Raw genomic sequence first — 48942 nt, forward strand, 5'->3', positions numbered from 1 at the left:
TTTTGTTTGCTTATAAATATAACAAAAAAAAGACCTCACTTTTTTAAACAAATGAAGTCTTAATAAATTATATGATATCTTTTACTATCTCAATTTCGGAAAATCAGATGGATTTGATTCGTGCATCACCTTGTAAACAGCTTCAAATACATCCTCTACTGATGGTTTAGAGAAATAATCACCATCTGTTCCATAAGCAGGTCTGTGTTGTTGCGCAGTAAGCGTTTGTGGCTTGCTGTCTAAATGTTTATAGGCATTTTGTGTGTTTAATACTTCGTTTAAAATGAATGCTGAAGCTCCTCCAGGAACATCTTCATCTATAACCATGAATCGATTTGTTTTAGCTACACTCTTAACGATGTCGTGATTTAAATCGAAAGGTAATAAGGATTGAATGTCTATAATTTCAGCATCAATACCAACTTCTTGCAGTTCTTTAGCTGCTTGTTCAATAATTCTTAGTGTAGAACCATAAGATACTAATGTAATATCGTTTCCTTCTCTAATAGTTTCAACAACTCCTAAAGGTGTTTTAAACTCACCAATATTACTTGGCATTTTTTCTTTTAATCTGTAACCATTTAAACATTCCACAATTAAAGCAGGTTCATCACTTTCCAAAAGCGTGTTATAAAAACCAGCAGCTTTGGTCATGTTTCTAGGAACCAACACGTGAATTCCACGAATTAGATTGATAACACCTCCCATTTGAGATCCTGAATGCCAAATACCTTCTAGTCTGTGTCCACGAGTTCTAATGATTAGTGGCGCTTTTTGACGACCATTGGTTCTGTATTGAAGGGTTGCCAAATCGTCGCTCATAATTTGAAGCGCGTATAAAATGTAATCTAAATACTGGATTTCAGCAATTGGACGCAAACCTCTTAAAGCCATACCTATTCCTTGACCAAGAATGGTTGCTTCACGAATACCAACGTCTGATACACGAAGTTCGCCATACTTTTCCTGCATGCCTTCTAAACCTTGATTGACATCTCCAATATGTCCAGCATCTTCACCAAAAACTAAAGCTTCAGGATATTTAGTAAAAATAGCATCGAAATTATCTCTTATGACTAATCTCGCATCAACATCTTCGCTATTTGCGTTATAAGTTGGTTTAACTTCTTTAATGTTTAAAGCCGATTTTGGCGATTCGCTATATAAATGCGAACTGTATTTAGGTTGAATTTTTTCTATGTATGAATTAATCCAATTGACTAACTGCGTTTTTTCTGCCGACGTTTCGCTAACTACATAACGCAATGTTTTTCTAGCAGTAGAAAGAATGTCTTTTCTAATAGGTTCTTTAATTTCAGCTAAATCGTTTTTAAGTTTTGAAATAAAAACTTTATTATCACTAGAGTTTGCAACGTTTTCTAATATACTAAGAAGTTCTTGTTGCTCTTGCTTAAGAGGTTGAACAAAAGCTGTCCAAGCAGCTTTTTTACCATCGCGAACTTCTTTTTTAATATTGTTTTCAATCTCTTTTAATTCATCGTCTGTTGCCATGCCATTGGCAACCATCCATTCACGAAGCTTCACATTACAATCGAATGCAGCTTCCCAAGCCAAACGGTTTTCATCTTTATAACGTTCGTGTGAACCAGATGTTGAATGACCTTGTGGTTGCGTTAATTCGTTGACATGAATTAAAACTGGCACATGTTCTTCTCTTGCTATTTTTGAAGCGTTTTGATACGTTTCAATTAAAGCTGGATAATCCCAACCGTTTACACGAAGAATTTCATACCCTTTATTGTCTTCATCTCTTTGAAATCCTTTAAGAATTTCAGAGATATTTTCTTTTGTTGTTTGATGTCTTGCATGTACAGAAATACCATACTCATCGTCCCAAACACTCATAACCATTGGTACTTGTAAAACGCCAGCAGCATTTATGGTTTCAAAAAATAAGCCTTCACTCGTACTAGCATTCCCAATAGTTCCCCAAGCAACTTCATTTCCTTTTTCAGAAAAATTAGTAGTATCAATACCTTTGACTTGTCTGTAAATTTTAGATGCTTGAGCTAAACCTAACAATCTAGGCATTTGTCCAGCAGTAGGAGAGATGTCTGCACTGGAATTCTTCTGTTTTGTTAAATCTTTCCAGTTTCCATTTTCGTCCAAACTATGAGTGGCAAAGTGTCCACCCATTTGTCTTCCAGCTGACATTGGATCGTGTTCAATATCTGGATGACCATATAAACCAGCAAAAAATTGTTGGATATTTAATTCTCCAATAGCCATCATAAAGGTTTGGTCTCTATAATAACCTGAACGGAAATCACCATTTTTAAAAGCTTTTGCTAAAGCTAATTGAGGCACTTCTTTACCATCGCCAAAAATTCCAAACTTAGCTTTTCCAGTAAGTACTTCTCTACGACCTAAAAGACTACATTCACGAGAAGTGACAGCAATTTTGTAATCGTTTAAAACTTCTGCTTTAAAGTCTTCGAAAGAAAGGTCTTTTTGTACGTCTGGATTTGTCTGCATGATTCTTATTTTAAAGGCACAAATTTAGTCAATATTTGTGTGTTTTGCAATCTGATGGATAGTTAAAGAATTAACAAATTCTCAGTGTTTAGAGTAAAATACAGTAAAAAACTGAAAGATTGTTAGTTATTCTCGAAATCATTAGAAATATGATTTGGAATCTTACTAATTAAGTTGTTTAATAAAATAGATATTTAAAAAATGTTATTTCTACCTAAATTAGTGTTTTACTTCACTACAATCTGTATTGTAATAATCAACAACTTTTTTAATATCTTCTTTTCTAAAGCCTTTTTCGCCATCTTTAATTTTTGTTGCTAATTCGGTGCAATCTGAAAAGTAATCACTCCCTTGGGTTTTAAAACTATCTGCTATTGTTACAAATGATACGGAAGTGTCTTTATTACCTAGAATAGTTACGAAAGTTTCATTATCTCTTTTAACACCATAGATAGTGATTGTTTTTCTAGTTCCTACAGGAATTGGCGTTGTAGCAAAAGAACTATTATTTGAAGGTACCCAAATCACTGAATAATTTCCGTATTTACTTAATTTGTATAAATTAACCTTCCCTTTTTTTACAAGATCAAAGACTTGAAAGTTTTTATCATTTTTACCAGTTGGAAATACATAGGCCATTCTGGGTTTAATATCTTTACGTTTAGAACGAGGGTTTATATAACCTGATATTGAATCTAACTTTTCGTATTCAATTTTTTCTTTCTTACCATCCTTTTGTTCTTGAAACTTAATTTCCTTTTTCTTAAATGTAACATAGCCAGTTTGAGAAGTTCCGTCCTTATAAAATAAAACAGATTTTGTTTGTGCGAAACATTGAACATTATAAGTAATTAGTGCTGAAACTAGGGCTATTTTTAATAAACTATACATCTATATTTTTTTTTAAATATATTAATTTAAACCGTCATTAATAAATTCAATATTATTGTTTTTTTATAGTTATTAAAAATATATACTTAGTGTTCTGGTTTACTTCTAGTTATAATTATATTGTTATTATTTAAACTCAGTAACTGAGTAAATATTTGTTAAAATATAATACCTTAAGTTTTTGAAATAGATTAATACCAACGTCTGCTAAATAAACCAAAGAGGGTTTTAAAATCTAGAGTGACCACAAAACGAATTTTTTCTGCATATTGAGATTGAGCAATTTCCCAACCTAAATTGGAATACACTGGAAAATAAAGCTCAAAATAATCTGGAATTAAACTGACACGAATACCAGTGTCATAAACAAATTGTGCTTCTTGACCATGATTTTTTAAGAGACCAATATCTCCATAACCAAGTATGTATTTCCAAATGGTGGTACTACCATTGATTGTGCCTATCCACTCGTTAGCATAAGGTGTATCGAGTTTTGATTTGAAACCACCTTCGGCAATAATTATTTGCTGACTAAAAAGGCCTGTGTCTTCAGATCTACCATAATAGTTATAATCGAATAAATAATCTGTAGGTCTATCTAATGCAAAACTAAAGTAGTCTGATGTTTTATAGCTGTCGTTATACAAAAAAGCACCAGCAAACAACCTAAGGTTATATTGTCTGCTTTTTTCGGTTAGTTTTCTATACTCAAAATTAAAAGCCACCTTACCAAAATCTTTTGAGAACTGCACATCTGTAAACCAAGAGATATAGTCTTCTAAGCCTTTGTTAATGTTATTGTATCTTAAATCTAACACACTATAATTAGGTTCTGTATCGTCTGCATCTAAGCCAAGGTCTTGATCTCTATTAATGTCAACATATCGCATGCTAACGTATTGTTTTTTATTTGACATCAAATTTTCTTTATCTCTAAATAATAAAGATACTCCAGGAGTTAATTTTCTAACAAACAGATCTTCGGCATAACTTGAATAACTTGCAGAAATACCATAATTGATACTAAATAAATTAATATCATTATTCTCAATATATTGATTGTAATTAAGTGTGATTCCTCCAGTTAATGAATTGGATCTTGTTCCATATTGAGGTGATACTTTATAATAAAACCTTTTCTTTAAAATCGTTTTATTATAGGCTTTAACACCAAGTACAATACCATCGTAAATGTTATCGAATTCTATAATTGGCATAAAAAACACTTGATTGTAAGAAGGGTCTTCTATATCCTTGAAAAGTCTAAATTGAATAGGTCTATTTAAAAGAGAATTTGTTAAAGACTTTGTGTTATCTCTTTGATTAAATTCAGGAACTATTAAATCGTGATTTAAAACTACTTTAGTGCCATCTTCTTTTGGAATGGTAACGGTTTTAGTGTCTGTTATATTTTCTAGCCAAATTTTAGAAACAACAGTATCTTTATTTAGCACAAACAACGATATTGGCACATTGGTTTGTGTTTTGTTTTGAATTGTCAATTTTACAGAATCTCTAGATTCTTCAACATCTGTAATGGTAAAATCTATTCGTTTTTTTGTGTTTAGATAATCTGTAAAGAACCAATTTAAATCTTTACTAGTATTTGCTTGAAGTATGGTTTCAAAGTCTTTTGTTGTTGTTTCTTTTAGCGCATATGTAGAAATATATTCTTTAATTGAATTTTCTAATACATCTTTATTTATATAGTTGTCCACATAACGTAATCCAACACCAGCTTTGTATTTGTTCGCTATATTTTTATTAAATTTTAATAACGAATCTTTTTCCATGCTAAGAGGTTGGTCTAAATTTTCTCTAGCCATGTGCATGTATAGAAAGGCATATTGATCGTTAAAGTCTAGTTGTGTTGCATGAAAAGAGCGAATTCCCCAAATTCTAGATAAACTTCCTGCTAGTTTCATATCTGGATAGAATTCTTCAACATATTTCATTAAATAATATGTTTGCAAGCCATCAATAATCCATTGGTCTTTTCTTGGGTTTGTTATAATAATATTATCTAAGTAGTTATTTAAGGCTGTCTTTAAAATTTTAAGCTCGTATTGAAATTTATCTGGAAACGGACGAATAAAATTTGGTAAAAGATTCAAACCATAAATGGGATTTTTTCTATAATCGATGCTTGTTATCAAGAGTTTTTCATGAGGATAAGGACCTAAGTTCTTGGTTAAGTATTCTGAAATTTGATCTGTAATAACAAGGTTGTCAATCATGCTCAGATTCTCATCGTCTATGTTTGAAACCATAGTAAAATAATCTGTTTGTACTTGATTGAAAGCTTTAGTTTTGTTTAAAAATAGTTTGCTGTTAACTCTATCTTTACCTTCTAGGATTACTGTTAGAATACTATCTTTTTGAGAGATATCTTTTTGGTCTAATTCTGAAGTTACATGATAGGTATTCGGAAACTGAAGCTCGAAAGATAAGTCTGCTACAGGAATAAACAAATCGTCTAAATTCTTATTACTTGCATATTGCCATTCGCCATTATAAACAGCAGGAGTCATATACCAATAGCGTAAATTAAATTCTCCTTGAGATGTGATTCCGTAACGTGTAAATTTATCACTTGGAACTTGAACAATATAGTTTAAGTGAATGGTGTAACTTTCGTTTGGTTTTAGAGGCGATTTAAGAGCTACTTTAACAACATCTATATGGTCTATTAATCTATCAAATTCAAGCTCTTGCTGGTTTTGTTTGATAGAGGTTATTACGGAATAGCCTCTATCATCATTTTTAGCAAAATGAAAATCGGTATTATATTCCTCTGCAAAACGTTTTGCTAATGGTGTTGTTTTGGTAGCAAAACTTTGATTCCAATCGTTTAGATAGATAGTGTCTAAAGTGGCTTCAGAATTATTGAAATAAGTAATAGTTTGAGCAATTTTTATCTGTTTTTTTTCAGCATCAAAGTTTGCCTTTAAATCAATTTTATTTTGACTTAAAAGAAGTATTGGCAATAAAATAAAAAGACTACTTAAAAAACTTAATTTCAATTTGATTTAATAAATTTTAAAGGTTTAACATTTGTGTTTGACATTGTTATATAATACAAGCCATTATTTAAATTAGAAACATCAATACTTATTGTTTTTGACGCGTCTAAAGGGACTGTTTTTACTACTTGTCCTAAAGTATTAAAAATATTAAGTTTTTTTGTTTGGTAAGATTGATTGTTAATTCTAACTTCTAGAGTGTTTTCAATAAGATTCGTGCCAATAATTTGAAAACTTTCTATGTTATATGTTTGTATATTTAATAAGGCTTCGTTTGTTTCTAATTGCAAGGTTACTGGAAGATGATCGCTAAAATAGTATAGTGCTTCTCTAATTTCAGATGAAAAATCTGATCCAGAACATTCAATATCTTTTATTTCATTATTGTAACAACTAATGTTACCATTATTACCATACACTTGATATGAAGAATCTGCATAGTATAAGTCTGCATTCGATAGCATATTAGTTGATGTTAAAATAAAATCAAATCTATCGTCAAAACCACCAATAGAACCTCCCAAACCTGTTTGTGTTCGGGTAGATTGTGTAAATACATCTATATAATTTGTGTTATTATGCCAACTACCAACTTTATTGGCAGGATCTGTAAATACTATGTTATTAGTATTGTCTAATAATTCTTGAAAAGCAGGCTCAGAACTAGTATATACATTTAAATCTCCAGCCAGCATGATATAGCTGTTAGAAGGAAACGTGTTTAAATATGTTGTTAAATCTTGAACCATTTCTAATCTTAATGCTTGGTTGTCTGTACCACTTGATGCTTTTAAGTGGCAGACAATGACATCTAAATATACAGGATTACTGTCTTGGTTGACAGAATTTAACTTTAATTTATAATGATTGAAATCGCGATATATAGTTGTAACAACATCCTGACTTTCTAAAATGAATTTTGAACTGTTATAATAAATCAAATTCTGAAGATCGTTTTGGTTGCCCAGGTTGTCATCAGACGTATTTAATGTAAACACAGCACTTCTAAAATCTTCACTAACTCTATTTTGTAATACTTGTAAAACAGTATTGGCACCAGACACATTATTTAATTCGCAAACTGTTAAAATATCTGGTTGGTAATTATCTAATATATTATCTAAATACTGTATTCTATCAGGCACATTGGTTTCTAAGGGAAAATTCAACAAATTGTAAAACATCACCTTAAAGCTTTCTTGTGCAAACAAGCCATTGGTTATCAGGACGCAAAGCATCGATACAATTTGTATTTTCTTTTTCATATTATTCTTAGGGAATAATTTAATATTAGAAGTTAGGACTTAATTCGTATTCTTTATAGAAACTATCTAAAATACTAATCACTTCATCAGGAGTGTCTACAACGTGAATTAAATCTAAGTCTTTTGCGCTAATATTATTAAATTGCTTTAAAAGAGTTGCTTTTACCCAATCCATTAATCCATCCCAAAATTCTGTTCCCACTAAAATAATTGGAAATTTCTCTATTTTGTTTGTTTGAATTAAGGTAATGGCTTCAAATAATTCGTCTAAAGTTCCAAATCCTCCAGGCATAACTACAAAACCTTGAGAGTATTTTACAAACATGACTTTTCTAACAAAGAAATAATCGAAATCCAGGCTTTTATCTGAATCGATATAAGGGTTGTCATGCTGTTCGAATGGTAATTCGATATTTAATCCAACTGATGTTCCTCCAGCTATATGTGCGCCTTTATTTCCAGCCTCCATGATTCCTGGTCCACCACCTGTTATCACACCATAGCCATGATCGACAATTTTGGCTGCAACATCTTCAGCTAATTTATAATATTTATCATCTGGCTTGGTTCTAGCTGACCCAAAAATGGATACACAAGGCCCAATTTTACTTAGTTTTTCATAACCATTTACAAACTCTCCCATGATTTTAAAAATGGCCCATGAGTCGTTTGTTTTTATTTCATTCCAACGTTTATGATGTTGTTCTTCTCTCATCTATATATAATTTCTAATGTTTATATGAATTAAGCTTTACTAAACTCCTGTTGTTTTAGCTTAATCCAAAGGCAAATTTAAGAGAAATATAGACATTTTGGTTACTTTATTTAAATGATTTCAATAAAGCATAAAAAAAGACAAATCTGCTTAAGATTTGTCTTTTTAATATTAAGATTGGATATTAATTTATTTTAAAGGTCCTCGACCAGAAATAAGATTGTACAAAATAACAATAACAGCAATAACTAATAAAATATGAATTAAATTACCAGTTGGAATCCCTGGAACAATACCTAAAAATCCTAGTAACCAAATAACGATACATACTACTGCAACAAGCCAAAGTAAACTTCTCATAATTAATAATTTAATGGTTAAGTAACCAATTTAATGAATTAAAATGAGAACTACTTTATTTTAATTCTTTTTTAAGGAAATGCGCTGTATAACTTTTTTTATGTTTTATAACTTCCTCTGGAGTTCCTTCAACAATAATTTCTCCACCATTTTTTCCACCTTCGTAACCAATATCGATAATATGGTCTACCATTTTAATAACATCTAAATTATGCTCAATAATTAAAACCGTATTTCCTTTGTCTGCTAATTTGTTAAGGACAATCATAAGGACACGAATATCTTCAAAATGCAGGCCAGTTGTAGGTTCGTCTAAAATATAGAAAGTATTTCCAGTATCTCGTTTGCTCAATTCAGTAGCTAGTTTTATACGTTGTGCTTCACCACCAGAAAGTGTTGTGCTTTGTTGCCCTAAAGTAATATAACCAAGTCCAACATCTTTAATAGTTTTTAGTTTTTTATGAATTTTTGGAATGTGTTCAAAAAACGGAACAGCTTCATTGATAGTCATATTTAAAACATCGCTAATAGATTTTCCTTTATAACGAATCTCTAGCGTTTCTCTATTAAAACGTTTCCCTTGACAAGTTTCGCATTCTACATACACATCTGGTAGGAAATTCATTTCTATAACTCGTAATCCACCACCTTGACAAGTTTCGCAACGACCACCTTTTACATTAAAACTAAAACGTCCTGGTTTATAACCACGAATCATAGCTTCGGGAATTTTAGCATATAAACTACGTATTTCGCTAAAAGTTCCAGTATATGTGGCTGGATTTGATCTTGGAGTTCTACCAATTGGAGACTGATTGATATCTATAACTTTATCTATATGTTCTAAACCTTTAATGCTTTTGTATGGCATTGGTTTTTTTACACCATTAAAATAGTGCGCATTCATAATAGGATAGAGGGTTTCGTTTATTAAAGTCGATTTTCCACTTCCTGAAACTCCAGTAACACCAATCATTTTTCCTAAAGGAAGTTTTACAGAAACATTTTTTAAGTTATTTCCTGTGCAACCTTTTAACTCTATATGTTTTCCGTTTCCTTTTCTTCGTGTTTTAGGGACTTCAATTTCTTTAGTTCCATTTAAATAATCTGCTGTTAAAGTATGATGAGTTTTCAGTTCGGCTGGTGTGCCTATACTAATTATTTCACCTCCATGTTTTCCAGCTTTAGGACCAATATCAATCACATAATCTGCATGTTCTATCATGTCTTTATCATGTTCAACAACAATAACCGAATTACCTATATCTCTTAAAGATACTAATGACTTAATTAGTTTTTCGTTATCTCTTTGGTGTAGCCCAATACTTGGTTCGTCTAAAATATAAAGCACGCCAACCAGTTGAGAGCCTATTTGTGTAGCTAATCTGATGCGTTGTGCTTCACCACCAGAAAGGGATTTAGAGCTTCGGTTTAAGGATAAATATTCCAACCCAACATCTAATAAAAATTGAAGTCTGGTTTTAATTTCTTTAATAACTTCTTCAGCAATTTTTAATTGTTTTTCTGAAAGATGATTTTCTAAATCGTTAAACCATTCAGCCAATTCAACAATATCTTTATTAGCTAAATCGGAAATATTCTTTTCATTTATTTTAAAGTATAAAGATTCTTGTCTTAATCGAGAGCCTTGACACTCGTCGCAAGTTACTTTATCCATATACTCTTTTGCCCAACGTTTTAACGATGTAGTTTCTGCTTGTTTATATTGACTTTCTATAAAGTTGGCTACTCCTTCAAATTCAATTTTATAATCTCTAGTTACTCCAAGAGTTTTACTTTCTACCGAAAACTTTTCGTTACCTCCATACAGAATAATCTGTTTAGCCTCATCTGGAATATCTTTATAAGAATCGTTTAAAGAGAAACTAAATCGATGTGCTATTGTTTCAAACTGCTTGAAAATCCATGAGTTTTTTTGTGGACCATGTGGTGCTAATGCTCCAGCAGCTATTGATAATTTTTGGTTTGGAATTATCTTGTTTTCGTTAACCTGATACAAAGAACCGATACCATTACATTTAGGACAAGCACCTTTTGGCGAATTGAATGAAAAGTTATTAGGTTCCGGATTTGGATAAGAAATACCAGAACTAGGACACATTAAATTCCTGCTAAAATATCTAGTTTTTTGTGTGTCTTGATCTAAAACCATGAGAACATCTTCTCCATGATACATGGCTGTATTTATAGTTTCTGTAAGACGTTTATCGTTATCAACAGAGTCGTCTATTTTTAAACGATCGATTACAATTTCAATATCATGAGTTTTGTAACGATCTAGCTTCATGCCCTTAACAAGATCTTTAATTTCGCCATCTGCTCTTACTTTTACAAAACCTTGCTTGGCTATTTGTTCGAACAACTCTCTGTAATGGCCCTTACGTGAACGAATAACTGGAGCTAGTATATTGATGCGCTTTCCTTTAAAACTTTCAATAATAAGTTCCTTAATCTGCTTGTCGTTATAACTCACCATTTTTTCTCCAGAATTGTAGCTATAAGCATCACTAGCACGAGCAAAGAGAAGTCTTAAAAAATCGTAAATTTCTGTAATGGTACCAACGGTTGAACGTGGCGATTTGCTAGTGGTTTTTTGTTCTATAGCAATTACTGGCGAAAGCCCATCAATTTTATCCACATCTGGACGTTCCAAACCACCTAAAAACTGTCTGGCATAAGCAGAAAAAGTTTCTATGTAGCGACGTTGTCCTTCAGCATAAATAGTATCGAAAGCCAAAGACGATTTTCCACTACCAGATAAACCAGTAATAACAACCAGTTTTTCTCTAGGAATGGTAACATCTATATTTTTTAGATTATGGACGCGAGCTCCTTGAACCTCAATATTTTCTTCGAATGGACTCATAAAATTAGCAAAGTTGCAAAGGTACAGATTCTGCATTGAATAATGAAGGGAAGTTTGTTTGGAGTATATAGAATTATGATAAGCCACTAGTGAATATGTTTTATTGTTAGACAAAATGTAACAAAACGTAAAATAACACTTTATAAAAAAATCTAATTAAAGTATATTCGCATCCTATTTTAAGACGATAATTATGGAAATCAATAAAATACTGAATTATATTAAAGATACTCTGGAAAACATGCCAAGTAGCTGGTTAAATCTAACAACCCATCGATTAGATATTTATGATGAATCCTTGGCTAAAACGCAATTTTTAAATCAGTTTGAAAGCCTATTTAATGACAATAATTCTGATGAATTAGCACTTAATGAATTACCAACAGCTTACGACTATATTCGTTTAGGCCATCCATTATCTTGTGTTTTAGAATGGGCTATTGCTAAATTACATGGTTTAAATCCAGAAAATGTCATTAGTTTTTCATCACAGACGGTTCCCATCTTAGCCATTCTTAGGAAAAATTTATTAGAAAATAAAAACACCCAAATTCTATATTCTAGAGAATTACCTGATTGTTTTGATGCAGAGGTCTTAAAACATGTTTATGGGTATCATTTTGAATTAAAACAAATTGAAAAGGTTACAGATGTTTCGTCGTTTAAAGGCAGTACCATTTTTATTTCACAACAAGATGATATTTCTAATTTTGATCTTAGCTCAAATATTGATTTCTATATTAACCTTTACCATGTCAAAGGGCAGGCGGGCTCTCAATTGGGTAGTGTTTTATTAGTCAATGGCAAGGAAAACGAAAATTATATTCCAGAAATTCAACATGTAAGAAGAAGAGAGACCATTGCCATGACGCCTGCCAATTGTCTTGTTGCCTTAAAATCGCTAGTATATGATGCTTTTATTTCTACTCAAAAAAGTAATGTCGAAGCAAATAAAACACAAGTTTTAGATTCCATTAAAGATATTACCAATACAACTGGAAAACCACTTGTTGGTTCTAGTGGACTATCAATTCAGTATGCTATTATGATGGGACTCATTCATGATGCCATAGAAAAACACAAAGGAAAAGCTATAAAATTTATTGTTCCTCCAAATTGTTATGGTGGCACAAACGACCAAGCAAGACGCGTTGCTGCTAGCATTGATTTTGTTGAAGTTGTCGATTTACCAGTTGATGGTGATAATGACATGGTTCAAAGTATCAATACTGTTCTAGATAAAATAGCTAAAGAAGATGCAATCCCTTACATCATCGCTGAAATTCCAACAAATCCTAGAGTAGAGGTTCCAGATTTAATTCAGTTAAAGGCTGTTTTAAGTAAAGAACGTAAAACTGCGACTGGTAAATTGGCGATCGATCCTGTTTTTATTTTAGATCAAACCTTTTGTCCTAATTTTCATTTTCTAGGTGAAGGAGATATCCTCTCAACAATGAGAGCTATTTCTTATGCAAGTGGATCTAAATTTCCAAGTGGTGGATTATGTACTTCAGGATACGTTGTAGGAAATAAAAAAACGGATGCTTTGATGGAAAAGATAGAAACACATCTATTACTTTGCGATAACGAGGCTACCAATCTACAATATGATATTTTAGCCAAACAATTGCCTTCAATGAATCAAAGAATCATTGATGCTTATAAGAACACACGTGAGTTTGTAAACTTTATCGAGGAAACTTTACCAACTGCAAAAATAAATTTTGTTTCAGAAGATTTGGCAAAACAAGGATTTACTCCATCTGTGTTTTCACTAGACCTTCCTACTAAAGGAAATACTGCAGAAGAAAAAGAAGCTCATAAAAGAGATTTGAATCTGAAATTAATCAAATTAATGATTACAAAAATTCCTAATGAAAGTAAATTCTGCGTAAGTTATGGGCAGTTAAAAGGCTGTTATTGGACCATTCCTGCAACATCTACTCAAGGGACAACTAAAGAAGGTGACAAAGATTATATTGTTCGTGTAGCACTTTCTCCTAATATGAATCTAGAACTTCATAAAAAAGTCTTTTTAGATTTTGTTGGAAAAATTTGATTATTGAGAGATTATGAGAACCTGTTAACCTAAGCAAAACCTTATGTTTAATTATGATAGTCCTGTATAATTAGACTTGTATTTTTTAGTATAAGCATAATTATAATAATTATAACACCTGTTAAAATTCCTAAATTGTAATATAAATCTACTGCTTCATAAAAAAATAACTCCTACATGAGGTTTGGTTATACTATTATGGAAACAAAAAAGGAAGTAGAGTCTATCTAGCTTCTCTGCAACATAGAACATTTTGGTAATAAGATTATGACAGATAGACTTATAAGGTTTTTAGTTTGGTATAATGGCTTGGGTAAAACTAACCTTTAAAAAAGGTAAAATATAATTAGAAGAAATTGATTGGAAAAATAAGATTCTTGTTTTATTGAAAAAAGTGCTATTGAAAAACGTACAGATTTATTATAATTGTATTTCAGATTAAAATTAATTGAGATTCCCACCTTCGTTGGGTTGATTTAAAATAATATTTATGAAAATACTAGGAATAAGCTCAAGAATCAATCATCCAGAATTTGGTAAAGGTGTTGTTACCAATGTAACTTCCAAACATTATTGGGTAACCTTTATAGAAAATGGTTTAGAAACTATTGATATTGATTCCCAATTTGAAGTGATTGAAGCTGCCGAGGATGATGTAGATACAGTTAGTTTTGCTGAAATGGAAAGCAGTTTGGTGCAAATATTAAAACGTTGGAGTGATGTTACTGAGGTAGTACATATAGCAGACAAATGGAAAGGTGGTAAATTAATTTTAGAACCAGGAGACACGAATTTAAAATCTAGTGAAATACCTATAGAAAAATTCTTTCATAAAGTAACTATGGTTCGTGATAGATTGCGTGTTATGGAGCAAAAAATAAACTCCAGTAATCTGGAAGAGCAAGAAAAGATTGATTTGCAACAATACATAACCAGATGTTATGGCAGTTTAACCACATTTAATGTCTTGTTTAAGTTGAAAGAGCAGCAGTTTAAAGGACAGAAGAGTTAAAATAAAAGACTTGTTTTTTTAACTAGAAATAAGTCTTTGAGTTTTACTTTAACAAACATCAAATACCTATTCAGTTCCTATAACATCTCCCATTTCAAGACCAATAAATAAGAGTTTATGAAAGGTTGGTAATTGTGCGCCACTTTCGGTTATAGTCCAATCGCTCCATGATGCTTCAAGGCCTCCAATTGGTAAAATGTCTACCCACATTCTAAAGCTTCTAGGTTTACCTGACTCATCTAATAACCATAAGTAAGAATCTCCAGGTGTTGTACCACCAGATGTGTAGGTTATTAAAAGTCCTTTTTCGCCATTTTTTGTAGTTGCAATTCTGCGCTCTGTACCTTCATCAAACACTTTATATGGAGCTACTAGCCAAAAAGAATCGTTATTAAAAAAGGTGGTTGCTTGTTTAATTAAATCATCGGCTTTTTCGTTATGTACCCTAAAACTATGAACAAAGGCTTTACTTTCTGACGGATTTAATAAATCTAATTCAACCTTGTAACTTTCCCATAGAACATGACAAAGGCTTTCGGTTTTGAACCACTGATAATGATGCTTCCTTTTAAAAGTCCATTCAATATAATTGGTTTTTTTATAGGCTACATAGTCTAAAGCATCTAGCATTTTAGTAGCTAAAGCATCAGCTTCAACACCTTTAATTCCAGTAGGTACATCTTCGTTATATTTAAAATAAACAAAGCCAAAAAACAGCACACTTGGTAGCGTTAAAAAAACAACAACACCAAGTACTATTTTTATAATGCGTTTTGTTTTCTTTGCCATGTTAAGTATGGTTTGTAGGTTTATGGGAAACCGAATTTACGAAATTAAGTACAGTTTTAGAATTTGTTTTCTATATTTTATCTTTCATAAGGTAGCATTTAATCTTTTTGTAATTTCTATTAATTTGATTTCTGAGAAGGCCATAAGTTCTTCAAAAAACAAGGTGAATTCATTTTCAAATTCATGATAATACTCTTTTAATTCTATAGTCGCTTTATCCATTCCTGACACGTATTTTGTACGTCTGTTCATACCTGTTAAAACCTTTTGAATGCCTTCTATACTAGCATAATTTAATAACCAATTATTTGCTATCATGAAAGGCATCATTTTCTGAGTTCGTGTAGGAAGAATTTCAAAATTAGAATTAATTAATTTATAGAAATTTTCTGTATAAATTTCTAAAGGAACCTTAGAATAATTTGCCCAGTTTTTTGCCAAAAAGTGGTCGTATAAAATATCTACAATAACACCACTATAATGACTGTAATTCTCATGAAGCCTTTTGGTGCTTTGTCTTACAATTGGATGTGCATCAGTAAAAGTATCTATTTCGCGATGGAGAAGAATGCCAATTTGTATTTCGGGTGGATAATTTTTATACTTTTTTCCTCGAATACCATCAGCCATAAAGTTACCAATGGTAATTAAATTGTTGTCTCCAGATAAATAGATATGAGCTAAATAATTCATTTTGTGAATTTACAAATTACTATGGAAGATTATCGATTTGATTTATGATTTGTAATTGTATATTTGTTAAAACTAAAACAAGTATATGACATTAATAAAATCTATTTCTGGAATTCGAGGAACTATTGGAGGTAAAGTAGGAGATAATTTAACACCTATTGATGCTGTAAAATTTGCTTCGGCATATGGAATTTGGCTAAAACAACAACGCAACAAAGAAAATTACAGAGTTGTTGTTGGTCGTGATGCTAGGATTTCGGGAGAAATGATACAGAATTTGGTAATGAATACACTTGTTGGTTTGGGTATTCACGTAATTGATTTGGGTTTGTCTACTACACCAACAGTTGAAATTGCTGTGCCAATGGAACATGCAGATGGAGGTATTATTTTAACAGCTAGTCATAATCCGAAACAATGGAATGCATTAAAGCTTTTAAATGAAAAAGGAGAATTTTTAAATGGCGCAGAAGGAACTAAAATTTTAGAGATTGCAGAAAGTGATTCTATGAGTTTTTCTGATGTGGATAGCTTAGGAAAAATAACAAAAAACAAGGCCTATATTGATATGCATATTGATGAGGTTTTAAAATTACCCTTAGTAAATAAAAATGCCATTGAAGCAGCCAATTTTAAAGTAGTAGTTGATGGTGTAAATTCTACAGGAGGCATTGCTATCCCTTTATTACTAGAGAGATTAGGAGTACATCCAGTAAAGTTATATTGTGAGCCAAATGGGCATTTTCCACATAATCCAGAACCTTTAAAAGAGCATTTAACAGATTTATCTGAAGCTGTTGTAAATGAACGAGCTGATTTAGGTATTGTAGTCGATCCAGATGTAGATAGATTGGCTTTTATGGACGAAAAAGGTGAAATGTTTGGCGAAGAATATACGCTTGTAGCTTGTGCAGATTATGTTTTAAGTAAAACACCAGGAAATACAGTAAGTAATATGAGTTCTACTCGTGCTTTAAGAGATGTTACCGAAAAACATGGAGGGACTTATGAAGCTAGTGCAGTTGGAGAGGTTAATGTAGTAGAATTAATGAAGAAAAATAACGCCATTATTGGAGGCGAAGGGAATGGAGGTATTATTTATCCAGAATCTCATTATGGTCGTGATGCTTTGGTCGGTGTCGCCTTGTTTTTAAGTTTATTAGCCGAAAAGAGAATGAAAGTAAGTGAATTACGTGCTAGTTACCCATCTTATTTTATGAGTAAGAAGAAAATTGAATTGACGCCTGAAATTGAAGTAGATGCTATTTTAAAGCAAATGGAAGCAAAATATGCTCATGAGAAATTAACTACTATTGATGGTGTTAAAATAGATTTTTCAGACAGTTGGGTGCATTTAAGAAAGAGTAATACAGAACCAATAATTCGTGTTTATACAGAAGCGCCAACACAACAAGAAGCCGATGATTTAGCAAATAAAATAATTGCTGAGATTAATAAAATAAGCAATTAGTTATTTGAATTTTTCAGGCACTTTATCTCTGTGTTTCCATCGTTTATGAGTCCATAAGTAGTATTCTGGAGCTTCATAAATTTGTTGTTCAAGGAGTTTCAAGAAAATATCTGTTATGTCATAATTTTCATAATCTCTTGGAGTTTTGGTAATGGTTTCTAGGGTTGCTTCATAGTAACCACGTTTCAGTTTTTTTACTTTTAAAAAAACCACAGCCATATCTAATCTTTTGGCTAACAATTCGGCTCCTGTATGAACAGGAACTTTAATGTTCATAAACTCTTTCCAATGAAAGGCTTTGTTGTGTTTGGGTGATTGATCTGATGCAAAACCATTTATAGTTAATTCACCTTTGCTTTTCGCTCTAACTAATACCGGAATTGTTTCTTTAGTGGTAATTAAATAGCTGTTGTATTTTGCTCGGATACGTTTTACTAAAGCATCAAAATGTTTATTTGCCAATCGTTTATAAATAGCGTATCCTTTGTGGTTTATATATTTTTGTAGAATAAAAATCCATTCCCAACTCGCATAATGACCACACATTAAAACAATACTTTTATTCTCTTTTTCCAGTTCTAAAATTTGATTGACATTTTTATAGACAAATCTTTTTCTCATTTCATTTTCAGAAATGGTCATCGATTTAATGGATTCTACAACCATATCACATAAATGATGATAGAATTTTTTAGTAATCCGTTTAATTTCTTTTTCAGATTTATTAGGAAAAACCAAATGTAAATTCTCATTAACTGTTTTCTTCCTATAGCCTATAATGTGGTAGATAAGCACATAAATACCATCGGAAAAAAGATAAAGCAACCTAAATGGTAAAATGGAAATAAGCCATAAAAAGGGATAAATTAAAATGTAAGCAAGAAATTGCATGAATTAATTTTAGATTTGCAAAAACAAATATAGGTATATTTAAAAAATAACGATTAGAATAAATGGGCAATTTAAGTGTGGTGTTATTAGTGATTATTGCAGCAAATGCAATTATTTCTTTTAAGGGGTTTAACGATTTTAGTTTTTTTGAAAAATATAAATTTAATGTAGGAGCAATTGTAAGAGGAGAACAATTTAGAATGTTCAGTTCTGGTTTTTTGCATGTAGACATGACACATTTATTTTTTAACATGTTTACACTTTATATTTTTGCAGATATTGTCTTAAGCTACTTAGGTACATTGTATTTTTTAATTGTGTATTTTGGTAGTTTGTTGTTAGGCAGTTTATTGTCTTTCTATTTTCATAAAAACGAATACCATTATAGTGCTGTTGGAGCAAGTGGAGCAGTTATGGGAATTGTTTATTCTGCAATTCTATTAAGACCTGATATGAGCCTGTATTTGTTTTTTATACCAATTCCAATTCCAGCTTATATTTTCGGCATAGGCTATTTGTTATATTCTATATATGGCATGAAAAATCAATTGGGAAATATTGGTCATGATGCTCATTTTGGAGGCGCTATTGGAGGTTATGTTATTACCTTAATTCTAGCTTCTTGGCTATTTAAAGAACATTTGTTAATGATTATATTATTAGCTATTCCAATAGTTTTATTATTTGTACTAAAGAAAATAGGAAAGATCTAAAATAAAAAAAAAGCCTTTCATATTTGAAAGACTTTTTTGTCGATATTTTTTGTTAATTTAATAATTCAGCAATTTTAGCATCAAGAGCTTCACCTCTTAAATTTTTTGCAATAATATTTCCTTCGCTATCTAGAATAAAGGTTGCTGGAATAGCTTGAATATTATATTGTTTTGCTATAGGATCGTTAAAGAAACTTAAATTAGAAACTTGATGCCAAGTTAGATTATCTTTTTCTATTGCTTCAATCCATGCTGCTTTAGCATCTTCTTGTTTTGGAGAACCATCTAATGAAACACCAATTATTTCTAGGCCTTTATCATGATATTTTTCAAAGACTTTAACCACATTCGGATTTTCTCTCCTGCATGGACCACACCAAGCAGCCCAGAAATCTATAATAGTTACTTTTCCTTTAATATCGTATAATGAAACAGGCTCACCCTTAGGGTTTGGGGCTGTGAAATTTGGAGCTAAATTACCAACTTCAGTTGATGAAACAGCCAACAATTCTTTTATGCTTTCTCCAAATCTACTTGATAGAACTTTTTCGGAAAAAGTATTAAATATTTCTTCAGTATTTTTAGCAGTAATTTGTTTAGAGCGTAACATGTTTTCTAATATAGCTGCACTTGTAATTAAATTGGTGTTAGATTTAATTAGCTCAATGAATTTTTTGTTTGATGCTTCTAACATGTTATCGAATGCAGATCTAATTTCAGTCATTTTTAAAGAGTCATTGGACTCTTTAGCAACTCTATATTGTTGTCCTAATTGTGCATTCTTCATTCTTAAAACTTCAGAATCATCATAATAAATCTTTAAAAGATCGTTTTCTTTACTGCCTTTTACTACGGATTTAAGCAAACTATCTTTGTAAAAAGTGATTGTCATTTTTTCATTCTCTATAATAATTGGCATATTTCCAGCAACACCATCAATAGTAATGTAGTAGATGTCTGGTTTATCAACAGTACCTTTTAAAGTTATTTCACCTTTTTGGATAGATGTAGAGTCTATAATATTATCTTTATTATCATCAAACTTCATTAATTTTACGTTTCTATTATCTAATGATTCGTCTATAGTACCATTAATAATATAACCATTAATTGGTTGGTCTTTATTACAAGAAACAATTGTTAACGATAAAAATAAAAATGCAATAATTTGTTTTAACATGATTAAAAGGGTTTAATATTTTTTGGCAAATATAATAGTTCTAAAAAATTAAATCTGTTAAGAATAGCTTAATAAAATTGGTATTATTTTGTAGTTTCATTTTACTACTTTTGTGTTATGAATCAAACAGACACCATTATAGCATTAGCAACACCTTCTGGAGCAGGAGCCATTGCTGTGATACGTTTATCTGGTATGGATGCTATTTCAATTGCATCCAAATTATTTAAATCGATTCACAATAAAGATTTATCAGAGCAAGTAACCCATAGCATTCATTTGGGACATATTGTTGATGGTAATAGAACTATTGATGAGGTGTTGGTGTCATTGTTTAAAAATCCACAATCTTATACAGGAGAAGATGTTGTAGAAATAAGTTGTCATGGTTCTGTATATATCCAGCAAGAAATTTTACAATTGTTTTTAAGAAATGGCTGTAGAATGGCTCAAGCAGGAGAGTTTACGCTTCGAGCATTTTTAAATGGGAAGTTGGATTTAAGCCAAGCAGAAGCAGTAGCCGATTTAATTTCAAGTGATAACGAAGCTTCGCATAAAATTGCCATGCAACAGATGCGTGGTGGCTTTTCTAGTGAAATTGCTAAGCTACGTGAAGAACTTTTAAACTTTGCATCTTTAATAGAATTAGAATTAGATTTTGCTGAAGAAGATGTTGAATTTGCAGATAGGTCCCAATTTAAAGAATTAGTAGAACGAATAACCTTTGTTTTAAAACGCTTAATAGATTCGTTTGCAGTTGGCAATGTTATTAAAAATGGCATTCCAGTAGCTATTGTTGGAGAACCTAATGTTGGTAAATCGACTTTATTGAATGCTTTGTTAAATGAAGAACGTGCTATAGTTTCTGAAATTGCAGGAACAACAAGAGATACTATTGAAGACGAAATTTCTATAGGTGGTATTGGTTTTCGATTTATAGATACTGCAGGAATACGTGAAACAGAAGATGTTGTTGAAAGTATTGGAATTAAAAAAACCTTTGAGAAAATAGAACAAGCCCAAGTGGTGATTTATTTGTTTGATGCTGAACAGTTTAAAATGCAAAGCTCAAAATTTAAAGTGGAGTTGGAGAAAATAAAAAATAAATATCCACTTAAACCTTTGATAGTTATTGCAAATAAAATTGATAAGGTAGACGATATTCAAATAGCAAATATGCAGACTGAAATTCCAGAAATTCAATTATTATCTGCAAAAACAGGTTTTGGTGTTGAGCAATTAACAAAAACGCTTTTAAATTTAATTAATACTGGAGCTCTTAGAAATAATGAGACTATTGTTACTAATACCAGACATTACGATGCACTTCTAAAAGCATTAGAAGAAATCCAGAAAGTAAAACATGGACTTGATTCTGGAATAACTGGAGATTTATTGGCCATCGATATTCGGGAAGCGCTTTATCAATTTGGATTGATAACTGGTAATGTTACTAACGATGAACTTTTAGGAAATATTTTTGCTAATTTTTGTATCGGGAAGTAACTTACTTATTTTAAACTTCTGTTAAACAAAAATTTCAGTTGTTATAATTTTGTATATTTGATATTCGTATGAAACAAGTATTCTATAAAATACTATCCTTTACCATGGCTTTTGTAGTGTTAGTCTCTACGACGTCATTTACTGTTAATATGCATTATTGTGGAGGTACTTTAGTAGAAACTGCTATTTTCAATAAAGCAAAAGGTTGTGGAATGGAAATGGAAAAACCGTCTACTGATGGTTGTTCAATTACAAAGAATAATTGTTGTGATGATAAACAATTAGGGGTAGATGGTCAAGATGAATTGCAATTATCAATTGACAAAATTTCTATTGAACAACAGGTATTTATAACTTCATTTGTTTACTCTTATATCAACCTTTTTGAAGGTTTAAACAACAATGTATCTTCGTATGATGATTACGAACCACCACTCGTCATAAGGCAAATCTTCAAGATTGACGAGACCTATTTAATTTGATTTTTAAACAATAGACTATGCTATCCTATAACTGTTATGTTATAAGGATACTTTGCTGTATTCGGTGTTTTCTTAACACCTAATTTCTAACTGTTTAATAATCAGAACCATGCTAAATAAAAGCATAAAATTCTTAATAGAAAATAAATTAGTTGCAGTTCTGCTTCTCGTTCTTTTCGTAGGATGGGGAACCGTAAATGCTCCTTTCAATTGGGATACTGGTTTCTTGCCAAGTGATCCAGTAGCTGTTGATGCTATTCCAGATATTGGAGAAAACCAACAAATAGTTTTTACTAAATGGGATGGTCGTTCGCCACAAGATATAGAAGACCAAATTACCTATCCATTAACCACATCCTTGTTAGGCATTCCTGGAGTAAAAACCATTCGTAGTTCATCTATGTTTGGCTTTTCAAGTATTTATATCATTTTTGAAGAAGACATAGAATTTTACTGGAGTAGAAGCCGTATTCTCGAAAAACTCAATTCCTTACCAAGTGGTTTATTACCTGAAGATGTAAATCCGGCTTTAGGACCAGATGCCACAGGATTAGGACAAATATTTTGGTACACGCTTGAAGGGCGTGATGAAAACGGAAATGTTACTGGTGGTTGGGATTTGCATGAATTACGAAGCATTCAAGACTACTATGTAAAGTATGCTTTATCCTCTGCAAGTGGTGTTTCTGAAGTAGCTTCTATTGGTGGTTATGTTAAAGAATACCAAGTAGATGTTAATCCAGAGTTGATGCGCCAATATAATATTGGATTGCAAGAGGTTGTTAAGGCAGTTAAGGAAAGTAATAAAGACATTGGTGCGCAAACTTTAGAAATTAACAAGGCTGAATATTTAGTTCGTGGTTTAGGATATATAAAGTCCATTTCAGACATTGAAAATGCAGTCGTTACTTCCGAAGATTATACTGCAATACGAATTAAAGATATTGGAAAAGTATCATTAGGTCCAGCAACAAGACGTGGTTTATTAGATAAGGAAGGTGCAGAAGTTGTTGGTGCTGTTGTAGTGGCACGTTATGGTGCAAACCCAATGGAAGTTATCAATAATGTAAAAGAGAAAATTAACGAATTAAGTGCAGGATTACCTTCAAAAGTATTAGCAGATGGTAGAACATCTCAAGTAACCATAGTACCATTTTACGATAGAACCGTATTAATTCAAGAAACATTAGGCACGCTTAACGAAGCATTAACTTTAGAAATTCTAATAACCATTTTGGTTATTATCATTATGGTGTTTAATCTTCGAGCATCGGTACTTATATCTGGTTTATTACCTGTTGCGGTTTTAATGGTTTTCATAGCAATGAAGTTCTTTGGTGTAGATGCAAACATTGTTGCTCTATCTGGTATTGCTATTGCTATTGGTACAATGGTCGATGTTGGTGTCATTCTTTCAGAAAATATTATAAGGCATTTGGATGAAGAAGATGGAACACAATCCATTAATACAGTAGTTTATAATGCCACAGCAGAAGTATCTGGTGCGATCGTTACAGCAGTAATGACAACAATAATTAGTTTCATTCCTGTATTTACTATGATTGGTGCAGAAGGAAAATTATTTAGGCCATTAGCTTTTACAAAAACCTTCGCATTAACTGCATCAATTATTGTCGCTTTATTTTTAATTCCACCGTTTGCTGCTTATTTATTCAGAAAAAAAAGTATCAAAAAGAGTTTAAGTTACCTTATAAATGCAGCTTTAATAGTAGCTGGAATAATAGGTCTTATTTACGGCTATTGGTTAGGAATTATTTTGATAAGTTTCGGATTTTCTGGTGTGTTAAAACTTCAAGAATTAGTTGAGGGAAAGCGAGCAAATGTTATGAATATTATAATTTCAGCTACAGCTATTGTATTTCTATTAGCTGAATATTGGAGACCATTAGGCGTTGATAAAAGCATCTTCTGGAATCTCATTTTTGTAAGCGTAATTTGCTTTGGTTTATTAGGTGTTTTCTCGTTATTCATTAAGTATTATACAAGAATTTTAAGATGGTGTTTAGATAATAAATTATTGTTTTTATCTGTTCCAACAGTTATTGTAATTGCAGGGTTTTTCATTATGAACAATACTGGTAAAGAGTTTATGCCATCGTTAAATGAAGGCTCATTTCTGCTAATGCCAACTTCAATGCCTCATTCTGGCGTTGAAGAAAACAAACGGGTTTTACAGCAATTGGTTATGGCTGTCGCCAGTATTCCAGAAATTGAAACGGTAGTTGGCAAAGCAGGTAGAACAGAATCAGCTTTAGACCCAGCACCATTATCCATGTATGAGAATATCATTCAGTACAAACCAGAATATATGCTAAATGGGAATGGTGAAAGACAACGCTATAAAGTCAATGAGGACGGTTTATTTGAGTTAAAGGATGGACGATTAATTACAAATTCAAATAATTCGGATAATGTCACATTGAGCGCAGTCGAAAGGTCTAAATTGATTGAAGATAACAATGGTGAATTCTACCGTAACTGGCGACCAGAAATTGAATCACCAGACGATATTTGGAATGAAATTGTAAGAGTCACCAAATTGCCAGGTGTTACGTCAGCACCAAAGCTACAACCCATTGAAACCAGATTGGTAATGCTTCAAACAGGAATGCGAGCACCTATGGGAATTAAAGTAAAAGGCCAAGACTTAAAGCAAATTGAAGCGTTTGGAGTGCAATTAGAAAACATTATCAAGGAAGCTGAAGGAGTTAAAAAAGAAGCTGTTTTTGCAGACCGAATTGTAGGTAAACCCTATCTGTTAATTGATATTAATAGAGAGAAAATTGCACGTTATGGCATTTCAATAAAAGATGTTCAAGATGTATTGAAAGTCGCAGTTGGAGGTATGATAATAACACAAACGGTTGAAGGTCGTGAGCGATATGGTGTTCGTGTGCGATATCCAAGAGAATTAAGAGCAAACCCAACAGACTTACAACAAATTTATGTGCCAGTTGAAAAAGGTAATCCTGTTCCATTAAGCGAATTGGCAACCATTCGTTACGAACAAGGTCCACAAGTTATTAAAAGTGAAGATACCTTTTTAGTTGGTTATGTGTTGTTTGATAAATTAGATGGTTTTGCAGAAGTAAGCGTGGTTGAAAATGCACAAGCACTCATTCAAGAAAAGATAGATTCTGGTGAATTAATAGTTCCAAAAGGAATCAACTATGCATTCACAGGAACGTATGAAAATCAATTACGAGCAGAAAAAACTTTATCGGTTGTTGTGCCATTAGCTTTGGCAATTATCTTTTTAATACTGTATTTTCAATTCCGTTCTGTGGCAACTTCATTAATGGTGTTTACAGGTATTGCAGTAGCTTTTGCAGGTGGATTTATAATGATATGGCTCTATGGTCAAGATTGGTTTTTAAACTTCAACTTCTTTGGGGAAAATCTACGAGACTTATTTCAGGTGCATCCCATCAATTTAAGTGTAGCTGTGTGGGTTGGGTTTATTGCACTATTCGGTATTGCAACAGATGATGGCGTGGTGATGGCCACCTATTTAACACAAACTTTTGGTAGAAACACACCAGAGAATAGGAAAGATGTTAGAGCATCCATAGTGGAAGCAGGAGAAAAACGAATCAGACCTTGTTTAATGACAACAGCTACTACAATTTTGGCTTTATTACCAATTTTAACGTCAACAGGACGCGGAAGTGATATTATGATTCCAATGGCCATACCAAGTTTTGGTGGAATGCTTATAGCCTTAATAACCTTATTCGTGGTGCCAGTTTTATATAGCTGGAGAGCTGAAGTTCAACTTAAAAGAACAGTAAAATGAAAAACTTAAAAGCATATATAAAACCAATTTTGATTCTTGGTTCATTCCTCTTTGCTCTTTCCGTTCAAAGTCAAGAATTAGAAACACTCATAAATGAAGCTTTAGAGAACAATCCCGAAATTCAAAAATTTGATTTCCAGTATAAAATTGCTTCCGAAAAAGTAAACGAAGTCAACAGCTTGCCAAATACCGAATTTAATCTAGGAGTTATGGCGATAGCACCAGAAATGGAAATGCCAATGGAGCGATTTAGAGTTTCTGTGATGCAAATGTTACCGTGGTTTGGTACTATTACTGCTCGAGAAAACTATGCCACTTCCATCGCAGATGCTCAATATATAGAGATAACTATCGCAAAACGTAAATTGATAGCTTCGGTATCACAATCCTATTATAATTTATACGCAAACAATGCAAAACAAAAGGTGCTGACAGAAAACATTAAACTACTGGAAACCTATGAGACATTAGCACTAACCTCTGTTGAGGTTGGTAAAGCATCTGCTGTAGATGTGTTGCGATTACAAATGCGTCAAAATGAAATGCAACAATTAAAAGATGTTTTAAGTCAACAGTTTTTAGCAGAACAAACTAATTTGAATAATCTTTTAAATAGGGAAAACGACGCTGCTGTTACTGTGTTAGATAGTTTAATAATGCCTTCTGAAGATTTTGAAATCACTTCTGAAAATTTAGCTTTGAATCCTGAATTGTTGAAGTATGATAAACTCTATCAATCTATAGAACAGTCCGAATTGCTCAATCAAAAAGAAAGTGCGCCAATGATAGGTATTGGAGTAGAATATATCAATCAAGATAATAGTCCTATGATTACCAGTTCATATAAAGATATGTTAATGCCAATGCTATCAGTTTCTATACCAATTTTCAATAAAAAGTACAGCTCTCAAACCAAGCAAAATGAGTTAGAACAACAAGAAATAAAAGTTCAAAAACAAGAACGATTAAACACTTTGGAAACGCTTTTAAGTAAAGCGATTAATGAACGTGTTTCAGCAAGAATAAGCTATGATACGCAAACCAAGAACTTAAAACAAGCCAAAGATGCAGAGGACATCTTAATCAAAAGCTACGAAACAGGAACGATTGATTTTAATGATGTTTTAGATATTCAAGAACTACAACTAAAGTTTCAAATGAACCAAATAGAGTCTATTAAGGGCTACTATGTGCAAAGCACTATAATTAATTATTTAATTCAGTAAACAATGAAACACACATATCACATACACGGAATGACCTGCAACGGTTGTCGTAGTCACGTTGAAGAAATACTTTCTAAAGTGGAAGGAGTTTCAAATACTTTTGTTGATTTAGAAAACGCAGAAGCCACAATCGAAATGGAATCGCATATTCCTATAGAAACATTTCAAGAAGCCTTAAAAAATGATGGTGGAAGATACAGTATTCATAAACAAGGTGAACATCATCACCATGTAGAAGATAAAAAGGAAAAACAACCAAACGCTAAAGGCACAGGTACATTTTATTGTCCTATGCATTGCGAAGGAGAAAAAACTTATGATAAAGCAGGAGATTGTCCTGTTTGCGGTATGGATTTGGTTGAAGAACAAAATCTTTCAACAGTTTCAGCAGAACAATGGACGTGTCCAATGCACCCAGAAGTTGTAAAAGATGAAGCAGGTTCGTGTCCTATTTGCGGTATGGATTTAGTACCAATGCAGCCAGATATTTCAGCAGAAGAAAAGACCTATAAAAAATTATTGAAGAAGTTTTGGATAGCATCTGTTTTCACTTTACCAATTTTTATAATCGCAATGAGCGAGATGCTAATCAACAATCCATTATTTGAGATAATGCATCAAAAAAACTGGAATTGGATTCAGTTTGTATTATCTATTCCTGTGGTGTTTTATGCCACTTGGATGTTTTTTGAGCGTGCTTACAGAAGTATTAAAACTTGGAATTTAAATATGTTCACGCTTATTGGTATTGGCGCAGGTGTGGCTTGGTTATTTAGTGTATTTGGAATGTTTTTTCCAGATATTTTTCCAGAACAATTTTTATCCGAGTCTGGTGCTGTGCACGTTTATTTTGAAGCAGCAACGGTTATCCTAACCTTGGTGCTTTTAGGACAGTTGTTAGAAGCGCGTGCCCATAGTAAAACCAATTCGGCTGTAAAAGAATTGTTAAAATTAGCACCAAACAAGGCTGTTAAAATTGTAGATGGCGAAGATGTTGAGGTTAGTATCGATAAGATAGTTTTAGGTGATATTCTAAAAGTAAAACCAGGCGATAAAATTCCTGTGGATGGTGTAATAATTGATGGCGAAACAACCATTGACGAGTCTATGATTACTGGCGAACCAATTCCTATAAATAAATCAGTAGATGATAAAGTAAGCAGTGGTACTATAAATGGAAATCAAGTTTTCCTTATGAAAGCTGAAAAAGTAGGAAGTGACACTTTACTCTCACAAATCATACATATGGTTAATGATGCCAGTAGAAGTCGCGCACCTATTCAAAATTTAGCAGATAAAGTTTCAGGTTATTTTGTGCCAGTTGTAGTTCTAGTTTCTATTATCACATTTATTGTATGGTCTATTTGGGGACCAGAACCAGTTTATGTGTATGCGTTTGTCAATGCAATAGCAGTACTAATCATTGCTTGTCCTTGTGCATTAGGTTTAGCAACACCAATGTCTGTTATGGTTGGTGTTGGTAAAGGTGCTCAAAATGGCGTTCTGATAAAAAATGCTGAAGCCCTGGAAAAAATGGACAAAGTAGATACCTTAATTGTGGATAAAACAGGAACCATTACCGAAGGCAAACCCACTGTTGAGAAAATTGGTGCTTTTGGAGCTAGTTTTTCCGAAGAAGAAGTCCTTCAATATATTGTGTCTTTAAATAGCAATTCGGAGCATCCATTAGCCGAAGCAACCGTTAAATACGGAAAAGAACAGAAAGTAGAAGTTTTAAAATCTGAAGGATTTAGCGCTGTTACAGGCAAAGGTGTTGAAGGTAATATAAATGGTAAATCTGTAGCATTAGGGAATCCTAAAATGATGGATTATGCAAAAGCAGAAATTGCTTCAGAAATGGAAGAAGAAGCAAAAAGCTATCAAAAACAGGGTAAAACGGTTTCTTATTTAGCAATAGACCATCAAGTTGTTGGATATGTCGTAATAGGTGATAAAATCAAAACAACAAGTGCTAAAGCGATTAAAGCACTTCAAGATAAAGGTATAGCTGTTATCATGTTAACAGGTGACAACCATAATACAGCACAAGCAGTTGCTAAGGAATTAAATCTTACCAATTTTGAAGCCAGCATGTTGCCAGAAGACAAGTTAAAAGAAGTAGAAAAACTGCAAAAGCAAGGAAAGGTTGTGGCTATGGCTGGAGATGGTATTAACGATGCACCAGCATTAGCAAAAAGTGATGTAGGTATTGCAATGGGTACAGGGACAGATGTAGCAATAGAAAGTTCAATGATTACCTTAGTAAAAGGCGATTTACACGGCATTGTAAAAGCCAGAAATTTAAGCGATTCCGTAATGAAGAATATTAAGCAGAATTTATTTTTTGCACTTATTTATAACACATTAGGAGTACCTATTGCAGCAGGCGTATTATTCCCACACTTTGGTATTTTATTGTCGCCAATGATAGCAGCGTTAGCAATGAGTTTTAGCTCTGTTTCTGTAATAGCAAACGCTTTGCGATTGAGAAATGTTAAAATATAACACTATGAAAAAATATATAATTTACTTCGGAATATTGGTTGTTGGTTTATTGTTAGGTTGGTTGCTTTTTGGTGGTCCATCAAAAAAAGAAACAGAACATAATCACAATGAAGTTTCAGAAACTAATCAAATGTGGACGTGTTCAATGCATCCACAAATTATGCAACCAGAACCTGGTGATTGTCCTATTTGTGGAATGGATTTAATTCCTGCCGAAAGTGGAAGTGATGGCTTATTGGCAGACCAATTCAAGTTAACCGAAAATGCAATGGCATTGGCTAATATTCAAACGACTGTTGTTGGCAAGGGAAGTGTTGATGGAAACACCATTAAACTATCTGGTAAAATTGCTGAAAATGAAGAAGCTAATGCTGTACAAGTAAGTTATTTTTCGGGAAGAATAGAACGTTTGAATATTAGTTTTACAGGCGAAGAAGTTCGTAAAGGTCAACTTTTGGCAACCATTTATTCGCCAGAATTGTATGCAGCACAACAAGAATTGATTACAGCAGCATCTTTAAAAGAATCGCAACCGGCTTTATATCTGGCAGTCCGAAACAAACTGAAGTTGTGGAAGCTTTCTGAAAGTCAAATCAATCAGATTGTAGAAACAGGAAAAGTAAAAGAAAACTTTCCAGTCTATGCAACCGTTTCAGGAACAGTTACCGAAAAATTAGTAGAACAAGGCGATTACATTAAACAAGGTCAACCATTGCTTAAAATTGCAAACCTCAATACGGTTTGGGCAAATTTTGATGTCTATGAAAATCAAATCGATTTATTTAAAAAAGGACAAGAAGTTTTAGTAACAACAATTGCTTATGTTAATAGGAAGTTTAAAGGGAAAGTAGATTTCATTGACCCAATTTTAAATGCCAAAACAAGAACAGTAACCTTACGAGTCGTGCTCAATAACAAAGAAGATATATTTAAACCAGGAATGTTTGTAACCGCAAATATTCAACAAGATTCAAGTAGTAATGATAAGGTGTTAACAATTCCAGCATCTGCTATACTTTGGACAGGAGAAAGTTCTGTGGTGTATTTAAAAACCAGTCTAGACCAACCCATTTTTGAAATGCGAGAAATTGTTTTAGGCAATAAAATTGGTAATGAATATGAAGTTTTAGAAGGCTTATTTGTTGGCAATGAAATAGTAACTAACGGAACGTTTACTGTAGATGCAGCAGCACAATTACAAGGTAAAAAATCAATGATGAATAAAGATGGTGGCAAAGTAATGACTGGCCACGAGGGACATTTAGGAATGGATAATAAGGCATCAAAAAAAGAAAGTGACCATACTAATATGAACCAAAGATTGACAGTTTCAGAGAAATTCCAAGAACAATTAAAAGTTGTTTACAATAATTATATCAATTTAAAAAATGCTTTAGTAAAAGAAGATTCAAAAATTACTTCAGTTAATGCAACAAGTTTATTAGACAATTTAGGTAAAGTTGATATGAAATTATTATCAGACAATAATGCTCACGCACATTGGATGTCATTAGTAAAAGAAATACAATCTTCTGCAACATCCATTTCAAAAACGTCAGATATAAAAGAACAAAGAGACCACTTCAAACATCTATCATCACACTTAATAAATGCTGTGCAACTGTTTGGTGTCAATGAAAAAGTGTATGTGGAGTTTTGTCCTATGGCAGATAACAACAATGGTGCATATTGGTTGAGTAAAGAAGAAAAAGTAATCAATCCATATTTTGGTGAAGCAATGCTAACCTGTGGTGAAGTAAAACAAGTATTAGAATAATAAATCAATTAATAACAATTAAATTTTAAAACAATGAAGAAAGTAATTTTAAGTGTAGCTGTAATAGCAGCTATGGGATTAACAAGCTGTAATAGCCAAACAAAAAAAGAAGTAAATACTTCAACTACTGAAGTGTCTCAAGAATTGGCAATGGCAAACACCACATTTGGTGTAAGGGGTAATTGTGGTATGTGCAAAAAGACCATTGAAAAAGCAGCTAATAGTGTTGATGGAGTATCAAATGCTAGTTGGGATGTAGATAAGAAGAAAATTGATGTGTCTTTTGATGATTCAAAAACGGATGCTATGACAATTCATAATGCGATAGCAGCATCAGGTTATGACACTGAAATGGTTGCAGGTGATTTAGATGCTTATGATGGTTTGCCAGGATGTTGTAAATACGACCATGAAATGGCTATGAATCAAACAGGTGATAAGAAAGATGATGATGATTCTAATCAGGATCATTAAATCTTAAAAAAAAGAGTTCTTAAATAGGACTCTTTTTTTTATTTAACGCTCAATTTTAGTAGATGCTAATTTCCGTGTAATTACCTAAAGTTTTTGTACCTCATTTCTTATGAAGTACCATAAATAAAGAAAAAACAAATTCTGTATTGGGAAATAATATTTTAATATTACTTTAATTTGAATCTTAATTGCACTATTCTTTAATAAACTTCCTTATAGTTTTTTTAGTACCTGTCTGAATTTGAATTATATAAATTCCTGTTGTCAAATCTGAAACAGAAACTTCATTATTTGTATTATTAGGTCTTAATTCTTTAATTAGCATTCCTAATGCGTTATAGATTTGAATTTTTTCAATAATCTGTTCTGTTTTAATAATCAAATCATCAGCTGTAGGATTCGGGTAAATTGCAAAATCATCCTTTACAAAACTAACTACACTTAAATTTTCGATTACTTCGGTATGATAATCATTAGTTTCAATAGGGAAATTAAAATCGAAATAAATTTCTGCATTATTTGTAAAAATATCACCTTCACTCAAAGTTGGCAGAGTCCTAATTTTATATAACACAAACCCATCATTCGTTGCATCATCAAAAGGGAGATTTACCCCTTCAAAAACAAACTCAATTTGATTGTCTATTATTTTAGTAACAAAATCATGGCTGCCATTTAAAACTTGTAAACTGGACATATTAAATTTTTGAGTGTCGATAATATTTTTCACAACAATATTTTCAGCAGGAAAGGTTCCAGTGTTTTCAAATCGAATACGATAATGTACATATTCACCAACGTCCTCTAGAAGAATACTATCACCTTCCAAACATTGAATGTCATTAGGGTCAAAAGAGCCTACTACAGTTTGGTTTAAAATAAAAATATTATCATCTGGATTGGCATCTCCTACAACGGGGTTTACAGTAGCTGTATAAGTTAAAATATCGTCAATATTTACTGGAAAATCAGGATCAGTTGGTGGATTTACATTAAATGTCACATTCACTGAAAGTGATTGAAAAGGAGCTAAATCGATAAAATTCCAAGTAAAACTACTTGCATCAGACGTGTCAAAGGGTATATCAGAATCTACATAAGTAACAATACTTTCTTGATAAGCTAAATTTAGATCACCACTTAATACCTGATTTCCAACATTATTTATTAGTAGGTTGTAGTCTGCATCAAATCCAGGTCTTGCTGGCGTTAAAGGGGTTAAGATTACTTGTAAATCATTTACAACAGAATTAGCTGTAAAACAAATATCTTGCATAAATATATCTTGTCCATTTGGAAAACTAATATCAAAACTTGTTGGAACTACATCAAATAATGCAGGATTTGGTGCAATTGGAGTAATAGTGTAATCGCCAGCTTGAACTGGAATATAATAATACCCTGAACTATTAGCAAAACCAGATTCAGTGGTGGTGCCATCGTTAATTGTATAATTCATAAAAGGAACAATTGGATCTGTATTTGTGCATCCATCATTATTAAAATCAAATCTACTTTGCCCTTCAATTTCATATATACTCCCTCCTGGTACAAAAGAGCAATAGGTATTTACATTAACATTACTATAGCCATTATTGATTAACCATATTTGTACATCGCTTAATTGTTCGGCGTCAGTACAAATGTATTCTAAGTTTGGAAGATTGTTAATGTTGATGTTAAAAAGCGACTCCAAACTTCCATTTTTCATAAAAACTGATTCTAAATTTGGATTATCATTAAAAGAACCCCAATTTAAATTAATACAATTATTTAAATCTATTTCTGTTAGAAGATTATTTGATAATTGAATTTGAACAATTTCATTTTCTTCAGCTAAGATTAATGTATCTAATAAGTTGTTATTGACTTGTACTATGGTTGTATTTGGCACTTGAGATAAATCTAGTGTTGTTAAGAGGTTATCTTCCATTACCAAAGTGAAAAAGAATGGGCAATTTTGTATGTCGAAATTATTAATCATATTTCCTGTAGCACTAATGGACTGTAGTACTGGTAAATCATGGACTGTTAATGAAGTGATTTGATTGAACGCAATATTTAAATTGCCTAAACTTACAGCACCTGTCACGTCTATAGAGTTTATGTTATTTTGCTCTGCAAACATAGTTGATAAACTAGAAAGACCACTTAAGTCTAAACTTGTTATTGCACTGTATTGACAATTTAAATCTTCGAGTGCTATACAGCCACTTACATTTAAACTCGTCATGAGGTCGTTACTACTACAGGATAAATCTGTAAGGTTGGTTAAATTGCTTACATCTAAGCTTGTCAAATTATCACAGTAACTAATGTCTAAAAGGTCTAATGCACTTAAACTACTAACGTCAATCGAAGTAAATGGATTGCCAAAAGCCCAGAAAATTTGCAGATTTGATAAACCCGTGAGGTTTACAGTATTTAAATTATTGTTGCTAAAATTAAGGTATTCTAAATTTGTAAATGCTGTGCCATCAAAAGTGGTTAGGTAGTTTAAATTAACCTCTAAACGTGTCAGGTTAATAAAATTTTCCAATCCAGTTAGGTCGGTAATATTACTCGAACTTATATCTAGCTCATAAATAACTTGTGCTTCAGAAACGTCTATTTCATTGTCAGTATTTGTATCAATAGCCACTGAATTTCCATTACTGTCTAGAGCAACATAAGTAGTAGGACTAGCAGTTAAAAGTTTATTTTTTAGCTCTAAGTCTGTAAAAGTAATTATTTGAGATTGAATGAAAAATGGAAGAAATAAAAGTAAAATAACGTATAACTTTTTCATAATTCTGGATTAATTAAGTTGGACTTTGTTTAAGCTTGTAGGAATTTGTTAAAAAAACAAGTTTAGGGTAGACTTAAATATAGTGATTTGCAAAATATTACACAATTAACTATTCTTTTTCTTTATATATATTAAACAACTAAAAGCTAAGAAATCCTGAAAAAAAGTTAAATAATTTAAAAAGCTAGAATAACATATCTTAAAAAATAAACCTAGCAGATAGGTTGGGAGTGAAGTTAAGTGACATTTCATTTGTCTCAATTACAGATCCGTTATCTATAGTATAATACTTATTGATTACATTTTCTGTTCCTAATACGTTCCACAAAGAACCTCCAAACTGTCCTTTAATTTTTCTGTTAATATCTATCATATATAAAGCTGAAACATCTACTCTGTAATAAGAGTCTAATCTTGATGAGTTTGTAGATTGATAATTTATCTCATTATTTACTATTTCGTTGCCTTCTACTGGTTCTGTAATAGGCTTTCCTGTATGCCAATTTAAACCCAAAGAAAATTTAAAATCACCTTTTATATATGAAGAACCAAACGTAGCAGCATGAGTAGTATCATAATTACTTGGAAAAGGATTTTGATTAATAGAGTTAAATGAGTAATTGTTATCCATATAGGAATAACTTAACCATATATTATAATTTGGGAACGACTTTCTAAGTAGTAAATCTAAACCATATACTGTGTTTGTTCCACTTGATTTTTCAAATTGAAATTGGTCTGTAAAACCTTGACTTTGAGTTGTAATTCCTTTTACGAATTTATAATAAAATTCTGAGCTTATTAGGTAATTGTTTTTAGAATAATTGATTCCAAAAGAACCCTTTTTGCTTTGGATTATTGGAATAGTATTGTTATTAGATAACTGCCAACGTCTTTTTTCAACTCCTAAAAAGTCGTTTTGGAAATTAATAATTTGCGAGGTGTTTTGACTCTTGAATTCACCTAAAATTTCAATAGTAAAATGATTCCAGAAACCATGGGTAAAACTTAAACGAGGTTCAATAAGGCTCTTTTTAAATTTATTAATATAGTTATATCGAACACCAAAATTAATATGTGTTTGGTTATTAGGGCTACTATAAGATAATTCTGAAAATATGCCATTAGTTCTTAAAACTTCTGAAATTAATAATCTATAGACAGGATTGTCAACATCATCTAAATTAGTAATTTCGGTTTCAACAAACTGGTAGCCCAAGTTTAGTTTTATAGATTTGTTTATCTTGTAATTGCCTTGCAATTTAAAACTAGATTCAGATATTTGATTTTCTTGTAAGTACCTTTGGTCTTCTAATATATTGGCGTTTGTGGCTTGTAATTTATAATCAGTTTCATAAAACTCAAAAGTTGTATGTAATTTTTCATTCCATAAACGTTTATAGAAAACAGAACCTGCAATGCTGTTTTGGGTTAATTTACTCTCCTTAGATCTTTCTAAATCATCAATAATTGTATTTTCATCAAACACCAGTTTGTTTGAAGCATTTATAAAATTAATACGTAGTTTATCTTTTTTACTAATTTCATATAGCCAGCGCAATGAGAAATCATAAAAATCGAATTCTTCATTGGTATTTAAGACATTTGAGGTGTTGTTTTCAAAATCTGGATCTTGAGTAATTCTTTCAAAATACCTGTTAAATGTTGGTGTTTCTGTGAAATCGCTTAAAGATTTTCTAGCTGCTATTTCAACCGATGAATTGTCGCTAATTTTTAAGTTTAAATATCCATTTAAATCTATTAAGTTAAAACCAATACTACCTGTAGTTTTTGTGTTTAGTTTAGTGTCTGTGTTCATCGATATAGTTCCAGAAACTCCATCTGTAAAGGAAGCATTTGTACCATTTTTTATTAATAGCACATCTTTTGTAATTTGTGGATTGTATAAAGAAATGAGACCGAAGAAATGTCCTGATTGATACATTTTTATGCCATCCCAAAGTATGAGATTTTGATCGTTAGAACCTCCTCTAATATTGATGTTAGACACAGTCTCATCGACACTTAAAATGCCAGGAAATGCTTGAATAGACTGCAAAACATCTGTATCAATTAATCCTGGTAGAATGTCGAATTTAGCAAAGTCTATTTCATAAGAGCCTAGATTCGTTTTAGTAATTCCGGTAGTAATATAGTTTGTTAGGAAAACTTCTGATAAGGACTCAATATTTTGTTCTAGAAAAATATCCCTACAAGTTGATTTTTGATTATTTTCAAAAAAAATATTAATTGTATTGTATCCTAATGAACGAATAATTAACCTGTCATTAGTATTTTTTACCTCTATTTCAAAATAGCCAGTTTCATCGCTTACAGTTCCTGAATTTTTTGTTTGAATTGTTGCCTGTTCAATTGGTAAATTACCTTCTTTGCTTTTTATATAACCACAAAATAACCTTAAAGGTTTGGTAATAATTACAATCCCATTTTCTGAATCATTGAATTTTAAATCTGTATTATTCTCTAGATATAATAATACGTCCGATAACGTTAAAGAGGCTTCTGGTGAAGTGATAAACACATTTTCAATATTCTCTGGAGCATAATTAAACTGAACGTTGTATTTGTTTTCTAAATCTTTAAGAATTATGGAAAGAGAATCTTTTTCTTGAGCCATAACATGATATGAAAGCCCAAAAACAAAATAAATGAATAAAACAATTCTAGTTTTCCATCTCATATATTACAACGCTGTTTTTTGAACTCCATTTATAAGATAAATTCATAGGCTTTGTAATAGATAGAAGGGCATTTTCTAAGTTGATATGTGTGAAAGCGCCAGAAAACAAACGCTTTAAATCTATATTATCAGTTGTAATTTGAATGTTATATTGTCTTTCCAACTCTCCAAGGACATCACTAAACTCAATGTTTTCAAAATTACTTTTGTTGTTTGACCAATTTGGAGAATCTAAATCTGTTTGACCTTCACTAAAGCGACCTTTGTAAATTTTAAACGTATTTCCTGCAATAAGTTGTCTGATAATAGTATCGGATTTTACTTTTACTATCCCTTCAAAACAATGCACTTCGAAATAATCTTCTCGATTTTTCACATTAAATTCTGTGCCAACAACTGTTACTGTTCCTATTGTTGTAACAACATTAAAGGTTTTTCCTTTTGCGACTTTAAAATATGCTTCTCCATTTAAATTTAAGTTCCTGTTTTCATCCCAATTCTTTTCTTTATATTTTAAGGATGATAATGCGTTTAAAGTAACCTGAGAATGGTCTGGCAACTCAATAGTTGTTTTTTCTGCTATTTGAGTATTGATTGTAGTTGTTGAATTAAAGAAAAAAGAAAAGTATACACCAAGAGCAACAACAAGTATAGCAGCAATACGCAGATATGGTTTGTACCAATTAGTGTTTAATTTAGTAGTCTCTCGATTTTGATAATCTTTTTTAAATGCTTCAAAATCTTTAATATTAGTATGATCGGAAGCTTTAAAAAACTGAGCACTATCAATAATTTTTTGATTCAATGCAAAATCTTCCTGATTAGAAAAAAGGGCTTTTTCAGATTCAGTTAATTCATTATTTAACCATTTTTTTAATAAGTCATCTTGTTCCATTAATTCACTCTCTTTTATATATAACAACTTACTTTTAAAAAATCCTGATTACTTAATAGAAAAATTTTCCAGTTCAGATTTTAAAATCTTAAAAGCACTATATATCCTATATTCTATAACCTTTTTGGTAACACCTAGCATATCGGCAATTTCACTATGTTTTTTTCCATCAACCTTGTTTAATAAAAAAGCAACCCGTTGTTCTTCGCTTAAATTTTCTAAAACTTTCTTATAACTTTCTAAATATTGGTCCTTTTCAATTAAAAACTCAGGTGTTTCATAATCGTGCTGACTGTGATTTATTTGTTGATATTTTAAAACTACTTTTTGATGCTTGATTTCGTTTAGCATTAAATTGTTTGCCACTTTAAAAAGGTATGCTTTGGCTTTACTTATAGTAACTTTTTTACAATTATCCCATAATTTAATAAAAGCATCCTGAGCTTTATCGCTTGGGTTATATTGGTCACCATATTTATAATATAAATAATTGTTCAAGTCTTTTACATGTGTGTTATATACATGTTGAAAGACTATTTCTTGACAAATATTTTCTTTTGATTCTTGATTCAAAAATGTTGGTTTAATTTTTAAAGTTAAAAATAAACAGCTTACAATTTAAAAGATTAAGAATTATATTTTATTTTTTTTAAAAAAAGTAATTTTTTTTCAGGAGTTTTTAAAAGTAAGTTGTTTTATAAATAGAAAGGCAAAAAGTATAAAGATGAAAGAGTTAAAAATTTTATTATTACACCTAATAATTGCTTCTAGCATATTAAGCTGTAGAACTGAAGAATCTGAGTTAATTGAGACACCTACAGAAGACACAATTAAAACAAATTCTTTAATTGCCAACCTAATGAAGCGAACTACCTCTAATGATGGTTCGGTTGATAATATTATAGATTATGCCAATTGTTTTACAGTTAAGTTACCAATATCTGTAACTGCAAATGGTGTTCAATTAACAATATATACAGCAAATGATTACGATGACATTGAGTTTATTTTTGATGAATTCGATGATGATAACGACACCATTATTATTAGCTATCCAATTACAATTATTTTAGAAGATTATTCAGAAGTTAGTATATCTAATAGCACAGAATTATTGAGTTATTCAAGTAATTGTCATGGAGAGAATGTCTTGGACGATGATATTGAATGTTTAGACTTTATATACCCAATTAGTGCTTCTGTTTTCAATATAAACAATGAATTAATTGACACAATTTATCTCAATAATGATAATGAATTGTATCATTTTATAGATCAAATAGACTTAAACGATATAGTTACTTTAAATTTCCCAATATCGGTTGTTCTTTATGATGATTCTCAATTAACACTTAATAGTTTAATCGAATTAGAAACAACCATTATAAATTTCACTAATACTTGCGATGAGGATGATGATTATGATTACAATGATGATGATTGTGATAATTGTACACCTGTAGAATTAGAATCCTTTTTAACCAGTTGTTCAAATTGGACAGTAGATAAGTTAGAACGAAGTGGAAATGATTATGATGATTTATATGATAATTATTTTTTCAACTTTTATAATGATGGTTCTATAGTAGTAGATTATCCTGGAGGTACAGATTATGGTACATGGATAACTTCTGGTACAGGAAATAACATAGAAGTTGTTATTAACATTCCAGATTTACCATACTGTAATAATAATTGGATTCTTCATGAAATTGAAGAACGAACAGGAGAAACCAAAATCGATTTGAGAGTAGGTGGAGACGACCGTTTACGCTATGAAAGTACTTGTAACTAAATATAAATAATCAATTAAAAACGAAAATTATGAAAGCAAATTTTTCACATGGATTAATACTTATGCTTAGTGTTTTTCTACTATCGTCCACTTGTTCAAGCGATGACGACGATGGGACACCAAATGATAATAGTGGACAAATCCAGCAAATAATGGTTGAAGCACAATCTGGAACCTGGAGAATATCAAGCTATATAGATTCTGGACAAGATGAAACAAGCGATTTTTCAGGCTATAACTTCTTGTTTGATTCTAATGGCACCTTAACGGCTACTAAAGACGATTTATCCCGAACAGGATCATGGTCTGTAACAGATAGTAATAGTAACGATGATAGTAGCGACGATATAGATTTCAATATTTTCTTTAATGTTCCTGAAACAGATGTTTTTGAAGACTTAAACGATGATTGGGATATTCTTTCTCATTCAGATACCATGATAAAATTACGTGATGTAAGTGGTGGTAATGGTGGCACAGACACGCTTACATTCGAACGAAACTAAAATTGAGAAAGAAAAAGTTTTAGTAACTCCAAATCTTTTGCCCTAAATCTAGTTAATAGCAAAACTGCTTCAGTTTGGAAGCAAGCTGAAGTAGTTATTACAATAAACGAAATTATGCGCAAAAAAATAATCATAATATGTCTAATTCTTGTTGCTATTGTAGCATACAAATATGTTTATAAAAGTCATCGAGATATTGCAACAGAGTCTGCAAGCTATAAAACATCAGCAATAGATTTATCTAAAGAGTTTCAAATCAACTCTAAAGATTCAGAAGCTAAATACTTAGACAATACCATTCAAATATCTGGACAGGTTTCAGAAGTTGATGGTTTATCAATAACACTAGATGATAAAGTTTTTTGTCAGTTTACAGAACCTCAAGAGAAGATATTTAAATTAAAAGAAAAAGTAAAAATTAAGGGACGCTTTATAGGCTATGACGATTTGTTAGAGCAAGTTAAAATAGACCAATGTTTTATTATTAATTAATTAAATCACACTATTATGAAAACAAAGTTACTAATGATGCTATTCTTTGGAATATGCAGTTTGCAAGCACAAACGACCCATGATTTAATTTGGGAGAGAAATTTTACGAGTCCAGAATCAGATTTAACCATTGAAACAGGTGATACTGTTAGATGGACTTGGACAGATGATTTGCCACATACAGTTGAAAACGACGCTGGAAGCACAGAAACATTTAACAGTGGAACTATAACAGGTTTAAATGAGGTTTATACATATACATTTACGGTAGAAGGAGTAAACCCATATTTATGTGGAATTCATGGAGCAGGTAATATGTCTGGAATAATAACTGTTGTAGATCAATTATCTGTTGATGAGTTTGATTCTTCAAGCTTAATCATGTTTCCAAATCCTGTAATTACAGAATTACAAATAAAACTACCACAAAATATGAGTGAAGGAACCATTACGTTTTTCGATTTAACTGGAAAACAAGTTTTAAATCAGCTTATTAATAGTGGTATTAAGGAATTGTCTATAGATGTTTCTCAATTAAAATCTGGTATGTATTTTATAAAGTATCAATTTGGAGAAATATTAGAAACTAGAAAATTAATAATTAAGTAAATCTTATCGGTATCAATTTTCAAAAGATAATTATGAAAAAGATATTCTACATTTTATTTTGTTTGCCGTTGTGTTTTTTTGCACAAGATGATTTATTGGATGAAATTGATACCGATTCAATTACTAACAATTATGCCGATGCTGCTTTTAAAGGGCTAAAGATTGTTAATTTTGAATCAACAAAATTAGTTGCTAAAAAAGATTTCACCTTAGTTGTTGCTCATAGGTTTGGTAGTGTTGAAAACGGATTTGATTCGTTTTTTGGTTTGGATGATGCTGTAACTAGACTTAATTTTATTTATGGTGTATCTGATGGTTTTAATATTGGAATTTCAAGAAGTTCTTATCAAAAAACATATCAAGGATCTATAAAATATCGTTTGCTTAGGCAAAAAGAAAAGGGGGCTCCATTTACTTTAGTTGGATTCAATGCTATATTAATCAACACAGCTCTAAGCGAAGATAATTTGCCAAAATTAGAATTTGTAAATAGGCTAAGTTATACGGTACAATTTCTATTATCGAGAAAGATTAATACAAATTTATCTTTAGAATTAGCACCTACTTTTTTTCATGATAATTATGTTATGGTAAACGATCAAGATAATTCTCAATTTGCTATAGGTTTTGGAGGAAGGTATAAAATTAGTAAACGTGTATCTATTAATTTGGATTATGGACTCCATCTAAATAGAGCTTCAGACTCACCATTTAGAAATCCTTTATCCATAGGTGTTGATTTAGAAACAGGTGGACATGTTTTTCAGATGCATTTTACAAATGCACAACCAATGAATACAAACTACTTTTTAGGTCAATCTACTGGAGATTGGAGTGAAGGAAATATATATTTTGGGTTTAATTTAAGTAGAACCTTCTAATAAGCGCAAACATGAAAAAGTTATTAAGTTATGTCTTATTTATATTATTGATGACTAGTTGTACATCTGTTAGTGAAGAAGATTTAATAGATCAAATTCCAATTGAAGATGTCATAACATACAATAGTCAAGTAAAACCTATTATAGATAATAATTGCATTAATTGTCATTCCATGCCTCCCGAAAATGGTGCACCAATGTCTTTAGTTAATTATAACGATGTTAAAAACGCAGTAATAAACAGAGAGTTAATTGAACGAATATCTTCAGAAGATTTAGGATTTTTAATGCCTTTTGGTGGTCCACGTTTACCACAAAACTTAATAGATGTTTTAATTCAGTGGGAACTTGACGGCTTACTAGAAGAATAACAAAAAAACACTAATTATTATGAAACAGTTTATAGTTTTACTATTTATGTTGGTAGCGATATCAATAAATGCTCAGGAAAAGTACATCACTAAATCTGGCGAACTAATATTCGAAGCATCTGTTCCTTCTTTTGAAGAAGTAAAGGCCAAAAACGAATCTGTAACAGCTATTTTTAATACAGAAAATGGAGAAATTGCTGCTTTGTTATTAGTAAAAGGATTTCGTTTTAAAAATGCTTTAATGGAAGAACATTTTAATGAAAATTATGCAGAATCAGACCTGTATCCAAAAGCTACATTTAAAGGAAAGATTAAAAATTTCTCATTAGACTTACTAAAAGATTCTAAAAATCATAAAGTTTTAATTGAAGGTATATTAGATTTTCATGGTCAGTCCAAACAATTATATAATATAGAAGCTTACCTATCAAAAAAAGAGTCTTCATTGATTTTAGATGGGTCATTTACTGTTCAGGCATCCGATTTTAAAATAGATATTCCAAAAATAGTAAAGAATAAGCTTTCAAATGATGTCCTTGTAACTTTCAATTATGAATTGAATAAGAAATAATTTTTTTTACTTATAGAGCATATTATTTATAACAACATTATTTACTGATTGTTACAGTTGTTTTTTAGTATTTAAGATAATAAAATTCTAAAATTCTTTCAAATAATCGACAAAACGCTTGTTTTTTTCGTTTAATTGCATAAATTTGTCATATAGAATCCCAAAATCTGTAATATGAAATCTAAAATTATTTTATTCTGTTTTACTTTTTTATTCCTAACAGGTGTAAGTTTTGCTCAAAAAGATGCCCCTAAAAGTATTATCAGTCAAGATGTATCTATTTCTAAATACCACGATCGTAAAGAATTAGAGCAAATGCAAAAAGGCGCTTTATTAGGTTTATATAACGAACGTATAGAAATTATCGTTAAAATATTGCCATATATTGCCTTTGCTACAAAACCTGGAGTCACTATGTCAACTTTTGGAATTCCAGATACAAAGGAAAATAGAAATGCTCTAGATGACCAAATAGATGCAACTTCTAATTATTTTCAAAGTACCATGGATTTTCAAAATAAAATATTGCCATATTCTGATAGAGCAAATTTAATTGCAGCAATTTTATTTTATGAAGAAACATTAAAAGCATTACATATTTATAGTGAAAATAATAGATTTTAAATAATATTATCTAGTCTAACTAACGTTTCAATATATTTTAAAAATATCAAGTCAATAAGCTTGATATTTTTTTTTATTAATAATTGAAACTCTTAAAAATTGTTACAATAGTATTATTATGATTTAATTTTTTTGAGTATTTAAATTAAAATGTAAGAATAAACTTTCTTAATAGAATTAATTTATGTATTTCATCGTTATTATTTGTGTTTAGTGGAATATTTTTATATGTTTGATTAATAATGAAAATAATCTTTATGCTAAATAAATAACTATTGTACTATGAAAAATCTGCCCCAACTCTTAAGTATTTTTCTATTAGTGTTTTGTAATACCTACTCTCAACAAGAGAAAGGAATTATTGGTACTAATAATTGGTTAAATTCTTGGACAGAATTTAATTCTAATCAAATTGAATATGGTGAGGCTACCGAAATCCTAACTGGTAATATTACTTCCGATACAAGATTATTAAAGAAAAACACCTATATGTTATTAGGTGATGTTTTTGTTACAAATAATGCAACCCTTACCATAGAACCTGGAACAATTATTATTGGAGACTTTAAAACTAAAGGATCCCTTATTATTACAAAAGGTGCAACTATTATTGCTGATGGTCTTGTAACCGATCCTATTGTATTTACCTCAAATAGAAGTGTTAAGAAAGCTGGAGACTGGGGAGGAATAATTGTCCTTGGCGATGCACCAATTAATAAATTTGGAAACGAATCTTCAGTAAATCATAATTTTCGTGCTGCTACTTATGAGAATATAAGTTATGGAGGTGAGAATATAGAAAGTAATTCTGGAATTTTAAGATATGTTAGAATTGAATATGCTGGAAAGAAGCTAAAAAGTGGAGAAAATTTTAATGCACTGTTATTAGCTGGTGTTGGAAGCCAAACCATTTTAGAAAAAATTATGGTTAGTAATTCTGCAGGTAATTCGTTTGATATTTATGGAGGACAAGTTAATTTAAGTAAGATGGTTTCTTATAAATCAAACAAAATTGACTATAACTTTAACTTTGGTACACAATGTAATATCTATAATTCCTTAGCTATTAGATCTTCTTACGTATCAAGTCCTGATGGATCAAGATGTATTAATATTGCTTCTTATGGAGAAGATAAAGAAGAGGTAGATTTTTCTGTAAAAGAAACTTTTGTAACAGCTACTAATTTAACCCTTATTAATGTTAGTGATAATCTGCAAACTGAAATTAAATTAGGTTTAGTAAAAGAAGCAATATATGTTGCTGAATATGCTTCACTTGATATGAGTAAAAGTGTTATTTCAGGTTTTAATCCAGCTGTATTATTTGAAAATAAAATTAAAATTAATAACGAAAATCTGGATAAGATTAGGTTTACTGAAATGTACTTTAATAATTGTAGAGGAAATATTTTTACCGAATACAATGATAATAACGAAGATTTAGAGAACTGGTATGGAAACAGTAGTTTCTTTAATGTGTATTCTAAAGGTTTAGATTCTGAAACGTTTATAGATTTAAAAGATTCTAAAAGACCAGATTTTAGATTGCGAATTAATAAAATAATAGCATCAAATCTAGATTAAGTATACTAATAACTAAAACTTTCTATAAGAACTAAATTCTCAAAAAAATACTTTTTGAGAATTCTTATTAATTAATCCAATAAGTTTTAAAATTCCCTTGGTTTGTAAAACATGACGTTTATTAATTAAACAGATGGTTTTTCAATAATTGCTAACTAATTAAGCGTATGAATAAAACTACTATTGTAAAAAAAGTCCTTTTTGTAATGTGTTTTTTTGTTCTTATTCAAACCCAGAACATAAAAGCACAGATAGTTATTGGTGCTCCAAATATAGGGTTTAGTCAAGCTTGTGCTAATGCGTCATTTAATAACTTTAATGTTACTTTTGTTTTTTCACCAGAAACTGCATTAAGTCCAACCAATCAATTTAATATAGAATTATCTGATGCAGATGGGAGTTTTTCTAGTCCAACTGTAGTTTTTACATCAAACGCTGGTTCTGTAACTACATCTCCTGCAACACTTAGTTTTTCATTACCAACAAATACTGCTGGAGAGTCTTATAGGCTTAGAATAAAAAGTACGGCTCCAGTAGCTACAAGTTCTGGTTCGCCAACTTTTGCAGCCTATTACAAAATTCAAGACAGTCCGTTTTCAATTAACAATTTAATTTCAACAGCATCATATTGTGCAGGTGGATCTTATTTACTAACGATCGATAATCCAGGAACTGGAATGAACGATTCGCCATTAAATTATCCAACACTTACATTTAAATGGTATAAAGAAACTGGTCCAACAACATCTGTTTTTGTTGCAGATGGCGAAAGTTTATTAGTGAATACGCCTGGAACTTATTTTGTAGAAACAAATTATGGTACTTGTACTTCAGATTCATTCTCAAACAGAGTAACTGTTACTGAAGCAACTTCTGGTTCAACAACTAGTATTAATTCTAGTCTTGGAAATCCGTTTTGTCCAAGTGGAGGACCAACCATTTTAGCAACTACTTTAGGGAATAGCTACCAATGGTTTTTAAATGGCGAAGCTATTTCAGGTGCCACTAACCAAACCTATGAAACTACTTTATCAGGAACATATTCTGTAAGTATTGATTTAGGAAGTTGTGTGACATCAGCTTCAATAGATTTAGAAAGTGAGATGTTTATAAGTAGTCTGAATATTGAAGATGAAAATTCAATGGAATTTGGAGATACTTTATATGTTGTGGTTTCAACTTCAGCTGAAAACCCAGAATTTCAATGGTATTTAAACGATGTGATTATTGTAGGAGCAAATGAAGACTCATATGACGCTACCGAATATGGTAACTATAAAGTAACTATTAGCCAAACAACTGGTTGTATTGTTTCAGATGAATTATTATTTGAGATTATTGAACCAATAGATCCATTTCCAAATGTAGATAACATCCCAAATTTAATCAGTCCTAATGGAGATGGGATTAATGATACATGGATAATTCCTAATCAATATGTAAGTGGAACAAATACAGAAGTGATAATTATGAACTCTTATGGAAAAGTAGTTTTTAATACAACTGATTATCAAAATAACTGGCCAGAGAATGCCATCGATTTTAAAAGTGTAAACCCTGTTTATTATTATGTGATTACAACTCAAGATAATAAAACTAAAAAAGGATCAATAACCATTGTAAAATAAAAATGAAAACTTATTTACTGATACTAACCATAATCTTATGCTCGACGCAATTTTCCTTTTCTCAGGAAGATGGTGTTGTGTCTTTGGCTATTCCAGTAAGAAGTTCATTAAAATTTAATAGATATTTAACCAACCCTACTTTTAGTTTTGTAAGAGAACAAAATACATATATTAACATTACAAATAAGAGAGAATGGGTTCAATTTGAAGATGCGCCTCAAACCTATTTAATAAATTATACTGGCAGATATAAAGAGAATATTGGAGTAGGAGTTGGATTGTTTCAACAAAATTATGGTGTATTAACAACCTTTGGAGGTATTTTAAACTTTGCTTATAATGCGAGACTTCAAACCGATAGTAATCTAACTTTTGGTTTGAATTTAGGTTTTTATAAGAGTAGTGTTAACGATGGGAAAGTAGTAGTTAATCAAGCAGATCCATCTTTAGAGAATATTCCTTCAAATTCTATACTTACTGTTAGTCCTGGTATTAATTATGGTATTGTTTTTTTCGATTTCGGTTTATCTGTAAACAATCTAGTGCAATATAATTTAAAAGCATCCGAAATGATAAAGGATGATCCACAACAAAGTATACAGGCTCATGTAATGTATACAGGATATATGTATAGTCGTGGTTTCTTTGACGAAAGTAAATTTTCAGCTTTAGTAAGATCAGAATTTAAAAAAGATCAAACTATTTTTTCAGGAGTAGCTATGCTTACAGTGCCTAAAGGAATTTGGGCTCAATTAGGTTATAATACTGTATATGGATTAACAGGAGGTGTTGGTATTAATATCACAAAACAGATTTCTGTAGAATATAATTATGAAAAGGCCATGGGAGATTTATCCACTTTTGGATCTTCACATGAATTTACTTTGGCTTACAAATTTAATACTAGAAATAGATACAAGTACAGTGGAGATGATAAAGAAGAAGCTTTACTAGGTGGTAACAAAAAACATAAACCAGCAGTTTCTAATAAACCAACATTAACTTCTGAAGAAAGAGCTCAATTAGCTGAAGAGAAAGCTTTAGAAAGAGCTGCAAAACAAGAAGAAGCTAGACTTGCAGCAGAAGCAAGAGCATTAGAAAGAGCTGAAGCACAAGAACAAGCTAGACTAGAAGGTGAGGCCAAAGCTCAAGCATTAGCTGAAGCTCAAGCAGCAGCACAGACACAAACAACAAATAATGATGCAGAAGCATCAGCATTAGCAGCAGCTCAAGCACAAGCAGACGAAGAAGCTAGGTTAGCAGCA

37 protein-coding genes are annotated in these 48942 nt (G+C 31.2%); 22 read left to right on the forward strand and 15 right to left on the reverse strand.

Going from position 1 to position 48942, the window contains the following annotated elements; translation table 11 throughout:
* Positions 1–84 precede the first annotated feature (84 nt).
* From LX78_RS04565 to uvrA, 7 genes are all read right to left on the reverse strand, one after another.
* Positions 85–2496: an alpha-ketoacid dehydrogenase subunit alpha/beta gene (locus LX78_RS04565; protein WP_109681470.1), complete on the reverse strand. Its 2412-nt coding sequence runs from the start codon at positions 2494–2496 to the stop codon at positions 85–87.
* A gap of 219 nt (positions 2497–2715) precedes the next feature.
* Positions 2716–3387 carry a hypothetical protein gene (locus tag LX78_RS04570; protein ID WP_109681471.1) on the reverse strand — a complete coding sequence of 224 codons (672 nt, stop codon included), beginning with the start codon at positions 3385–3387 and terminating at the stop codon, positions 2716–2718.
* Between the two features lie 191 nt (positions 3388–3578).
* A complete protein-coding gene (locus tag LX78_RS04575; protein WP_109681472.1) occupies positions 3579–6410 on the reverse strand; it encodes a gluzincin family metallopeptidase in 2832 nt (943 codons plus the stop codon).
* Complete coding sequence (locus tag LX78_RS04580) at positions 6407–7675, reverse strand: T9SS type A sorting domain-containing protein (protein WP_109681473.1); 1269 nt, start codon at positions 7673–7675, stop codon at positions 6407–6409. Before LX78_RS04580 ends, LX78_RS04575 begins: the two co-directional genes overlap by 4 nt.
* 25 nt (positions 7676–7700) lie before the next feature.
* Positions 7701–8390 (reverse strand): LOG family protein, encoded by a 690-nt coding sequence (locus LX78_RS04585; RefSeq protein ID WP_109681474.1) that lies wholly within the window; start codon positions 8388–8390, stop codon positions 7701–7703.
* A gap of 189 nt (positions 8391–8579) precedes the next feature.
* The gene (locus tag LX78_RS04590; RefSeq protein ID WP_109681475.1) at positions 8580–8750 is read right to left on the reverse strand and encodes a lmo0937 family membrane protein; all 171 of its coding nucleotides are present in this window, start codon (positions 8748–8750) and stop codon (positions 8580–8582) included.
* Between the two features lie 55 nt (positions 8751–8805).
* The gene (gene uvrA / locus LX78_RS04595) at positions 8806–11637 is read right to left on the reverse strand and encodes an excinuclease ABC subunit UvrA (protein ID WP_109681476.1); all 2832 of its coding nucleotides are present in this window, start codon (positions 11635–11637) and stop codon (positions 8806–8808) included.
* A gap of 193 nt (positions 11638–11830) precedes the next feature.
* On the opposite strand from uvrA, the gene LX78_RS04600 reads away from it, so the two are divergent.
* On the forward strand, positions 11831–13696 hold the full coding sequence (locus LX78_RS04600) for a PLP-dependent aminotransferase family protein (RefSeq protein ID WP_109681477.1): 1866 nt from the start codon (positions 11831–11833) through the stop codon (positions 13694–13696).
* 490 nt (positions 13697–14186) lie between these two features.
* Positions 14187–14708: a hypothetical protein gene (locus tag LX78_RS04605; protein WP_109681478.1), complete on the forward strand. Its 522-nt coding sequence runs from the start codon at positions 14187–14189 to the stop codon at positions 14706–14708.
* A 66-nt stretch (positions 14709–14774) separates the two neighbouring features.
* Here LX78_RS04605 and LX78_RS04610 read toward each other — a convergent pair whose 3' ends face one another.
* Both LX78_RS04610 and LX78_RS04615 read right to left on the reverse strand, forming a co-directional pair.
* Positions 14775–15497 (reverse strand): hypothetical protein, encoded by a 723-nt coding sequence (locus tag LX78_RS04610; protein ID WP_109681479.1) that lies wholly within the window; start codon positions 15495–15497, stop codon positions 14775–14777.
* 84 nt (positions 15498–15581) lie between these two features.
* Positions 15582–16190 carry an acyl carrier protein phosphodiesterase gene (locus LX78_RS04615; protein ID WP_109681480.1) on the reverse strand — a complete coding sequence of 203 codons (609 nt, stop codon included), beginning with the start codon at positions 16188–16190 and terminating at the stop codon, positions 15582–15584.
* 85 nt (positions 16191–16275) lie between these two features.
* On the opposite strand from LX78_RS04615, the gene glmM reads away from it, so the two are divergent.
* On the forward strand, positions 16276–17661 hold the full coding sequence (gene glmM / locus LX78_RS04620) for a phosphoglucosamine mutase (RefSeq protein WP_109681481.1): 1386 nt from the start codon (positions 16276–16278) through the stop codon (positions 17659–17661).
* On the opposite strand, the gene LX78_RS04625 is transcribed toward glmM, so the two are convergent.
* Entirely contained in the window at positions 17662–18552 is an 891-nt protein-coding gene (locus tag LX78_RS04625; protein ID WP_109681482.1) for a lysophospholipid acyltransferase family protein, read from the reverse strand.
* Between the two features lie 62 nt (positions 18553–18614).
* On the opposite strand from LX78_RS04625, the gene LX78_RS04630 reads away from it, so the two are divergent.
* Positions 18615–19265, forward strand: coding sequence for a rhomboid family intramembrane serine protease (locus LX78_RS04630; RefSeq protein WP_109681483.1), 651 nt, complete (start codon positions 18615–18617; stop codon positions 19263–19265).
* A gap of 52 nt (positions 19266–19317) precedes the next feature.
* On the opposite strand, the gene LX78_RS04635 is transcribed toward LX78_RS04630, so the two are convergent.
* Positions 19318–20445: a TlpA disulfide reductase family protein gene (locus tag LX78_RS04635; protein ID WP_109681484.1), complete on the reverse strand. Its 1128-nt coding sequence runs from the start codon at positions 20443–20445 to the stop codon at positions 19318–19320.
* A gap of 117 nt (positions 20446–20562) precedes the next feature.
* Between LX78_RS04635 and mnmE the strand changes: the two genes are divergently transcribed.
* From mnmE to LX78_RS04670, 7 genes are all read left to right on the forward strand, one after another.
* Positions 20563–21951, forward strand: coding sequence for a tRNA uridine-5-carboxymethylaminomethyl(34) synthesis GTPase MnmE (mnmE, locus tag LX78_RS04640; protein ID WP_109681485.1), 1389 nt, complete (start codon positions 20563–20565; stop codon positions 21949–21951).
* Positions 21952–22019: 68 nt separating this feature from the next.
* Entirely contained in the window at positions 22020–22433 is a 414-nt protein-coding gene (locus LX78_RS04645) for an HYC_CC_PP family protein (RefSeq protein ID WP_109681486.1), read from the forward strand.
* 109 nt (positions 22434–22542) lie between these two features.
* Complete coding sequence (locus tag LX78_RS04650) at positions 22543–26250, forward strand: efflux RND transporter permease subunit (RefSeq protein WP_109681487.1); 3708 nt, start codon at positions 22543–22545, stop codon at positions 26248–26250.
* Entirely contained in the window at positions 26247–27476 is a 1230-nt protein-coding gene (locus LX78_RS04655; RefSeq protein WP_109681488.1) for a TolC family protein, read from the forward strand. The genes LX78_RS04650 and LX78_RS04655 overlap by 4 nt, the downstream gene beginning before the upstream one ends.
* 3 nt (positions 27477–27479) lie before the next feature.
* The gene (locus LX78_RS04660) at positions 27480–29981 is read left to right on the forward strand and encodes a heavy metal translocating P-type ATPase (protein WP_109681489.1); all 2502 of its coding nucleotides are present in this window, start codon (positions 27480–27482) and stop codon (positions 29979–29981) included.
* Positions 29982–29985: 4 nt separating this feature from the next.
* Positions 29986–31758, forward strand: coding sequence for an efflux RND transporter periplasmic adaptor subunit (locus tag LX78_RS04665; RefSeq protein ID WP_109681902.1), 1773 nt, complete (start codon positions 29986–29988; stop codon positions 31756–31758).
* 33 nt (positions 31759–31791) lie between these two features.
* Positions 31792–32232 (forward strand): heavy-metal-associated domain-containing protein, encoded by a 441-nt coding sequence (locus tag LX78_RS04670; RefSeq protein WP_109681490.1) that lies wholly within the window; start codon positions 31792–31794, stop codon positions 32230–32232.
* Between the two features lie 193 nt (positions 32233–32425).
* Here the strand turns inward: LX78_RS04670 and LX78_RS04675 are convergent, their stop codons facing one another.
* The 4 genes from LX78_RS04675 to LX78_RS04690 form a co-directional block, all read right to left on the reverse strand.
* On the reverse strand, positions 32426–35020 hold the full coding sequence (locus LX78_RS04675; protein ID WP_109681491.1) for a T9SS type A sorting domain-containing protein: 2595 nt from the start codon (positions 35018–35020) through the stop codon (positions 32426–32428).
* 199 nt (positions 35021–35219) lie between these two features.
* Positions 35220–37721 carry a carboxypeptidase-like regulatory domain-containing protein gene (locus LX78_RS04680; protein WP_109681492.1) on the reverse strand — a complete coding sequence of 834 codons (2502 nt, stop codon included), beginning with the start codon at positions 37719–37721 and terminating at the stop codon, positions 35220–35222.
* A complete protein-coding gene (locus LX78_RS04685; RefSeq protein ID WP_109681493.1) occupies positions 37705–38616 on the reverse strand; it encodes a FecR family protein in 912 nt (303 codons plus the stop codon). The genes LX78_RS04680 and LX78_RS04685 overlap by 17 nt, the downstream gene beginning before the upstream one ends.
* Before the next feature lie 48 nt (positions 38617–38664).
* On the reverse strand, positions 38665–39189 hold the full coding sequence (locus LX78_RS04690; RefSeq protein WP_109681494.1) for an RNA polymerase sigma factor: 525 nt from the start codon (positions 39187–39189) through the stop codon (positions 38665–38667).
* A gap of 151 nt (positions 39190–39340) precedes the next feature.
* Here LX78_RS04690 and LX78_RS04695 point away from each other — a divergent pair, with 151 nt between their 5' ends.
* From LX78_RS04695 to LX78_RS04745, 11 genes are all read left to right on the forward strand, one after another.
* Positions 39341–40411, forward strand: coding sequence for a hypothetical protein (locus tag LX78_RS04695; protein ID WP_109681495.1), 1071 nt, complete (start codon positions 39341–39343; stop codon positions 40409–40411).
* A 29-nt stretch (positions 40412–40440) separates the two neighbouring features.
* Entirely contained in the window at positions 40441–40917 is a 477-nt protein-coding gene (locus tag LX78_RS04700; protein ID WP_245881473.1) for a hypothetical protein, read from the forward strand.
* Between the two features lie 114 nt (positions 40918–41031).
* On the forward strand, positions 41032–41409 hold the full coding sequence (locus tag LX78_RS04705; protein ID WP_109681496.1) for an OB-fold protein: 378 nt from the start codon (positions 41032–41034) through the stop codon (positions 41407–41409).
* Between the two features lie 15 nt (positions 41410–41424).
* Positions 41425–42018 carry a cupredoxin domain-containing protein gene (locus LX78_RS04710; protein ID WP_109681497.1) on the forward strand — a complete coding sequence of 198 codons (594 nt, stop codon included), beginning with the start codon at positions 41425–41427 and terminating at the stop codon, positions 42016–42018.
* Positions 42019–42050: 32 nt separating this feature from the next.
* Complete coding sequence (locus LX78_RS04715; RefSeq protein WP_109681498.1) at positions 42051–42899, forward strand: DUF5777 family beta-barrel protein; 849 nt, start codon at positions 42051–42053, stop codon at positions 42897–42899.
* Positions 42900–42910: 11 nt separating this feature from the next.
* Positions 42911–43270 carry a hypothetical protein gene (locus LX78_RS04720; protein ID WP_109681499.1) on the forward strand — a complete coding sequence of 120 codons (360 nt, stop codon included), beginning with the start codon at positions 42911–42913 and terminating at the stop codon, positions 43268–43270.
* A 19-nt stretch (positions 43271–43289) separates the two neighbouring features.
* Positions 43290–43841 carry a YceI family protein gene (locus LX78_RS04725; protein ID WP_109681500.1) on the forward strand — a complete coding sequence of 184 codons (552 nt, stop codon included), beginning with the start codon at positions 43290–43292 and terminating at the stop codon, positions 43839–43841.
* A gap of 174 nt (positions 43842–44015) precedes the next feature.
* The gene (locus tag LX78_RS04730; protein WP_109681501.1) at positions 44016–44465 is read left to right on the forward strand and encodes a hypothetical protein; all 450 of its coding nucleotides are present in this window, start codon (positions 44016–44018) and stop codon (positions 44463–44465) included.
* Between the two features lie 282 nt (positions 44466–44747).
* The gene (locus LX78_RS04735) at positions 44748–46049 is read left to right on the forward strand and encodes a hypothetical protein (RefSeq protein ID WP_109681502.1); all 1302 of its coding nucleotides are present in this window, start codon (positions 44748–44750) and stop codon (positions 46047–46049) included.
* A gap of 167 nt (positions 46050–46216) precedes the next feature.
* Complete coding sequence (locus tag LX78_RS04740) at positions 46217–47677, forward strand: gliding motility-associated C-terminal domain-containing protein (RefSeq protein ID WP_109681503.1); 1461 nt, start codon at positions 46217–46219, stop codon at positions 47675–47677.
* A 2-nt stretch (positions 47678–47679) separates the two neighbouring features.
* On the forward strand, positions 47680–48942 hold a 1263-nt coding region (locus tag LX78_RS04745), incomplete at its 3' end, for a PorP/SprF family type IX secretion system membrane protein (RefSeq protein WP_146192548.1).

The organism is Xanthomarina spongicola (genome assembly GCF_003148645.1).
Lineage (GTDB): Bacteria > Bacteroidota > Bacteroidia > Flavobacteriales > Flavobacteriaceae > Xanthomarina > Xanthomarina spongicola.

Coding starts and splice junctions, on each gene's coding strand:
- LX78_RS04565 (WP_109681470.1), bottom strand. CDS start 2,496: ATGCAGACAAATCCAGACGTACAAAAAGACCTTTCTTTCGAAGACTTT.
- LX78_RS04570 (WP_109681471.1), bottom strand. CDS start 3,387: ATGTATAGTTTATTAAAAATAGCCCTAGTTTCAGCACTAATTACTTAT.
- LX78_RS04580 (WP_109681473.1), bottom strand. CDS start 7,675: ATGAAAAAGAAAATACAAATTGTATCGATGCTTTGCGTCCTGATAACC.
- LX78_RS04585 (WP_109681474.1), bottom strand. CDS start 8,390: ATGAGAGAAGAACAACATCATAAACGTTGGAATGAAATAAAAACAAAC.
- LX78_RS04590 (WP_109681475.1), bottom strand. CDS start 8,750: ATGAGAAGTTTACTTTGGCTTGTTGCAGTAGTATGTATCGTTATTTGG.
- uvrA (WP_109681476.1), bottom strand. CDS start 11,637: ATGAGTCCATTCGAAGAAAATATTGAGGTTCAAGGAGCTCGCGTCCAT.
- LX78_RS04600 (WP_109681477.1), top strand. CDS start 11,831: ATGGAAATCAATAAAATACTGAATTATATTAAAGATACTCTGGAAAAC.
- LX78_RS04605 (WP_109681478.1), top strand. CDS start 14,187: ATGAAAATACTAGGAATAAGCTCAAGAATCAATCATCCAGAATTTGGT.
- LX78_RS04610 (WP_109681479.1), bottom strand. CDS start 15,497: ATGGCAAAGAAAACAAAACGCATTATAAAAATAGTACTTGGTGTTGTT.
- LX78_RS04615 (WP_109681480.1), bottom strand. CDS start 16,190: ATGAATTATTTAGCTCATATCTATTTATCTGGAGACAACAATTTAATT.
- glmM (WP_109681481.1), top strand. CDS start 16,276: ATGACATTAATAAAATCTATTTCTGGAATTCGAGGAACTATTGGAGGT.
- LX78_RS04625 (WP_109681482.1), bottom strand. CDS start 18,552: ATGCAATTTCTTGCTTACATTTTAATTTATCCCTTTTTATGGCTTATT.
- LX78_RS04630 (WP_109681483.1), top strand. CDS start 18,615: ATGGGCAATTTAAGTGTGGTGTTATTAGTGATTATTGCAGCAAATGCA.
- LX78_RS04635 (WP_109681484.1), bottom strand. CDS start 20,445: ATGTTAAAACAAATTATTGCATTTTTATTTTTATCGTTAACAATTGTT.
- mnmE (WP_109681485.1), top strand. CDS start 20,563: ATGAATCAAACAGACACCATTATAGCATTAGCAACACCTTCTGGAGCA.
- LX78_RS04645 (WP_109681486.1), top strand. CDS start 22,020: ATGAAACAAGTATTCTATAAAATACTATCCTTTACCATGGCTTTTGTA.
- LX78_RS04650 (WP_109681487.1), top strand. CDS start 22,543: ATGCTAAATAAAAGCATAAAATTCTTAATAGAAAATAAATTAGTTGCA.
- LX78_RS04655 (WP_109681488.1), top strand. CDS start 26,247: ATGAAAAACTTAAAAGCATATATAAAACCAATTTTGATTCTTGGTTCA.
- LX78_RS04660 (WP_109681489.1), top strand. CDS start 27,480: ATGAAACACACATATCACATACACGGAATGACCTGCAACGGTTGTCGT.
- LX78_RS04665 (WP_109681902.1), top strand. CDS start 29,986: ATGAAAAAATATATAATTTACTTCGGAATATTGGTTGTTGGTTTATTG.
- LX78_RS04670 (WP_109681490.1), top strand. CDS start 31,792: ATGAAGAAAGTAATTTTAAGTGTAGCTGTAATAGCAGCTATGGGATTA.
- LX78_RS04675 (WP_109681491.1), bottom strand. CDS start 35,020: ATGAAAAAGTTATACGTTATTTTACTTTTATTTCTTCCATTTTTCATT.
- LX78_RS04680 (WP_109681492.1), bottom strand. CDS start 37,721: ATGAGATGGAAAACTAGAATTGTTTTATTCATTTATTTTGTTTTTGGG.
- LX78_RS04685 (WP_109681493.1), bottom strand. CDS start 38,616: ATGGAACAAGATGACTTATTAAAAAAATGGTTAAATAATGAATTAACT.
- LX78_RS04695 (WP_109681495.1), top strand. CDS start 39,341: ATGAAAGAGTTAAAAATTTTATTATTACACCTAATAATTGCTTCTAGC.
- LX78_RS04700 (WP_245881473.1), top strand. CDS start 40,441: ATGAAAGCAAATTTTTCACATGGATTAATACTTATGCTTAGTGTTTTT.
- LX78_RS04705 (WP_109681496.1), top strand. CDS start 41,032: ATGCGCAAAAAAATAATCATAATATGTCTAATTCTTGTTGCTATTGTA.
- LX78_RS04710 (WP_109681497.1), top strand. CDS start 41,425: ATGAAAACAAAGTTACTAATGATGCTATTCTTTGGAATATGCAGTTTG.
- LX78_RS04715 (WP_109681498.1), top strand. CDS start 42,051: ATGAAAAAGATATTCTACATTTTATTTTGTTTGCCGTTGTGTTTTTTT.
- LX78_RS04720 (WP_109681499.1), top strand. CDS start 42,911: ATGAAAAAGTTATTAAGTTATGTCTTATTTATATTATTGATGACTAGT.
- LX78_RS04725 (WP_109681500.1), top strand. CDS start 43,290: ATGAAACAGTTTATAGTTTTACTATTTATGTTGGTAGCGATATCAATA.
- LX78_RS04730 (WP_109681501.1), top strand. CDS start 44,016: ATGAAATCTAAAATTATTTTATTCTGTTTTACTTTTTTATTCCTAACA.
- LX78_RS04735 (WP_109681502.1), top strand. CDS start 44,748: ATGAAAAATCTGCCCCAACTCTTAAGTATTTTTCTATTAGTGTTTTGT.
- LX78_RS04740 (WP_109681503.1), top strand. CDS start 46,217: ATGAATAAAACTACTATTGTAAAAAAAGTCCTTTTTGTAATGTGTTTT.